Origin of the sequence: Neobacillus drentensis (assembly GCF_036965245.1) — a bacterium.
GTDB classification, from domain to species: Bacteria; Bacillota; Bacilli; order Bacillales; family Cytobacillaceae; genus Neobacillus; species Neobacillus drentensis_G.
Window position 1 is genome coordinate 24108 of sequence record NZ_JBALPG010000015.1, and the last position, 53680, is coordinate 77787.

The following is a 53680-nucleotide window of genomic DNA, read 5'->3' on the forward strand; positions in this document are numbered from 1 at the left end:
CCAAAAAAGAGAGAATGCCAGAGAGATTAGTCCTTCATAAAGGTGAAGGTCAAAAATAGGTGGATTACTAGAGAGATTAGTTCATATGAAGGCCTATTAAAGACAGATTAGGAGATTTATCAGAGAGATTTTGTCTTCAAGAAGGCCTATTAAAGACAGATTAGGAGATTTATCAGAGAGATTTGTCTTCAAGAAGGCTTATTAAAGACAAATTTGGAGATTTATCAGAGAGATTTGTCTTCAAGAAGGTCTATTAAAGACAAATTCGATAGATTACTAATGAGATTTATCCTCAAAAAGGCATATAAAAGACAATTTCCCCATTAAGTGGTGAAAATTTTCTTTTATATGCGAAGGTAGAAAAATAAAACTACTTCTCACAAAGTAAAGCGGAGAGTGGTCTTTTTTAAGTAGTGTATTTCTTACTGGCTAACCCCGATTTTGATAAATGAATATTGAAACGTTTCATCACCGGATACCACGAGGAAGATTGGTGTTGCTTGCTCTAATTCATTGCTGCAGCACGAATGACATTATGGAAAATAACGGGTTTTCGTTTAATATTCATCGTTTCAATCCTCTTTCAGCTAGTTTTGTAGGAGGCTTTTTCAAAAAGGAATCGAACCGGAATTTACAGTAGGCCACTAGAAAAAACTCAGGCCAGGCAATGGCAACAACATATTGAAGAAGGGCACAAATACCGAGAAACACATATATTTCTGCCATCCCATAAGGCAAAATAGAACTGTTGCTTGAAATCGCTTTAAAGATAGAGCCCCCAAAAATAGTGGCCCCGATCACAAATGATAGGCTAACATGTCCTTTGGATGTTTGAAAATCGTAGAGTAATTTCTCGCCTTTTCGGAACGTCCCTTTTTGAACTCTTCTAACCCCTCTCCAGGTCGATAGGACTAAATAGACAAGACCGCCGCCTATGAGAATGAATCCTGTTGTCCACATATACCCTGGTGCTAGCCTGTCTTCACACATGAGAAAGTAAGCTTTATACATATCGAGAGAAAACTTTAATCCGAGGATTGCTAATAATACAGACTGTAATCTTTGAAACTTATACGCATATTTGGTAATTGAGAAAAAAATCGCTATCAAGAGCTGAGCTAATAATACATAGATATCAATCCTAATAAATTGAATCCATGCCTCACCAATAAACATCATGGAGCCGGCTCCGACTGCAACAACTAAGGTGCTGATCCCGCTAAAAATAAAGGTTGCCCAAAAGAATTTTGAGATACGGCTAGGGCTTAGGCGCCCGGATGCTACGAGATTAAGTTCATAGAAATCTGCTTCGTTACAGTTTTTTAACATATGATTCTCCTACCAGAAGATTTTTTTAAGTGAATTGGATATCTTACTTCCAATCGCTTTCGCTGTTTTAATCGGGTGATTGACAATCTCCTTTGCCCGGTCTGTGATGCCTTCAGCAGGCGGGCCGCCAAATTTAATGTTGATGAGGGCGCTGGCTCCAACACCGACTATTCCTCCTACGACTGTTCCGACAGGAGGAAGGAACAACGATCCTAAAGCAGCCCCTGTGGCGACTGCACCTTCTCCTAACCCAATGTCCACACCAAGATTGACGCCAAACTCTTTTAATTTCCCTGAGTTATAGCTCCACTCCCCTGTATGCTTATCGAGAAAATTATCCTCTACATTGCTCCAAATCGTAAAACCAGTACCAATGATACCCAAAGCTTTTCCGGTGTTGGTCAGACTTTGAGCATTTTTCCAGCCTTTAAAATCATCCCAAACCTTTACTTCATCAATAAAAGTATCCTTAACGGCTCTGCTCAATACTTTGATATCATCCTTACCAACGTTTTGAATAGCCTTATTCAAGTCATCAAACTAAGTATTTACAAACTTATTGCGATTGTTAAAGTATCGACCACGGACTTCGTCATAAATAGGAACACCTTCGTTTACTAATCTAGTTACGAACCGCCTGCTCCATTTACTCGTTCCGCCAAGATTCTCCTTTAATAAGCGATAAAACTTCGAAAAATCTTGGTGGCTGTTTACCTTTCCTCTTACAATTTTAATTAAGATTTTGCCGTCTTTACGAAGTAGTCTAAAGGAAAGGCCTTTACCTGGCGAAGAAAGGTTTTGGGATCAACCGCCATTGCTGCAGCACCCATCAAAGAATCCCGGGCAAGCTGACCCCAGTCAGTTGTACATATGATTTTATTCTCAGCTTCATCTTAATAATTTGCCGATCGTTTTAAAAAGCTTTCTAATTCGTGCATTTGTTTTGTTATTTTGCCGAGCGATGAGTGGGCAGCCTGGAGCCGACCGCTGATATTGTTCCGTACTAAGATGCGGCTGTCGATTTGATGGGTGGTGGATTGCAAGCTAGTTTTGGCTGTGGACAGTTTTTCAGAATTATGTCGGACAAGACCTCTGATCTGTTCAACGCTGTCAGTGTGTATCTTGATTTGGGACATGTTTTCACCTCCTGAGTCCACTGGTTCCTTATGGATTCGCTTTAGCTTTTGCTGTAGCCTCAGCTTTAGCTTTTGCCTCTGCTTCCGCTTTGGCCTTCGCTTCTGCTGCCTTTTTTTCTTCTATTTCTTTGTTGATCTCGGTTGCTGTCGTTTGAATGTCGTGTCTAATCGATTCTAGTTCACTTGCTATTCTAGACATCTCTGCTGCAAGTTGGTCGAAATGGTTGTTGATGTACGCCATTTCAGTGGCCTTCCAGCTTTGGCCAAGGCTACCTTTCACAACTGTTAAACTGTTTTTACTGTTTCTAATGTCTGAGGCAAGATCATTTATCCGTCTACCCTGCATGAGGGACCTGCTTAGAATAAATTCCATTATTTTCATTACCTTTTTCCATTGTATTATTTATTGATAGTTTTTTTGGAAAAATGCAAAAAATAAGCAGATTTTCCTATAAACAAAGGAAAAATGTCCTATATGATGTCAGGCACCCAGCTGTTTCTTTAATAGGGTAAAAAGAGAGAAAAAGGAATTTAATAAGGTCTATAGGTGCCCGTATCTAGATTTAATGAAGAAAATTAGGCAATAAAGTATGAATGTTATGCAAGCAGAACTCCATTCGCCAAATGATGAAGAAGACCCTTAGATTTATCATCCAAGGGTCTTCCTATTTCTAGTATAGGTTCTTTTTTGTATTACTTCCGGAATCGGTTTTCGCTGCTGGCTTAAAAAGAAAAAGACACCGAGGAGCACGAGCAGACCGCCGGCAATTTGCCAACTGACGAGATGCTCATGTAGTAAAAAATAGGCTAATATCGTCGATCCAACGGGTTCGCCTAAAATACTCATTGAGATCGTAGTTGCATTGACATAGTTTAATAGCCAGTTATTGATCACGTGGCTGACAGTCGGAACGGTGGCAAGTAAAAGGAAGATGCCCCATTCCTTGGCAGGATATCCGCCAAGTGCAACACCTGTTGATACGTTATAGATTGTCAGAACAATAGATGCGAAGAAAAAGACACAAAAGCTATAAAGCCAGTGTGATACTTTTTTCACGATGGTTTGACCGATTAATAAGTAGCCAACCACGGAGATGACGCTAAAAAACGAAAGAATATCGCCCATTATGGCATCCTGGCTTAAACCGAAATCTCCCCAGCCAATCATCATCGCCCCCACAATTGCAATTCCCATCGTCATCAATGCGGATACAGTCGTTCGTTCCTTAAAAAATAAAAAGCCGCCAATCAATGAGACAATCGGCTGCAAGGCAAGAATGATGGTTGAACTTGCAACCGTGGTTAACTTTAATGACCCGAACCAAAGGACAAAGTGTAACGCTAAAAAGAAGCCGGAAAAAAATAAAAAGAACCAATCTTTATTGATTATTTTTTTGAATTCATGACGATTTTTCCATACGATGGGTACCATTAAAATGCTCGCAAACCACATCCGATACATACTCAAAATGGAAGCAGGTGCATCTGACCATTTTACAAATATAGCAGAAAATGAAATGGCAATAATCGAAATGGTAAGCGGCAGTACGATGGATCTTGAACCTTCCTGTTTCATTTTTTCCCCCTATCATGATGCTTGGTAACAGGTCTTTAAAAAAATTAAGACTTTCGCCATCAAAGTTATATTGATTATCTATTTAGTATACTAGTATATTTTTAGTGTCTCAACAAGGGGCAGTCCCGTATCCAGCTTAAACTAAAAACGGGCTATGATTTGATTTCTACTTTGTATGTCTAAAATGTTCAAATATTGAAAAATAACAAGAATTTTTTTAATAAGGGGGAAATAAATATTCATATTAGTGGTGATGAGATTCATCGTTATAGGCGTATTAGATTGCTCGTATAGAGGAAATGGTTTTTGAAATGTCACTATTTTAACTAAACTTGGTAGTGGTGTATAATAGATGATAACAGGTGAGTGATTTTTCATAAGTATGTGTGAAAATTATTACAATTAAGGAGAAAAAATAATGTCTATATTAGTCACAGGCGGAGCCGGATATATCGGAAGTCATACATGTATTGAATTGTTAAATGCAGGCTATGAAATAATCGTTCTAGATAATTTTTCTAACAGTAAACCTGAATCACTTAAAAGGGTAAAAGAGATTACAGGAAAAGATTTTACGTTTTACGAGGTAGATTTACTCGACCGGAATGACCTTGAAAATGTATTTTCTGAAAATCAAATTGAGGCTGTGATTCATTTTGCCGGATTAAAAGCAGTGGGAGAATCGGTATCGATTCCACTTCGGTATTATCATAATAATATTACTGGCACGCTTATTCTTTGTGAAGTGATGAAAAAATACGGTGTAAAAAATCTTGTCTTTAGTTCATCTGCAACCGTGTACGGTATGCCTGAACGAGTGCCGATTTCAGAGGATTTCCCACTTAGTGCAACCAATCCGTATGGCCGGACGAAGCTGATGATAGAGGAAATTTTGCAGGATTTATATGTTGCAGATAATGGCTGGAGCATTGCCTTACTGCGCTATTTTAATCCAATCGGTGCTCATGAGAGCGGTCGGATTGGCGAGGATCCAAACGGAATTCCGAATAACTTAATGCCGTTTATTACGCAGGTTGCTGTGGGTAAATTGAAAGAATTACAAGTGTTTGGCAGTGATTATCCAACGGTTGATGGGTCAGGTGTAAGGGATTATATTCATGTTGTTGATCTCGCTCTAGGCCATTTAAAAGCACTTGAGAAAGTCATGTCCGCTAATGGTGTAGAGGACTATAATCTAGGAACAGGAACTGGTTATAGTGTATTAGAAATTGTCTCGGCTTTTGAAAAGGCATCAGGAGTGAAGATCCCTTATAAGATTGTCGATAGAAGACCAGGTGATGTGGCAGTCTGCTATGCGGATCCAGTAAAAGCGAAAGCGGAGCTTGGCTGGGCTGCTTCAAGGGGAATTGAAGATATGTGCAGGGATTCATGGAGATGGCAGAAAAACAATCCAAATGGCTATGGTGTTTGATTCTCACACAGCTAGTATACAGAAACAATAAGGATGGAAATGGGAACCTTGGCTACAGCCTTGGTTCTTTATTTATGTTAACAGAGTTTAGCAAAAAGCGATTATGCTAGGGTAGCAGGACAACCCTTGTTTAGTCACCTTTCGAAGTTCCTTTTAAAAAAAGGGGAGTTGTTTGAATTTTCGTGATATTATAGTATTATATTAACCTTTGTGAAAGGGGTTTACTATGAATATTTTGGTTGCAGGCGGAGCTGGGTTTGTTGGGAGTAACTTTATTCGATATATGCTGAATAAATATCCTCATTATCACATTGTAAACTATGATTTATTAACGTATGCAGGAAATCTAGAGAATTTAGAGGATATCCAGAATCGGAAAAATTACGCGTTCGTTAAAGGGAATATTACAAATCGTGAATTGGTACGTCATGTGGTACTGACGCATCATATTGATGTGATAGTGAATTTTGCTGCTGAATCTCATGTGGATCGGAGTATTTTGCATCCGGAGTTGTTTGTACAAACCAATGTTGTAGGGACGCAAACGTTATTAGATGTTGCGAAGGAATTTGGTATTAGTAAATTTATTCAGATCTCAACGGATGAAGTCTATGGTTCGCTGGGGGAGACAGGTTATTTTTCAGAGGAATCTCCTATTTCGCCGAATAGTCCTTATGCTTCTAGTAAAGCCGGGGCTGATTTGCTTGTCCTTGCCTATTTTAAAACTTATGGATTGCATGTCAATATTTCTAGATGCTCCAATAATTATGGACCGTACCAATATACGGAGAAGTTGATTCCATTGATGATCACGAATGCGTTGGAGGGTAATCGGCTGCCGATTTATGGGGATGGGGGGAATGTAAGAGACTGGCTGCATGTCCATGATCATTGCAAGGGTGTTGATCTTGTCATGCACTACGGCCGTGCCGGTGAAATTTATAATATTGGCGGCGATAATGAATGGACCAATAATGAAATCGTCCATCTGATTATCGAGAAGCTGGGTGTGTCTAAAAAGTTAATTGAATACGTCCCTGATCGCCTGGGGCACGATTACCGTTACGCCAGTGATCCAATCAAAATTATGACGGAATTGGGCTGGCAGCAGGAGTATTCATTTGAGACGGGAATAGCTGAAACAATTGAATGGTATCGGGAGAATGTGTTTTGGTGGAAAAGTGGTAAAAGGGTGAAGCTGTGATTTTTTGTGTGATTAAAATGAATGTGATAGAGGTCTAACCCCATGCCTGCTTGCAACCCAGGCATGGGGTTTTTACCCGAGCCAATCGCAATTTTTTGGATCGCTCAAATCGATATGCCGTGGTATCGTATCTTCACCAGCTTTTCCGTCGTGGGTAAGATAGTAGTGTCTGATTGGTTCTAGGTCATTGTCTAATTCATAGACGAGCGGCGTGCTGTTTGGGATATTTAGGCTTGCCACGGCATCATCGGGAATATGATCGAGATATTTCACGAGCGCTCGTAAGGTATTTCCATGTGCCGAGATGATAATTCGTTTATTTTGTTTTAGATTGGGAACAATCTGTTCGTTCCAATAAACTAATGCCCGTTTTTCGGTATCAAGAAGGCTTTCAGTTAAGGGAACATTTTCGGCCCCAATTCCGGCATATTTAGGGTCGGCTTGATCGGCTAGATGATTCTTTGCGGAAATAACCGGTGGTTTGACGCTGGCTGACCGCCTCCATTCATTGACCTGTTCTTCTCCGAATTTGACCATTACCTCATCCTTGTTCATCCCTTGTAAACCGCCATAATGTCTTTCATTCAATCTCCACGATTTCGAGATAGGAATCCACACTAAATCCATTTCATGCAGAAGAATCCAGAGCGTTCGGATAGCGCGCTTTAGAACGGAGGTATGGGCTGTATCGAAGGTAAATCCATGCTTTTTTAAAATTACCCCAGCTTCACGCGCCCCGTTATAGCCCTCATCTGTAAGATCGATATCCACCCAGCCAGTAAATCGATTTTCTAGATTAAAAAGGCTTTGTCCATGCCGAATAAAAACGATTTTCTTCAATTTTTATCACCTAGTTTAGTTTTTTTCAGTATTTGCAGTGGCGGTTGGAAAAATTCTTTTACAAGTAACTTCTTTGCGATACTGCTTTTAATTAGCTAATTTTGTTTGTAATTCTTCTAAAGGAGAAGCGGTGATCTACATGTCTCGAAAAGGCGAAAGCGAGCTTTGATGGTAAATGAAGGCTGTGAAGGAATCAAAAAAAGTAAGTCATTAACATTAAGACGGCTTCACTGGAGGAATCAACTTGATTTCCTTATTAGCATATATGGCTTCAACTTCTGCTGATTGCAGCAATGCTTGAATCGCACTGGCAGGCAGCCGCATTGCCACGCCGTTAATAGCAGCAGTATAGGAGTGGGTTATCGAATATGGAATATGCTCCCTATCTAAATATTTTTTCACATCGGCTTGAAACCGTTGGTGGCTTTCTTTTACTTCCTGCTCGGCTTGTTCCAAAGTAAGGGGCACACCCTTCATTTTTGCCAGCTCAACAGCTGCCCTTGCCGGTTTTGTTTTAAAATGAATGATAATGGTAATCTCTTTGTTACTATTCAAATCAATTTCCGGATCAATGTGAACATTAGTGGTCATTGCCTCTTCTCCCTTATTTAGTTCTTCTTTTTCCTGGGTGGCTTGTATAATAATAACCCCTGCGCCAGCAATTACTGCCAGAAGGCAGCCGACTAGTAAAAGCTTCCCTTGTTTAAGCATGCCACACCACCATCCTTAAATTTGGATATTCTCTCTTAATATTATTTCTTTTATGCAAAGTTAAAACCCTTTGATTGGTGGAAAAAATTGTCCCATTCTATCCGAAAAACAACCCAGATGAGTGTCCTTCACCTGGGTTGTTTTTTCAGCGTGCTTTAACTTTTTCAGACTGGCTGTCGGCATAAACTCCCTTCTTTTCAATAAAACGCTGGATTCGTTTTAACGCTTCTTGCAGCTGCTCCATAGATGTGGCGTAGGAGCAGCGGATATAGCCTTCGCCACTTTCACCAAAAACATGGCCGGGAACGACGGCTACTTTTTCCTCCATCAACAGCTCCTCGGCAAATTGTTCGGAGCTTAGGCCGGTAGAACGGATTGATGGAAAGACGTAAAAGGCGCCTCCGGGAGTGTGACATACTAGACCCATTTGATTTAGAGTTTGTACCATATAGTTCCTCCTGCGGCGATAGCTGTTTCGCATCGATTCTACTTCGGGATAGGTATTACGCAGTGCCTCGACGGCACCGCGCTGAAGCATATTCGGTGCACACATCGTCGTGTATTGGTGGATTTTTAGCATGACCTGGAAAAATTCCTTCGGTGCTGCCAGGAAGCCCAATCTCCAGCCTGTCATTGCAAAGCCTTTGGAAAAACCGTTAATTAAAATAGTCCGCTCATACATACCTTCAATCGCGGCAACACTACAAAAGTCTTCGTCATAAGATAGTTCCGCATAAATTTCATCGGATACAACGAGCAAGTCGTACTTTTGGATGATCTCGGCAATTTCAGTCAGTTCATCCTTTGTTAACATACTACCGGTCGGATTGTTTGGGGAACACAACAAAATGGCTTTTGTTTTTTCGGTAATCGCAGCCTCTATTTGTTCAGCTGTTACCTTAAAGCCATTTGCAGGTGATGTGGAAACGGCAACTGGTTTCCCCCCGGCAATCGCTACCAATGGAGCATATGAGACGAAGGCAGGTTCGACAATCAGAACCTCATCGCCTTGATTCAAAATAGCGCGAAAGGCAAGGTCAATTGCCTGGCTTGCTCCGATTGTCACAATAATTTGATTATTTGGGTCGTAATGAACTCCAAATCTTGTTGCTAAGTAGGTAGTGATTTCTTCCCTTAATTCGAGCAGTCCGGCGTTGGCTGTGTAGGAAGTAAAGCCTTGCTCCATCGATAAAATGGTCGCTTCGCGAATGCTCCAGGGTGTCACGAAGTCCGGTTCACCGACGCCTAACGAAATCACGTCCTCCATGCTAGCGGCTAAATCGAAAAATTTTCTGATCCCAGAGGGCTGAAGCTCCTTGGCTGTTTGTGAAAGATAGTGCTCATAGTCATGTTTCATGGTGAAACCACCATCCTCCAGTCTTTATCATCATTCCCACTGTTAAAACTTACGCCATCATGTTTGTATTTTTTTAGCATGAAATGGGTAGTGGTGGAAACGACGTTTTCAATGGTTGATAGTTTTTCTGAGACAAAGGCCGCGATTTGATTCATTGTTTTTCCTTCTACAGTGATCGACAAATCGTAAGCACCCGACATGAGATATAAGGATGACACTTCAGGAAAACGAGAGATTCTCTCGGCAACTTCATCGAAACCAACGCCACGCTTGGGGGTAACCTTCACATCAATCATGGCGATGACGCCTTCCTGCCCCTCGACTTTGCTCCAATCAATTAAAGTAGGGTAACTCATAATTATTTTCTCGTACTCTAATTTTTCAATCGTATTCCTGACCGTTTCTTCGCTGCACATGGCCATTAATGCGATCGACTCTACTGATAGTTTGTGATTCTCTTCAATGATTTTTAAAATTTCTATTTCCTCACTGCTAAGCTGCATCTAGGCGGCCTCCTTAACTTTCCTGTCAAGCAAAATTGTATCTGCGCCTCCTGAACTTCCCTAAGGGGTTGGCCCGTCAGCGAGTTTTCTTTATTGATGATTTTAATCCTATTTGAGGTATCTGTCACGCAATCAAGAGAAATTTTTGAATTCTTTTAAACATCGAGAATGGAATACACTAAATATATTTTTTGCAAATATTTATTAGTAAAGTTGGTTAAAAAAGCCCCGAATGAAAACTGTTAAGGTGCGACAGTGCCCGTCGAGGCCAAAAGATGTCTCGTTCGGTCACTGTCAAGAGACCAGAGTGCCCGTCGAGAATAAAAAAAGCCCCAAACGGGAACTGTGGGTGTTTCATTGTCCCCGTCCTTAGGCAAGTAATCAGAAAAGGAGTACTAACTAGCGGCAATAATCGTTACTTAATCCCGCTTACGCTTTTCTTACGGCTTCCATTAATAGATCCACAATATGAACAGCGCGCATTTTGGTGGATAAGCCCTCGCGCTCAATGCCAAGTTGCATTTGTAAGAGGCAGCCAGGATTGGCTGTCACAATGGTGGTTGCACATGTTGCTTTTGCCTGATTCATTTTATAGTCGAGCATCACCATCGACATCTCGGACTCGACAATATTATAGATTCCGGCAGAACCGCAGCAGCGATCCGCTTCTTTCATTTCTTTGTATTCAGCCCCTTGGATTGCTTGAAGCAAAACCCTTGGCGCTGAAGCTGTTTTCATGACATTTCTTAGGTGGCAGGAATCCTGATAGGTAATGATCTGTGCTGGAAGCTCTAATTCTACCTTTTTATGAAAACCAACCGCCGCTAATACTTCGGAAATATCCTTTATTTTTTCTTTGAAAGCTTTTGCCCTGTCCCGCCAATCAGGGTCATCCTTCAATAAATGATCATAATCAATGAGAAACGCACCGCAGCCGCCGGCATTCGTAATGATATAATCCACGTCTAAATCTTCAAAGGCCATAATATTTCGTTTGGCAAGATCCTTAGCGGTTTGTTTTTCACCGCTGTGACCATGCAAGGCACCACAGCAGTTTTGATTCTTAGGGATCACGATCTCACAGCCGGCTAACTGAAGCAGCTTCATCGTTGAGTCGTTTGTTTTCATGAACATCGTATCCATTAAACAGCCGCTGAAAAAAGCAACCCTGTGAACCTTTTCGGCAATTGCCGGCAGATATTCGGGCCGATTTTTCATCTCTTTCATCGTTGGCACATTAGGTAATACTTTTTCCATTGTGGCTAAGCTTTCAGGCAAAAGGCCTAAAAAGCCGATTTTTCGGGCAATCGTTTGGATTCCGGAACGCTGATAGAAGCCAAGCATGCCGACCGTCCATCGCATGCGCTCAGGGTGCGGGAATAACCCTTGAAAAACCGTCTTTCTGACGGCTCGTACCGGCAAAGAATGCTTCTTATTTTGATTAATAATATCCCTTGCGTCTTCTAATAAATGCCCATAATTGACACCTGAGGGACAAACGGGTTCACAGGCCCGGCACCCTAGGCAAAGTTCAAGTGAACGCTCGAAATCCTCATCCGGTTCAATCACCCCGTCTACAACCGCTTTCATTAAGGCGATTCTTCCCCGAGGTGAATGCGATTCTTTATAACCTGATTCAATATAGGTTGGACAGGTTGGCAGACAAAAGCCGCAGCGCATACAGTTTAGCAATTCATCCTCGTTCATTCGTGCTTTAAATTGTTCTTGAATCTTTTCTTGTTCTTGAACCGTCGTCATCTTGTGATCACCACACGTTTCTTGCTGTCTTTGGCAAAAACCTTCCCTGGATTCATTATGTTATTAGGATCAAACGCCAGCTTGATCGCTTTCATCGCGGCGATTCCTTCCGCCTTCAGCTTCCATTCGAGATATGGAGCCTTCATGGCTCCGACCCCGTGTTCTCCGGTAATAGTTCCCCCTAGTTCAATTGCCTTTTCAAAAATTTCGGCAAATGCGTTTTCAACGCGTTCCATTTCTTCATGGTTTCTTGCATCGGTCGCACACGTTGGGTGGAGATTCCCATCACCTGCATGGCCAAAGGTACAAATCGTCAGCTGATATTTTTCGCTAATGTCATTAATGGCCTTCACCATATTGGCAATTTCCGACCTTGGAACCGTTGCATCCTCGAGAATGGTAGTCGGCTTCAGGCGGGCAATGGCGGAAAGTGCCGCGCGTCGTGCGGTTCTTAGGGCATCGGCTTCCTCTTCAGTAGCGGCCGTCTGAATTGAAACGGCATTCTCCTGCTTACACACTTCTGCGATTTTTTTCATATCCCGGTCGACAACTTCAAGAGGGCCGTCCTGCTCAATTAAGAGCACAGCTTGCACATTGGTAGGCAGGCCGATTTGGGCAAAGTCTTCGACCACCTTTAATGTTGGCTGATCAAGGAACTCAAGTGTGGTCGGAATGATCTTATTGGCAATAATCTTTGAAACGGATTTGGCGGCAGCATTAAGATCTTGATAAAGAGCAAGCATGGTCTTCCGTGTTTCCGGCATCGGAATGAGTTTTAATGTTGCTTCCGTAATGACACCAAGCGTTCCTTCTGAGCCGACAAAAAGCCGGGTTAAGTCATAACCTGCGACATCCTTTGCCAGCTTGCCGCCTGTTCGGATGATATCGCCATTCGGCAATACCGCCTCTAAACCAATGACATAATCTCTCGTTACACCGTATTTGAGGCCGCGTAAGCCGCCGGAGTTCTCATTGATGTTGCCGCCAATGGTCGAGATTTTCATTGAACTTGGGTCAGGTGGGTAAAATAGACCTTTTTCTTCAACGGCATGAATCATATCAAGTGTGACGACACCAGGCTGTACGGTAATTGTTAGGTTTTCTTCGTCAATTTCCGTGATGTTGTTCATATGTTTAAAAAGAAGAACAACCCCGCCCTCGGTAGGACATGTTCCAGCGCATAGGTTGGTACCCGAGCCGCGCGGTACAATCGGAACTTTATATTTATTACAAATCTTCAGGATTTCCGAAACTTCTGCTGTATTGCGCGGGCTGACTACGGCATCCGGCATAGACTGGAAGTTTGGTGTTGCATCATATGAGTAGACTAAACGTTCTGTTTTGGAATCAGCGAAATTTTCCTTGGTTACAATAGATATCAGTTTTTCTTTTACTTCATTCGAAAGCATGTGGTTTCCCCCATTCCTACCCGTGTAATTTACTTACGGATTATTCCTGCTCTATGAAAACGAATCACTTTGAAATTTTATTTTAATAAATATATAATAATTATAAAATATTAATTCAAAAGGAGCAATACTATTGAAATATTCACTATTAGCCACTGATTTGGATGGTACATTATTAAACGATCAAAAAGAGATTGACGTTGAAACGATCGAAGCCATTCAGGAGTACCGCAGACGAGGAGGGAAGGTAGTGATTTGCAGCGGACGTTCACCGCTTTCAACAAAATGGATTGCCAATACCATCGGCCTAAAGGGAGAGCCGATCATTGCCTACAATGGTGCGATCATGCTCGATGAGAACGGAGAGGTGAAAGAGCAAGCTGTATTTCAGCACGAATCACTTTTATATTTCTGGGAATTATGTGAGGCGGAAGGCGTTTATGCCCATTTTTATGAAGGAGATACGCTGCTGGTTCCGACGGTAAATAAATGGAATGAGAACTGGATTGAGAATAATATTCCTAGCCTTGAAAAAACAGGCGGCAGGCTTAAAGACTGTGAAAGTTTTCGAAAAAACTGCAAGGTTAAGGTCATAGATCATTTTTATCAATATATGAAAGAAAATCAGCCTAAAATTACTAAAATAGCGGTATTTGATGACGGGGATCGGCTTGCTGATTTTTCAAAGGTAATTGTTGAACAGGTCGAGGATATGGAAATTAGCAGCAGCTTCAATTTTCTTAATTTAGAGATTGCCCCAAGCGGTATCACAAAGGCAGCTGCCCTATTAAAGCTAACGGAACAGCATGGTATCTCGCCCGCACAAACGGCTGCCATCGGCGATAATTATAATGACTTGCTAATGCTCTCCGTTGCCGGACTAGGGATTGCCATGGGGAATGCACCGGAAAAGGTAAAACTAGTGGCAGATCAGGTGACGGGAAATAATAATGAAGCAGGCGTTGCAAAGGCCATCCGCCGTTATTTGTTAGATTAGTGCCTCTCGCTTATATCAATTGAGTAAAATAATTTATTGAAATACCATTTCATTTTTTCGAAAAAAATATTGAATTATTATTTCAATAGACATATAATAAAAATACAGTAACCGCTTACAACGCAGTAAAGATCAACAGGAGGTCAGTGATACGATGGAAGAAAAACTCGAATTATTAACGACAGAATCGAGAAACGAACATTCTATGCAGATAGATACAGCAAACCCAATGGATATATTACGCATTATGAATGAGCAGGATCAATTAGTGGCATTAGCGGTAAAGGAAGTTTTACCTGATGTCGAGGCAGCAGTTCAATTTGTATTTGAATCCTTTCAAAACGGTGGGCGCTTGATCTATTTAGGTGCAGGCACAAGCGGCCGATTAGGGGTGCTTGATGCAGTTGAATGTCCGCCGACATTCAGCACTGAACCTGAAATGGTCCAAGGAATTATTGCAGGAGGGGAAAGAGCTATCTTAAAAGCAGTGGAAGGAGCGGAGGACGATCCGGAGCTTGGTGTCAGCGACTTGAAAGCATTGGGGCTGACGAAAAATGATACCGTTATTGGCATTGCTGCAAGCGGCCGGACACCATATGTGATTGGAGCTCTTCGATATGCACGAAGCATTGGTGCGAAAACAGTTGCCCTTTCCTGCAATAAAAATGCGGCGATTAGTCAGGAAGCCGATCAAAGAATCGAGGTAATTGTCGGTCCAGAGGTTCTTACGGGGTCAACTCGGTTGAAATCAGGAACTGCGCATAAAATGATTTTGAATATGATTTCCACCTCTTCGATGATTCTGTTAGGGAAAGCCTATGAAAATTTGATGGTTGATGTTCATGTGAGCAATCAGAAATTGAAGGAACGGGCAATTGGCATCATTCGCAAAATTACCGGGGTTTCTTATGAGGTGGCGTTGGAGACATTAGAGCATGCAGATTTACAAGTGAAAACAGCCATTGTCATGATTAAGACGAATACAACGAAACAGGAAGCAGAACAATTATTAGTAAATGCAAATGGTTATGTAAAAAGAGCGATTCAAATAGTTAAAAAATGAAGTAGATGAAAAGGTGGTTTTAGGTGTGGCAGCAGGTGGTTTAAAAATGATTCAGAATATGCTTGAACAGCTTCCGGCTTCTGAACGAAAAATTGCAGAATTTATTCTTGAAAATCCTCATAGTATTTTAAACAATACTGTCAATGACATCGGAATTCAAGCGAATACAAGTGGGGCAGCCGTTATTCGGCTCTGTAAGTCCTTAGGCTTAAACGGGTTTCAAGATTTAAAAGTAAGAATTGCTGGGGATTTAGTGAAGCCTGTTGAACAAGGGTACCGCGACATTGAACCAGGTGAATCCTTTTTCTCCATCGTTCAGAAGACAACGAGTAATAGTATCCAAAGCATCCGTGATTCGGAAGAGATCATCAATTATGATGAATTGGAACACGCTGTTCAAACCTTGTTGCCTGCTCAAAATGTTCATTTTTTTGGAATTGGCGCTTCTAATATTATCGCGAAGGATGCACAGCAAAAATTCCTTCGGATTCATAAAAATGCAACCGCTTTTACAGATACACACCTTGTCGCTACCTTGATTGCTAATGCTAATAAGGATGATGTAGTGTTCGGAATCTCTCACTCTGGGGAAACAGCAGAGGTTAGTAAAGTTATGTCTCTAGCGAAAGAGCACGGCGTGAAAACGATTAGTTTAACAAAATACGGACAATCATCCGTCTCATCGCTCGCTGATATTAAACTGTTTACCTCGTATTCCGGGGAGGCACCGTTTCGAAGTGCAGCAACTTCATCACGCCTGGCGCAGCTTTATATAATTGATATTTTGTTTTTGTCGATGGCAACCGTTCAGTATAAGAAAACGATTAACTCGATTGATCAAACAAGGGAAGCCATTCGGTTTATCAAAGAGGGGAAATAATCATTACAGGGGGTGATGCGGACACCATTCCGTTTCTTATTTTTTCAAAAAAAATTAACAACAGAGAGAAGGGGAAATAACATGGCTGGAGAGAATAAAATATTAGCTGAAAAGATTCTTGAACAATTAGGCGGGCCCGCAAATGTTGGCAATTACACACATTGTATGACAAGACTTCGTGTAACACCAAACGATGAGTCGAAAGTCAATAAGGTCGCTATTAAGAAAATTGACGGGGTACTTGGGGTTGTTGAAGAAGAGACACTACAAATTATTTTGGGACCTGGAAAAGTAAATAGAGTGACAGAAGAGTTTGGTAAATTAATAGATGCTGCGGGCGGGATTAACTTAAAAGAAAAGGCTGCAACTAAAAAGGCTGAAATTAACAAAAAAAATGCCACTCCATTTAAGCTGTTTTTACGAAAAATCTCTAGTATTTTTATCCCATTAATTCCAGCACTTGTGGCATCAGGATTGATTACTGGGGTAACAAAGGCAATTATCCAGGCAGGATGGCTGGCAGGGGATTCGCAACTTGCTACGATTCTATCCGTCATCGGCAGTGGACTATTTGGTTACCTTGGGATTTTAGTTGGTATTAATGCAGCGAAAGAATTTGGCGGGTCACCAGCACTTGGAGCACTTGCTGGCATTTTAATTATTAACCCTGCTGTTGCGGGAATCAAATTGTTCGGGGCGGAATTGCTACCTGGACGTGGGGGCTTAATTGGCGTTCTTTTTGCGGCCATCTTTATTGCCTTTGTTGAAAAACGAGTTCGTCGTTATGTGCCACAATCTCTTGATCTATTTATAACGCCAACGGTTGCTTTATTGCTTACTGGTATTGTTACTTATCTTGTATTTATGCCGCTTGGTGGTTTTGTTTCAGATATTATCACAAAAGGACTAACATCTTTACTTGATGTTGGTGGTGTAGTCGCAGGATTCGTCCTTGGGGCAACCTTCCTGCCGCTCGTTGTTACGGGTTTACACCAAGGTTTAACACCGATCCATCTTGAGTTAATTAATACAATAGGAGATGACCCGCTTCTGCCAATCTTAGCAATGGGTGGGGCAGGCCAGGTTGGAGCTGCGTTTGCAATTTATTTTAAAACAAAGAAAACTCGCTTAAAAAGAGCGATTGGCGGGGGACTACCTGCGGGAATTCTTGGAATTGGTGAACCGCTTATTTTCGGTGTTACGCTGCCATTAGGAAGACCATTCTTAACTGCCTGTTTAGGGGCTGGTGTCGGCGGAGCGTTCCAGGCTGTCTTTCATATAGCCACCATCGCCGTTGGGGTGTCTGGCTTACCGCTTGCCTTCCTTGTGGTACCAGGTCAAGTCCTTCTTTATTTAGCAGGGGTATTAATTTCGTACGCAGCTGGTTTTGCCTTTACCTATTTATTCGGTTTTAAAGATGAGATGGCCGGTGAGTTTGATTGATCGGTATTTCCTTCTATTTAAATGATCCGCTAGCAGAGACTCGGATTGCTCTAGCAGGGAAAATGGGTGTGAAGCGGGCGTTTACCTCGCTTCACATTCCTGAAGAGTCCGGGGATTTAGCCAGCCGCGCGAAAAAACTGCTGCAAACGGCAAAGGAAGTTGGAGTAGAGGTTTATGCGGATGTATCGGCACGAACACCTGCACATCTGGGATTAGCTAACTTACAAGCATTAAAGTCATTAGGGGTAATCGGTTTGCGGTTGGATGACTTTTTTTCGAATGAAACGATTTTGAACTTGGCTAAGGATTTCAAGCTTGCACTGAATTCCAGCATTTTATTTGAGGATGATTTACGTGCCCTGTTTGAGGGAGGGTTAACAGCTAGCCAGCTGCTGGCCTGGCATAATTTCTATCCTCGGCGAGAAACCGGATTAGCTGAATCGTTTTTTCACTCACAAAATGAACTTTTTAAACGGTATGGGATTCCGGTTAGTGCTTATATTTCAGGAGACGGTGAGAAACGCGGTCCGCTGTTTGAAGGGCTGCCAACGCTGGAAAGCCATCGGATGATTGATCCATTTATGGCGGCGCTTGAATTGTTTCAGGCGGGTGTCGAGGATGTGTATATCGGCGATCCGGAAGTAAGTGTCGGCCTCTTAGAAAAACTAATTGAATTTGACCATCATCATCGGGTCTCGATTCGAATCGATGGGTTTCAAGAAGGAGAGTTCCATCTCCGTCCCGATTTTTCCCGTGACGTTCTCCGGTTAATGGATACGAGAAGTGCTGATGCAGTAGTTCCCGAGAAAACGGGACCGCGTCCAATGGGCACGATTACGAGGGATAATGACCGTTATGGACGGTACCGCGGGGAGATCCAGATTACGTTACAAGACCTACCTGCCGATGAGAGAGTCAATGTGGTTGGAAAAGTTGTGAAAGCCGATTTACCGCTTCTTCCCTTGCTCCAACCAGGTCAAATAGTTAAATTACTAAGGGTCTAAAGCAAAACTGCCTTATCTAGTAGATGGGGCGGTTTTTTTGTTGTAGGAAGGGGGTCCAATCCTGTAGAACCAGGCTTCATGTGTTCTAGGTTATTTGAACTTGGTTCCAAGATAAGCTCTAACCAAGATACGGCGCCCAATTTTGACAATCTGTTGAGTTATTTGTTTACAAAGAAAAAGATCCATCTCTCTTATAAAGTGTACCCTTAGTAAAGGACATTTCACTTAAAAAGCGAGAGACGGATCTTTTTTTAATGCTGTAAAAATGCTAGTTGAATAAAGAATAATACCGCGAACAGATATAGGAGTGGGTGAACCTCACGCCATTTGCCTTTGGTGATTTTTAAAAGCGGGAAGCTGATAAATCCGAGTGCGATTCCGGTTGAAATACTCGAGGTAAGCGGCATACTTAGTACGGTTAAGAATGCAGGAAAGGCTTCATCGAGCTCGTTCCAATGGATTTTGGCGATACTACCCATCATCAGGCTGCCGACAATGATCAAGGCAGGTGCTGTAATCGCGGCAATTCCGGAAACAGCGCTAACGAGCGGTCCGAAGAAAGCTGATACGATAAACAAAGCGGCAACGGTTAAGGAGGTTAAACCAGTCCGGCCGCCGGCAGCGACACCTGAAGTCGATTCAATAAAGGCCGTTGTCGGGCTTGTCCCAAACATGGCGCCGACCGCTGTTGCAAGAGAATCAGAGAGTAATGCCTTGCGGGCACGGGGCAATTTGTCTCCTTTCATTAATCCTGCCTGGTTTGCGACCCCAATCATGGTACCGGTCGTGTCAAAAATGGTTACTAGAATAAAGGAAAACACAACGGCATAAAGACCGTGCTGAACCACGTCAGTCAGTGCTGTAATTGGGTTCGCAACAATCAGCCCTTCAGGAAGAGAAGGAAGCGACATAATCCCTTTGTCAAAAGTCAACTGGCCGGTAAAATAAGCGATTATCCCTGTAACGATCATTCCGAAAAATAATGCACCGTTGACCCTAAGTACCATTAAAATCAGTGTGACAGCAAGCCCGACAATCGCTAAAATCGCTGATGGGGAATGAAGGTCACCCAAACCGACTAGATTGGTCGGATGTGCAGTGATAATTTTTGTTTGACGCAGTCCGATAAAGGCGATAAATAATCCGATTCCCGCGGTAATTCCGTGCTTAAGGTTTTCTGGGATGGCTTCAATTAATTTTTCCCTAAAAGGGGTTAAAGATAAGATGACAAAAATAATACCTGCGATGAAGACGGCGGCAAAGGCGGTTTGGTAGCTAATACCTTGGTGGCCGCCAACGACAGAATAGGCAAAGTAGGCGTTCAGTCCCATACCCGGTGCGATGGCAATCGGGTAATTTGCGCAAAGCGCCATCCAAAGTGTACCGACCAAAGCGGCGATGATGGTTGCTGAAAAGACTTGTTCGAATGGAACACCGGCATCTGCGAGAATGACTGGGTTTACCACGACGATATAAACCATGGTAAAAAAGGTCGTTATTCCTGCCAATAGTTCCGTTTTTGTATTCGTTTGATTCTCTTTCAGTTTAAACATGGTGATTCCTCCGTAAATACGAACATTTTCTTATGACTTAATTATATTATTCGTTTTTAGCTGAATTATCAATAGTAATTTTTATTTTGTCCAATCTTTTGAATGTCTACCCATAGTGCTCTAGACTTGTGATTTCTTTTTTTTGGAACTTGTATTTCTATTTGGACATGGAGTGACATATTTTTTGATAAAAAGGGCAAATGAAACCAAAGGAGATACATCATGGTTAATAGAGGGGATGAAGGACAAATTTAACAGGTGGCAGCAAGTTTGTCCTTCAAAAGGGGAGATAAATGGGGCGAATTCACTACAGAATTGCTGGCAGGGCATCAATGTTCGGCAACAAGGAAAGGATCTGCAATGCCAGCCTTTTTTACTTCTTCTAAACGTTTTTCGGCATTATCTCGGTTTGAATATGCTCCAGCTTGTACTCGGTACCAGGTTTTACCTGAAATTGTTGTAGGACTTACAAATGCATCGATTCTTTTTGATTTCAAATAAGCAACACGCTCATCAGCATTTTCTCTTGATTGGAATGATCCTGCAATTACTTTGTAAAGTGTTCCTGTACCTGGATCCGTTGGTACCGGCGGTTTGCTTTTTAGATTAAAGGCAATGGCAATCCCGTTTGCATGACCTTGGGCCACGTTTTGACGCCAAGATGCTTGTTTTATTAAGGCGGCATCGTGGGTGTTGTCGATAAAGCCATTTTCTGATAGAAATGCTGACATGGTTGATTCGCGTAAAACGTGAAAATTTGCCTTTTTCCGGCCGCGGTCTTTCAACTGATTCATCTTTATTACCTCTCCATGGATAATCCCCTGGTATTTTGCTGTCGTGGATGAGTCCGAAAGTTTACTATATATATAGTCTTCATATCCTTGGGCAGAACCGTCAGCGGCATTGATGTGAATAGCCAAATAATAATCAGCACCCCAGTTATTTGCTTCGTTTGTTCGCTGGCTTAGGCTTTTACTGACATCAGTGGTACGGCTCATCATAACTTCAATATTTTCATAACCATTGGTTAAGATGGAGCATATTTTAAGCGCAATATCTAACGTAATATCCTTTTCGTTTAATCCATTGCCTTGGGCACCGGGGTCTGAACCGCCGTGTCCGGGGTCTAAATAAAGCTTCATTAAAACTCCTCCTTTTCAATAGAATGCTTGTACATTTATATGATATGGGAAAACTAGTATTCTGTTAGGGTGTCTGTCTTGACTTGTCCATTCCTATGAAAAGAAGACTGATTTTTTTGAGAAATTCGACCTTTAGTAGTTTGTACTGATAAAATTCTTGGAGGGGAATTGGACTTTTAAGATTACCTTTTTGTAGATAATAGTGATCGGAAATAATTAGTAAATAGCAAAAACAAGCGGCTATTAGTCCAAAATGCTATAATAGAAAAAGTGAGTAAAATTCTAGCTAAGGGGAAATGAATATGATTCTCGTCGTTGGCGGAGCTGGTTACATTGGTAGCCATCTTGTAAAGGAATTAGTTGTAAAAGAAGATGTCGTAGTACTCGATAACTTGTCGACGGGACACCGCTCGGCCGTTGATAGCCGAGCCATATTTGTAAAAGGGGACCTCGGCAATGAAGAAGATCTTCAAATGGTTTTTAGAAGTTATCCAATTAAAGCCGTTATGCACTTTGCTGCCTGTAGTTTAGTAGGGGAGTCTGTTATTGATCCTTTGAAATATTATCAAAACAATGTAGCTTCAACTCTAACACTATTAAAAGTGATGTTGAAATTTAAGGTAAAAAACTTTATTTTCTCTTCTACTGCAGCTACATATGGAATTCCTGATGTTGCGCTGATTGATGAATCAAGTGCCACTACCCCGATTAATCCTTATGGTCAATCAAAACTCATGGTTGAGCAAATTCTCTCTGACCTTTCAACATCTGATGGGCTGAAATATGTGATATTGCGTTATTTTAATGCAGCAGGCGCCCATGAATCCGCTGAAATTGGTGAAAGCCATGACCCGGAAACTCATTTAATCCCAATAGTCCTTCAGCAATTACTAGGCCAGCGGGAAAAAGTCTCTGTTTTTGGATCTGATTATGATACTCCGGACGGTACTTGTATCCGTGATTATATTCATGTGACGGACTTAGCGAGCGCCCATATCCTTGCACTTAAGGCCCTGTTAACAGGGAAGAAGTCGGCTGAGATTTATAATCTCGGTAACGGACTTGGCTATTCTGTTAAGGAAGTTATTGAAACATGTGAAAGAGTCACAGGTGTGAAGGCGAACGTAGAAATGGCCGACCGCCGCGCAGGGGATCCGGCAAGACTTGTAGCATCCTCTAATAAGATTTTCTCCGAGTTAGGCTGGAAAGCTGAGCGGAATTTAGAGAAAATTATTGCCGATGCCTGGAAGTGGCACCAGAATCAACAATATTAATTAAAAAAGCAATGCGCCTTCAGCTGGGGCATTGCTTTTATTATAAGATAAGTAGATATAGAATTTTCGAGTTTGAGAACATCAAGCTCTAGCTCCAGCGCCTTGGTGAGTCAGGGGCATAAGCCCCTTGGCAAGGCACTTCCGCTTTTCTGCTTTCTATTATCTCAGTCGAAGGGCTCCAGTCCATACACCACGCAATGGAAGTTTCCGCTTATATATGTTTAAACGGCTTCCTCGTCCAATAAACCCACTAATTCTAATCCTCTTAAAATCCCGTCCTCATCAACATGTTTCGTTACGTATTTGGCAACGTCCTTCACTTGATCGACGGCGTTACCCATGGCAATGCTATTATTGACAAACGATAGCATTTCGATATCGTTCAGTCCGTCACCAAAGGCGTAGACCTGATCCATTGGTATGTTTAAATAGTTGATTAAAGCTTCTATTCCTTTTGCTTTTGAACCGCCAGCAGGCAATACATCTACTGCATGTTCATGCCATCTGACAAATTCAAATTTATTAAATTTCTCCTGATACGCAGGTTGCTCCACAGCATTACAAAAAAGCAATGATTGATAGATTTCCTTGCCTTGATAATAGTGTGGATCAAAAATCGGCTTATCTTTTATTTTTAAGGAACCAATCCCTTCCTCAATGTGTGGATGGGACTCCATATTCGCAAACATCTTTTCATGGTTTTCATAAATGATAGGTTTTTTTATGCTGTTGGCAAATTGTGTTAGGAGGTGGAGTTCCTCTTGATCAAGCGGATTTTGATAAATCGTTTTTCCTTTGTAGACTACATATGAGCCATTAAAACTAACAAAAGAATGAATGCCAAGCTCATCTAGCAGCTCTTTAAACATAAATGGTGCGCGGCCGGTCGCAATGGCCACCTCATGGCCTAGCTCTTTTAATCTATTTATCGCCTTTTTGGTAGACTTAGGCAATTTTTTCTCCTCATTCAAAAGGGTTCCGTCTATATCGAAAAAAATCATCTGTTTTTTCTTCATTGCTGTTCATTCCTTTCAAAGCGGATGGTGCATAAATTATTATCCTTACTTAGTTAGATAATCTATCCTATTATACATGAAATACTTCTTTCTAACAGAAGGGAAATTTCTAAAGTGCTTCAAAAGGCAAAGGATGAAGGGACTGGTAATATTTATATATAAGATGAAAGTGTTCGGACAGTTGAATTAGAGCAGCAGCTCAAAAAGTTTTTCGTTCTTAAAGATGCCATCGTCGTGCCTGATAACGATCTGTCAAGTGAACTGGCCAAACGGGCAAAACAAAAAGTTGCAATGAACCCTAGTAGGGATATCAAGTGTTCGTATATGGTTCTAATATTTTATCATTTTCGGCTGGAATAGCTCTCTGACACTGTTAGGGGCTATTTTTCTAAAAAGGGGAGGGTAGTTATTAGAATTATCTATTAAAAATAAAGCCATTTACCTAGGGAGAGAATTTGGGTATGATTTTCATGTGTAAATTGTTGTCGAAAGGCTGTGGATTTTGTTGAAATCATTTTTTAAAAATTATCGATTTACCTTGATTCTACTGGCTGCCATCGTTATCGGCGGGGCAGCTGGATTGGTTTTTGGGACAAAGACAGCGGTCGTAAAGCCGTTAGGGGATCTTTTTCTCAACTTAATGTTCATGATTATCGTGCCATTAGTATTTTTCAGCATTGCTTCGGCGATTGCGAACATGAATGGCATGAAACGGCTTGGTAAAATTATGGGCAGTATCTTAGTCGTATTTTTTGTGACCGCTTCTGTTGCAGCCATTCTCGGCTTAATGGGTACGTCCATCATTCATCCGATTGAAAATGCCGATATTGCTGCAATTAAAGAGGCCATGAGTCATTCTTCGGTGGAAACGGACACAGAGAAATTAACGTTTCTTGATCATTTGGTTGCCACTTTCACTGTTTCAGATTTTAATTTATTGCTATCGCGCAGTAATATGCTCCAGCTAATTGTCTTTTCACTTCTTTTTGGCATTTCAACTGCGATGATTGGCGAAAAAGCAAAACCGGTTGCTGACTTTTTATCTGCCGCTACAGGGGTCATGATGAAGATGGTCAGCATCGTGATGTATTATGCTCCAATCGGACTTGGCTGCTATTTTGCCGCTGTCATCGGCGAGCTCGGTCCGCAAATTTTAGAAGGGTATGCCCGTTCGTTTTTCCTGTATTTGATTTTGACAGTCATTTATTACTTTGTGTTCTTCACTCTCTATGCCTTCATCGCTGGGGGTAAGGAGGGGGTCAAGGTGTTTTGGAAAAATGCTATCACACCATCGGTTACGGCGCTTGCGACTTGTTCGAGTGCAGCGTGTATTCCCGTGAACCTGGCCGCTGTTCGAAAAATGGGGGTGCCTAAGGATATTGCGGAAACGATTGTCCCGCTTGGTGCGAACACCCATAAAGATGGTTCCGTCTTTGGCGGCGTACTGAAAATCGTCTTTCTATTTGCTTTATTTGGTAAGGATTTAACAAGTATCTCCAATATTTTAAGTATTCTTGCGGTTGCCTTTTTAGTTGGTGCGGTGATGGGTGCGATCCCAGGCGGAGGGATGATTGGGGAAATGCTGATCATCAGTGTTTATGGCTTCCCGCCAGAAACCTTGCCTATTATCGCCGTGATCAGTACCATCATTGATGCACCGGCTACACTCCTTAACTCAACCGGAAACACCGTCTGTGCCATGCTCGTCACACGACTCGTCGAAGGAAAAAACTGGCTCCGTCAAGCGTTCAAAAGCGGAGAAGAAGTCGCATAGATCCATCGGTGCAATTCAATGGTGCCTGACACCAATAATCATATAAAGTGCGTTGAAAGCTTGTAAAGGGTGTCAGGCACCATTTTCCAATTACTTGAAAATAAGGTTCAATACCATAAAATGCTGTGGGAATTTGTGTATTCTCGCAGCATTTTTTTATATTTAGAGACAAAGTGTTGTTTAAATAGTTATTATGATTGAAGAATTTAAAGACCACACTCACCAATAGAGGTTATAGGCTACCGAAAAGGTAAAAAACAAGGAAGACCGGTCGCTAATAAAAGTTATTGACCCCAAAAAACAGAGGCTAGCTAGTCAATATTTTTTCCACACTTACCCGTCCTGAAAAAAAGGTGGCCCCGCCTCCCATATCAGCAATACGATCGGGAGTTAGAGAGTTTATTAGAAAACTATTGGAACTTAAACCTTCGTGAGACCCGGCTGCTTCGTCCGCCCAGATCCCTTGTGTCACAACAACCCCCGGAAGGACATTATCTCCAACCGCAACTTTTATCTCACATTCCCCGTGACTGTTCCACACCCGTACCATATCTCCATCTTCAATTCCAGCCGCTAGGGCATCCAGCCGATTCATATGCAATCGCAGTTCTTTTTCCAACTCAACATGCTTCTCATTATTGGAAAAAGTAGAGTTTAAAAAGTTGTGATTTGGACCTGGGACAAATTGAAAGTAGTGGTCTCCGTGGTTCACAAGCGGAATATAGGTTGGCAGCGGCGGGTACCCATCCTGTTTCATTTTCTCAGAATATAACTCTATTTTTCCACTCGGAGTCGGAAGTGTCCCGGGAAACAATGGTTTTACCTTGGCTTTTACGTATCGCCGCTCGACTACATAGGAGTAATTGATGTCTTCTAAATAAGGATTTCGCGGGTTATTCAGCGCGCCGGTAATCATTTCTGCTTCCGTTTCTGCGAAGGTTGCTTCATCACCAAATCCCATTTCTTTTGCAAGCAAACGGAAGACGTCAACATTCGATTTAGCCCCCCCGTATGGTACGATAACCGGCTGCTGAATTTGTATGTAATGATGCCAGTACGAAGTGTATAAATCCGTGTTTTCAAAGGATGATGTTGCTGGTAGAACAATATCTGCGTACTTAGCCGTTTCTGTTAAAAATAAATCATGGACCACTACGAATAAATCTTCACGCTCCAAGCCTTTTCTGACTTTATTGCTAGAGGGTGTTACTAAGGCAGGATTCGATCCATACACATACAACGATTTTACAGGCGGGTCTAACGTTAATAAAGCGTCTCCCAGCAAGTTCATATTAATAACACGCGTATGTTTATTTTTCAAAAGACTAGACCTTTGCAAACTCTCAGTATTTGGTGCAAGATAGGCAGAATTTCCTTTGATGGCACCGCCGCCTTTTACAAGCCATTGTCCGGTTAGGGCAGGCAGGCATGCGACCGTGCGGACGAACATACCGCCATTGTCGTGATGTTGCGGTCCGTTGCCGATACGAATAAAGGAAGGTGATGTTTCGCCATACATTCGCGCCAGCTTGTAAATGTCACTGACTGGGACTCCGGTGATTTCGGAAACTTTGGCAGGTGTGTATTGAATGACATGCTTGCGCAGTTCTTCGTAGCCAACAGTATATTTTTGCAAAAATTCTTGATCAACCATATTTTCGGCGAACAATATGTGCATCAGTCCTAGAACGAGGGCACTGTCCGTCCCTGGTAAAATCGGAATAAACCAATCTGCCATTCTGCCAGTTTGATTTTTATGAACATCGATAACGATCCATTTGGCTCCGTTCTGCTTACGGGCCTTTTGCGCCAGGGCTATCTGGTGCATATTGGTGCTGGCAGCATTAATGCCCCAGAAGATGAACAGTTTAGAATGAATTGTATCCTCAGGGTCAATCCCGAGGCTGCCGCCCATCGTATATTGATAGCCAACCGATCCAGCCGATGAACAAATCGTCCGATCCAGCCGTGAAGCGCCCAAGCGATTCCAAAAACGGCGGTCCATTCCCTCGGCACTGAGCCTCCCCATGTTGCCATAAAAGCTGTAGGGTAAAATGCTTTCCGGCCCATCTATTTCTATAAGCTCCTTCCAGCGAGAAGTAATTGTGCTGAGGGCCTCTTCCCAACTGATACGAATGAACTTTCCATCACCCTTGGAACCAGTCCGTTTAAGCGGATATTTCAAACGCTTCACATCATAAATGCGCTCAGACATATTACGAACCTTGTTGCAAATATGTCCTTTGGTTACCGGATGCTGTGGATCACCCTCAACTTTTACAATTTTTCCGTCTTCTTTATGCAGAAGCAAACCACATTGATCCGGGCAATCAAGCGAGCAAACAGCATGAAAAACACCATTCCGCTCATGAATGAAAGATGTCATAGTAAATCTCCTTTCAAGCCAAAGATATCAGATTAGTGTCATGTTGACTGTCCATCACTTGTGGAAAGTATCCTTTTATGGTGTCAGGCACTAATTGTGAAAGACTGGTATTTTTAAATATAGCCATTATCATAACATTAAAATGGGTGTCAGGCACCACGAAAAGTATGCCGAGTCACATTTTTTAAAAGTTCTTATGGTATAATTATTTAGGTAAATATGTTATTGATTTGGGTTAAACTTAATTTTTTGTCATAATATACATATAATGAATAATTAAAGGAGAGTCATACTGTGAAAAAGGTTCGAAAAGCAATTATCCCTGCTGCTGGGCTTGGGACACGATTTTTACCAGCAACTAAAGCAATGCCCAAAGAGATGCTTCCCATTGTAGATAAGCCAACGATTCAATATATTGTTGAGGAAGCGATTGCATCTGGAATAGAGGATATTATTATTGTAACAGGTAAAGGAAAACGGGCGATTGAGGATCATTTTGATTTTGCCCCTGAGCTTGAGAAAAATTTACTTGAAAAAGAGAAATGGGATCTATTAAATAAGGTGAACTATACATCCAACCTTGCTGACATTCATTATATTCGTCAGAAAGAACCAAAAGGATTAGGGCATGCCGTTTGGTGTGCGCGGAATTTTATTGGCGATGAACCATTTGCCGTACTTTTGGGCGATGATATCGTTCAAAGCGATACTCCTTGCTTACGGCAGCTGATTGACCAATATGAAGCGACATTCTCGTCGATTATTGGGGTCCAGCATGTTCCGGAGAATGAAACACATCGATACGGAATTGTCGATCCGCTCGAACAGGAAGGCAGACGTTATCAAGTGAAGCATTTTGTTGAAAAGCCAAAGCCAGGAAAAGCCCCATCTAATCTAGCGATTATGGGAAGATATATTTTAACCCCTGAGATCTTTATGTTCTTAGACCAGCAGGAGGCAGGGGCTGGCGGTGAAATCCAGTTAACAGATGCCATTCAAAAACTCAATGAAATTCAACGTGTCTTCGCTTACAATTTCGAGGGGAAACGTTTTGATGTTGGTGAAAAAATCGGCTTTGTCAAAACGACAATCGAGTTTGCCTTACAACAGGAAGGCATCCGTGACGAACTTCTACAATTCTTAAAAGAGCTTATCGCCGGAAACGACAAGGATAACAACACTCTTTAAGTGTAAATGGTGACAGGCACCGTACGTGGACGTGATTCCGTGTGGGTGGACAGTGTGGATCTATTGTTTCATGCTAGTAGTGGCATTCTTTCATAAGATTTGAATCCGTAAAATAAGGAAAAGCCGGATTTTACTAGGCATAGACCTGGTAAAATTCGGCTTTTGTTTATGCATATGGATTTTTGGCATTCAAAGTCCCTTGATAGAACTTTGAATAAGGTAAGGGAGGATTATTTATTGGAAAATTTCAGTACCCCGTTTAGGAGTCCGTTACAGAGCTTTTTTTGATAGCTGCTGCTGACAAGGTTTGCCCGTTCTTTATCATTCGAGATGAACTCGATTTCCACCAAAACTGGAGGTACTTGATTTCCTCTGATGACTCTGAAACTCTCATCCTTAATGCCTCTTAAAACTGCATATGTGAATTTGATAATTTCATCCTGAATGGAGGAGGCGAGCTGTGTGCTTGCTGCTGGCATGGCCCAGTCTACGGAATTATAATATGTTCAATTCTCTTTACGTTGGTGCTCATAGATGAGTTCACGTGAATACTAATAAACGCTTTCGCTATCCTTTTCAATGTATTTTAGCTTTCTCTCTAAGTCTCGTAACTCAAAAGAGTAGGTACAACCTCAAAAATGAACTTTGTCATTCTCCCTCTACTTGTTCCTCATGCCTCTTAATTTGCATTTTTAAAGTGCTGCAATAATTTACGGTTACACCCTAAATGTATAATATTTCTATATTAAGCTCTATTTGTAAAAAGAAATAAAATTTCCTGCGTTAAAAAACATAATATAATAGAAAAGTTGACGTTAAATTTAGCAGGCTGTTTAAGGGAAATGTCGAAAATGATAAGTTTCCCGGGGAATAAGGCTATTCTTGTAGGAAGCATTATAAATTGATGAAAAAATTCCTGTGGGAGGCTGATTTCATTCACACAAACGTAATGTACCGCCCACAATTTTTTATGGCAGGGTTAGGTATTTGAAAAATATGTCCACCACACACCCAATTCTTCGATTTGCCATAGGATATACCAAGAAAATAAGTGGGGAGGTACGCCTCTATGTATCCTTTTACAAATTTCTATGATGCCTTAAACAGGCAGTCGAATACTTTAGTCAATGATGTTGAAAAAGCAATAAATGGGGAATATAGTGCCATCGATTGTTATGCCAGGTTGGCTAATATGGCTCCACATAAGAAGGAACGGGAACAAATCCTTGAGATTCGCCAGGATGAAATAAAACATTATCAACAGTTTGTCCAGATTTATCGAGGTTTAACAGGTATGCATCCACAGCCAAAAATAACCGAGGAATGTCCGGGAGTTTATTTAAGGGGATTGGAGTTTGCTCTAGAGGATGAGCAAAAAACAGTGGATTTTTACATGGAAATAGCTGATGCTGTGACAGACCCGTTCATTAAAGAGGTATTCAGAAGGGCAGCGGCAGATGAGCAAAATCATGCTGTGTGGTTTCTGTATTATTTTTCAAAAACGAAGTGATACTATCAGGGATACAAAAAATGCACCCGGAATGACCTGTCACCGGGGGCATTTCTGTTTGAAAGGTGGTGTTAAGGGGAGATTGGTTTTGGAGAATTAGTCCCCGCCGCCTCCATCTGAATCACCACCACCTGTGGAACTGTCGTGCCCATAGGCAGAATCACTGTAACGCTCATTAGAACTATAATCATCGCTGTAGGATCCCTTTTTTTCTTTGGTTAAGCTTGGAAAAATTAAGAAGGCTACAATGATTAATAAGGTACCAAAGAACTCCTGTGTGACGAAGATGAGATAAATCCCATACATAAGAAGGAGGACACCAAGCAATCTTTGAATCATTCTTATACTTTTCAGAGACATTCCCCCTCGCATATTAAGTTTAGGCTCCTTTTTAAGAGCCTATAATTTCCTAAATAGAAAGTAAGAAATGATGTGACTTTATCCCGCATAAACGGGCAGTAAGGCCCTAACCTCAAGAAGTTTGATGGAACAAAAAAGGATAAGTGGGGGATTAACCGCCTCGTAAAAGCCCGATTGAGCAACTAACAATCAGTGGGAGGTGGAAAAAACCACTGATTAACGTTTCACCTTATTAATAAATATTAGGATCCAAGACTTTTTATACGTTCATGAGAAATTTCGAGCTTGGTTGTTTTTCTGGACAAAAAGGTTTCTACCCAAAGGGATGGGCGAATCGTAAAGCAACCCATACCAAGCCTTTGAACATTTTGTTACATATATGAATATCGCTAACCCTCGTGAAAATTACTAGTATAATGGAAAAGAAGGAAATGGTGCCTGACACCATTAATACCATTTCCCTCATAATTATATTAAATAGGAGTGATCGATTTGGCTCGCAGGGCTCGTTTATGGTTTGAAGGTGCGAAGTATCATGTGACCAGCAGAGGAATAAGAAGGAGTTCGCTGTTTTTTGAGGATGAAGATTATAAGAAGTATCTGGATTATATAGAAGAAACAAGGGAGCGTTACCCCTTTAATCTCCACGCTTACTGCTTAATGACCAATCATACCCATCTCCAGTTCGAAACATTAGAAACCCCGCTCAGCATCATCATGAAAAATCTCAATACAAAATATGCAAAATATATTAACCAAAAGTACGATTTTTCGGGCCATGTGTTTGATAAGCGCTATGGTGCCGAGCTCCTCAACTCTCGTGAATATGAGATTGATGTCAGCAAATATATTCATTTAAACCCGGTGGAAGCTGGGATGGTGACAACTCCTGAGAAGTATACTTGGAGCAGCTATCGTGCTTATCTCTACGGTGAAGCAAACCCTCATATTGACCCCAAAGCAATCCTCTCGTATTTTCCTGACCCACAACCTCACTTTTATCAGCAATATCTGAATGCCTTAGTAAAGGACAAGTTTTTTTGGGAAGGTGGAAAAATCATCAAACTTGAAGGGGAGTGGTTTCCATGTGGGCTCGAGTAACGAGTATTGGCTTAAAGGGGATGGAAGGCTATCGGGTGAATGTGGAGGTAGGGACATATGTAGGAAATGACTCGTTTAAAATTGTCGGTCTGCCGGATGCTGCTGTGAAAGAGTCGAAGGAGAGGATTATAGCAGCGCTTAGTTCATTAGGTTATGTCCTATCAGGTAACAAAATTATCATTAATCTTTCGCCGGCGGACCAAAAGAAAATTGGGCCGATGTTTGATTTTCCAATGGCAATTGGTTTGCTGCTTAGCTTGCATGAGTTGGAGGCAGTTATTCCAGAAGATACGGGTTTTTTAGGAGCGCTTTCCTTAGACGGATCAGTGCATCCTGTTGAAGGGCTGCTTCCTGCGGTGCTTGCAGCGAAAAGGCAGGGGATTAGAAAACTTTATATCCCCTTTGATGATCATCTTCCGGTTCTTGATTTTGAAGGGTTAGAAATCATCTATATTTCTTCATTAAAAGATGTCATCGGGCACCTTGCAGGTCAATGGGTTCCTTCTGTTTTTAAAAAGATTGAAGAAGAGAGCTGCTATGGAGATAATCGTTATTTAGATTTTCAGCAAATTATCGGTCATGCTAGAGCTAAATGTGCTTTAGAGGTAGCGGCAGCCGGTGAACATCATGTTCTGATGACTGGGCCTCCAGGTTGTGGAAAAAGCTTGTTGGCAGAGAGCTTTCCGTCCATTTTACCGCCATTGACAAAAGAAGCACAACTCGAGGTGCTTAGCTTATATCAATTAAGCAGGAACGTTTACCCACAGTGTCATCTGCCTCCCTATCGGAATCCTCACCATTCCGCCTCAGGAGTCGCTATTATTGGCGGGGGTCAATTTCCAAAGCCAGGTGAAATCTCTTTGGCCCACCGGGGTGTTTTATTTCTTGATGAAATCGGGGAGTTTTCGAAAAAAACATTAGATATGCTGCGGCAGCCTTTAGAAAATGGTTTAATCACGATTAGCCGCACCCACGCCTCGATTACCTATCCTGCTTCCTTTGTATTGATTGCTGCGATGAATCCATGCCCTTGCGGTTATGCAGGCTCGAATACTCATTATTGTACGTGCTCACCTAAGCAAATTCGCTCTTATCAAAATAGACTCTCAGGTCCGCTGAGAGATCGGTTTGATATTAATCTTTCATTACGATGCATCGATATCAATGACACTACGATGGCACGTGCAGGAGAGCCATCAAAAATTGTGCAGGAAAGAGTGAAGCAGGCGAGGGAAAGGCAATATGACCGCTATGGTAAAGAAGTTTGTAATAGTAGAATCTCTTATGACGTACTTTTGAGAGCGAGCCCTTTGTCAGGAACACAACAATCAGCCATACAGCAGCAAGCAATAAAGAAAAATTGGAGCAACCGTACCCAAATCAAAATCCTTCGCCTTGCCCGCACCATCTCAGACCTCCAAGCAAGCCCCTACATCACCGATCAAAGCATTTACGAGGCAATCAAGCTGAATAAAGTGTAATTGGTGTCAGGCACCATTCGTGGACAGTGTCCGTAGGGGGTGGACATTGCCCGCATTAGCCTTTTATGTAAACAAAAAAGAAGACTTGACTTGGCTGTGTTAATCCGTTAGATAAGACTTCTTTCAGTTCATTTTCTCATTTGTTTCATGCTGAGGAATTCCACAGAAAAAATTTGATAATTTTATTGAAGAGTTTGTTCAAATTTATGATCATTGAAGGGTATTTTAAAAAATTCTCATAATGATTGCCTGTGGTTCTTAAGCCTTTCTTTAATATTTTCAGAATGTGCTAGAAAAATGCCTCCGATTACAGCCAATTCAATGACACAGGTTAACCAATGATAATGCTTGAAAAATAAAAAAAAAGGAATAAAGAGGAATGCCCCTAACCCAGAGAACGTAAAGCTTTTGGTAAAAGGGTAGAGACCGAAAAAAGCCAATAGAATCACGGGTATAAGCAGCGGCTCAAAGCAAATCATCCCGCCAATAAAGGTTGAGATCCCTTTCCCGCCCTTGAACTTTAATGTGACCGGCTTTATATGACCAAGAATCGCTATCCCCAAGCCAATCAATTGTACATACTCAGGAAAATGAAGATAGCGACCGATAAGAATGACGCTAACACCTTTTAAAGCATCACCGAAAAAGATAGCGATGAACGCAATTTTCCCATAAAGACGACCGGCATTCCTGGCTCCGACATTGCCGCTTCCATGAAGGCGAATGTCCTTATGAAATAGGGCTTTTGTAACCAGATATCCAAACATGATATTGCCAAACAAATATGAAAAAACAACATACAACCAAATCACGCGAATCACAACCTATAATAAAATGGGCGAACCTGCTATAAAAAGTTTTAATTGGTTTCTCTCAAATTTCAGATAGAATTTTGCCAAGATAGTCATATCTTTTTATATATGTAAGATACTATCCATTTTATCACCAGCAGTAAGTCAATCCCATAATTCTATTGATAATAATTTATAAATTTTGAAGTGAACACAGAAAATAAACATAAATTTAATACCTTATAAAATCAAAAAAATTGGTTTAATATTCTAATTAAATGAGATGAAGACAAAAATAAAAGGGATACAGTGTTAAAACTGCATCCCAGTTGTCAATAGTGGAAAGGGTGTCAGGCACCATTTCCACTATCGCCAGATTGAAATTTCGTTATTCTTCGTCTTTTTTCTGTTTTTTCTGGTGTTCTTGGAGGGCAAGCAGGACGTCTTGGACATCAATTTTGCCATCATTGTTTAGGTCAGTCAGGGTATTTTTAGTATCTGCCAGCGGAGGCTGCGGTTCCGGTACGGGGTTAGCAGATCCAGCGGATGGGACTGCTGCTGCAACTGCCGTTTTTTTAGGCCTAAAAGCAAAGGTGAAAACGAGCAGCACAAGGATTAGTAATCCAGAAACACCGTCGACAATATAGAAGATGGTCGTATAATCAGACCATAGTGTTTTACTGCTGCTCATCTTTTTCTCGGAATTGGCAATATATTGTTTGATTTCAGAGTGATTTGGATAGATGCGCTGAACTGCTTCAAATTTTTCTAAGGCATGTTTATAGTAGCCGCCCCAATACAATTCCAGGCCTTCTTTGTAAATTTTATCCGTCTCGCTTTTCGTATTTCTGACACCGGCTTGGTTGACAAATTCTTGTACCGTATTTACTGGCACGGCAAAATTAAAGCCCTGAACCTCTTGCCCATTCACCGTATCACCTCTAAAGGTGAGCAATCCGATAATCTGGCCTGTTTCATTAATGACAGGGCCGCCGCTGTTACCGTGAGTAGCAGCTGCGTTAATTTGAATGACCGGACTTCCCTGTTCCGTCTTTTTCGAGGTAGCCGAAATTTGACCGGCATTAATCGAGGAAACTAAGGATGAATCCGGTGACAAGAGATCAGAATCAGCTGCAGCCGGGTATCCGCTTACCCAAATATTATCCTGGTTCTGGATATCATCCGAATTTCCAAGCGGTAAGGTAGGCAGGTTTTTCCCTTCAATTTTTAGCACAGAGACATCTTTACCTTCATTGACTGGGGCACCATAGCTTTTAACCTCGCCATCAAGGATATCCCCACTTGGTAAAATAACCTTCAATACCTTCTTAATTTCAGTATATTTTGTATAAGTGAGCATGTATTGGTACGCTGTTTCATAGTCTACTTTAAAATAATCTGCCACAATGCTAACAAGTTGTTCAAATGCCGCATTGGCAATGTCTTCGTCTTTCATTTGCGTGGCTTCAACGACATGGGCATTTGTAACGATATAGCCATCAGGGCTAATAATCGCACCAGACCCAGAGCCGCCGACAACCGATTGGAAGTTTAGCTGGTCTAATATGGCTATAACTTCAGTATCGTCAGGATTGTCAAACTGCCATCCGACAACAGCATAATCAACGATTCTAACAACTGCCGGCTTCGTATATTCGGCTAGTTTCTGTGCTTGAGCTATTTTCCCTTCTGCCGGTTTAATATTAATGAGGAAGAAGGAGGTAACGATTACTGCAATCAGCAGCAAACTGATAGGGATGGTAATAAAAGCCCTTTTCTTCAAAATCAAATTCACCTCTTGGATTAGATATTTACAATTCACTTTGCAATATATTCCGAGGTAGGTGAAAGGCAATTTGTCCATATTGAAATTTTAGATAAAAACAGGGTGATATAGAGAATTGCGAACTTTTTGTAACCGGCAAGGAAGGCCCTTGTTTTTGTTTGTTAAGTTGTAGGAAGGTTGTTAAAAATCAGGTTCGGAAGAGGAGGTATTTGATGAGAAAAAATTATTTACCGAAAAAATATTTTGAAGGGTTTTTAAAGAATCACTGAAAAAATACAACATGACTAAAAATTATCTATATGTTTTATCGTAAGTTTGGTAAAAACATTAGTAGCCTTTCTCAGAGGGGGCTGGCTCGTTCTCAGTTGAGTTACTTATCCATCTAAATTTCACGATTACGGTTATTACTTTTCCCTTCATCTAAAATTTGTTATCATGTTAGTGGGTTTAAATTGCCAGTTGCCTGACAAATAATTTGTTCTTTAAAGGTAATAATTTTTCAAGTATCAATAGAATTGGATTAGAATATAGATGTAGAATTTGGAAGTTTCTATGATAAATAATTGAAGGTTATGAAAGTGTTCGGGACTGGATCAAAAGCGATGAAAATGGCTCTACTTGTCAAAGTATTAGAAAAATATCCTGATCAAATCAATCGTCACGGTCACTTCACAGCATCGTGAAATGCTCGGTCAGGCCATGAACATTCTAGATATTACGTGGCGCCTGTTTCACATGCTAATATTGCCCCCTTGTTTATTTACTAGACAAGGGGGCTTTGGTTTGTTAAATCATTTTAAAGGGGGATAAGGTGACATGAGGTTAAAGAAAATTCATCATATTGCTGTTATTTGTTCGGATTATCAAAAATCAAAGGATTTCTATGTTCGGATTCTTGGACTGACGCCGGCGTGTGAAGTTTACCGGGAGGATAGGGATTCCTATAAGCTTGATTTGGAGGTTGGAGGGCACTATCAAATTGAGTTGTTTTCGTTCCCGAATCCGCCAGCACGGCTAAGCTATCCGGAAGCAGCTGGATTAAGACATATTGCCTTTGAGGTGGATGATATTGAGGAAGCAGTGAAGGAGTTAGAGAATCACCACATAACGGTTGAAGCCATCCGTGTTGATCCGATAACAAGCAAGAAATTCACATTCTTAACTGATCCAGATGGACTGCCAATTGAGCTGTACGAGAGATAGGTAAATAAAATCAAAATGCGGGTTATCCACCATAGGATAGCCTGCTTTTTTTAGAGACAAGAACTTAGAACTAATCACAAATTTCTATTATAATACAATAGCATTGCTCCTTCCTATCGTAATAAATTTCGTACTGAAATATAGCATCTGAATCTTAACAATACGCGCACTGTCCACCCGAGGTGTACAAAATGGCAAAATGTCCACGAAGGGTGCCTGACACCAATAACACTACAAACAACACCGAAACATTAAAAATACAAAAATACGTCTTAAGTCTTAGATTTCTTTCCGTTTATGGTCTATGGCAGGAAGGAGTTTTTTCGTGTATTGTGGAAGTAGTAAATGGAAATAACTTTCTGATGATGAGGATTTTTTTAAGGAAGTGAAACATTCATTTACTTTCATTCGTATGAATATAAAGGATTATTAAGTCAGGAGTCGATTTATTATGAACCCGATTTTGTCATTTCTGATTCGCTCATTTGTAGCAATTCCTATATCGTTGATTACATGGCTATTATGCTATTTTCCTTTCGGTCAAACATTCTGGTCTTCAATTGCAATAGCGATTTTTGGAGGGGTCCTTACCCATCTGATCCTCTCTTTTATCATGAATACAAGCTATTTAAAAAAGCACCAGTTGTCACGGAAAGAATACCGCTACATTAAGAAAAATTTAGCGGAGGCAAAGCAGAAAATCAGGCGCTTGAATAAAAGTATTTTCAAGATCCGTGATATTTCTTCTGTCAAATATAGAATTGACATACACAGGATTACAAAGAAAATATATAAGATGACAATGAAAGAACCGAAGCGTTTTTACAAGGCTGAGGAATTTTATTTTTCCCATTTAGATTCAGTTGTCGAGCTCACAGAGAAATATAATTTCCTCTCTGCTCAGCCAAAACAAAACATCGAAATGGGTCAATCCCTGATTGAAACGCGGAGGACGTTAAACGAGCTAACAAAGGTATTGGAAGAGGATCTATATCATGTTATTTCCAATGACATCGATACGTTAAATTTTGAAATAGATGTTGCAAAGCACTCCATCAAACAAAAAAAAGATTCCAAATTCCCAGAAGAAAATAGGTGGCTAAAATGAGTGAAAACAACCCAATCCAGAAATCTGGAGATTTATTAGATGATATCCTTGCCAATCCGTTTGGCGATCAGGTTGAACTTGCCAAAAATCCGGCTCCACAAACAAATGAAGCGAAGCCGGTCAAGTTAATTGATGTCATCCCGGAAGAAAATCGGGCAAAGGCGTACCAGCTTGCAGAACAAATTGATCCGACCAACCATCAAGCAATGATTTTATATGGTACCCAAGCCCAAGGAAAGCTGTTATCCTTCTCGTCTGCGATGCTCGAGCATGTACAGAAAAAGGACGTTGGCGAAATAGGGGAAATCATCAGCGATTTAATGAAAAGGCTTGATGAGGTAAATCCGGATGAACTAAAGGATGGGAAGCCATCCTTGTTTGCACGTATGTTTGGAAAAATTTCAGGCTCGCTCCAAGAGGTGCTTTCCAAGTACCAAAAAACAGGGGCGCAAATTGACCGAATCAGTGTGAAACTTGATCGCAGTAAAAATGTCCTTTTGTCCGATATAAAATTGCTCGAACAGCTTTATGAAACGAATAAAGAATATTTCCATGCACTTAATATTTATATTGCTGCGGGTGAAATTAAGCTGGATGAAATGCAGACAAAGACCATCCCGCAGTTGAAAAAAGCAGCTGAAGCAGCAAATGACCAAATGAAGGTTCAAGAGGTCAACGATATGATTCAGTTTGCTGACCGTTTAGACAAGCGTCTGCATGATTTGAAATTAAGCCGTGAAATCACAATTCAAAGTGCGCCGCAAATTCGGTTGATTCAAAACACGAACCAGGCGCTTGTGGAAAAAATCCAATCGTCGATTATGACGGCAATTCCATTATGGAAAAATCAAGTGGCGATTGCGTTGACACTCATTCGCCAGCGTCATGCTGTTGAAGCACAGAAGCAGGTTTCAAAAACAACCAATGAGCTGTTATTGAAAAATGCAGAAATGCTGAAAACAAATACGATTGAAACGGCAAAAGAAAACGAGCGCGGTCTAGTTGATATTGAAACATTAAAGAAAACCCAGGAAAGCTTAATCACCACACTCGAAGAAACGATGCGGATCCAAGAGGAGGGCCGCCACAAGCGTCGCCTGGCCGAACAAGAACTCGCTAACATGGAAAATGACCTACGATTAAAACTTTTGGAAATAAAAGGGAAGTAACAAAAATAAGGGTCCAGGTTGCTGCACATAAGCAGCAACCTGGGCCCTTTTTCGTTATTAAGCTCTTACGTTTTAGAAAACGGAGGACGTTTGTCCACGAATGGTGTCTTGCACCATTATAGAAGGTGCCTTTCAAGGCGCTATTATTTATTGACTGGTGTTGCATTGTAGTATTCTTCGAGGGTGATGCCTCGGCTCATGATATCTTTGGCAATAGTTTTTCCGACGTAGCGAAGATGCCAGGGTTCATATTGGTAGCCAGTGATGTCTTCTTTTCCCTTTGGATAGCGGATGATAAAGCCGTATTCAGCTGCATGATTCTGGAGCCACTCCGCCTCAGGCGTTCCTTTGAAGCAGTCCTCTGCTGCGCATTTTCCGTCTCCACCGGTCACATCAATGGCAAGACCTGTCTCATGTTCACTCGTGCCAGGAACAGCACTATAAGTTATTGCTGCTTCATATCCATCTTTTTTTACATAGTTATTAAACAAAGAAGTTTGGACTGCATGAGATCTGTAGGCTGAAACACCTAGTAAATTCACACCATCTTGTTTGGCGCCAGCAAATAAATCTTCGATTGCGGCTGCTGCTATTTCTCGCAACTCCCGTTTTTCAATTTTCTTTTTAAATGTAAAAGGTATGTTTGGATAAATCAGATCACCTGGCGTGTAATCATCAGGCAGTTTATTATACTTGTTTACAAGAACTGGAATTTCCTCGGGATTAGAAACGACCTGAATGCTTGTACTATTTTGTTGGTGTTTGGCGCTTTTCGTGTCAGTTGATGACTTGTTAGCAGGGACTTGCGACTGAATGCCCTTTTTTTCATTGGTTTGTTCAAAATGCTTTTTTCCCGAGAAGCCTGCTAAAGCAACCGTAAGAACGATAAGACTTAGAATAATGTATCGATATTTTGACATGTTAAACTTCCTTTTCTACGGAAACAGTGTGGAGCTGCGCTAACTTTTTAAGAGTTCTAGTGTCGTAAGCTTCTGTTCATGCTTGCACCTGTATCGACGCATTGATACTTCTAACTCGACAAATTCAGCTTTTCAAGCAGGAATATAAAAAACTAAGTTAGCCCAAGAAATATATTTGGCAAGGCTCTGCTCACACCGCCCTTATTATGTTGGTCTGGTGATCATATTTAACTTCTTTTCATATGATAGGTTCCAATCAAGCCGAAGATCAACCCTCACATGAAAGCCTATAGCGAGATATCACGCGGCAAGTTTTCTTTATTAGTGTATCACATACCTATAGTAATAAAATTTCGCTTCAATAAAAAGCATGGACACTTAAAAAATTTTTAAACCTCTTGATAAAAATAATCCCACATTTACAAAACATTGTTAACTGCAAAATGTTACATAATTTTTACTTTTACAGACACCAATTTTTTACACTTGTTAGGCCTATAGACTCTTTAAAATTATTATAATATTGCATATATTTTTAATAAACACATAAATCGTACGAAACGGCAAAACCATTGAAAGATGGCGACGCAAAACTAGAGGGGCTAAGGTTTAAGGACGATGCTAGCCAGTTACCGAACACGACTACTCCTGCGGTTTATGTAACTCAACTATTGAGGGGGGTTTTCATGTGTTGAAAATGCTTATTAGGGGTAAATACTATTATCATGTATTCCAGCACCGTCACCATGAACTTTTGCAGAAAGATTGTCTTGATGAAGGGCTAAGGATGAAGCTAAAGGTTAAAGCCTCGTATCATAATAGTAAAGCGGTTGAAATGGGTATGAGGATGTAAACCATTCTTGTTATACAAAAAGAAGAAGCCTGGATCCATTTGATCTAGGCTTTTTATGAGCCGATAAAAAAGTGCAGGTCACTCTGAAGTGAATGTTTTGTGAAAAAGTGATCAAGTGGATATTAACACTTTATTAAAGTTAAATAATGGCTGTAATAATGGTTATTCTATAAAGAAAAGGAGGCTATTCTTATGAATGATAAAAGGGATGAAACAAGTGAAGGCCTGAATCAAATTTTTGAGATTATTAACGCAAAAGGGGATGTGGATGAACTTAAAGAGATTGTTGAAAAGCCAAGACTAAATTCCAATAATAAACAGGCTGACATTCCAGAATAGAAGAGTATAAATAGGGACTTAGGATACATTTCTAGGTCCTTATGTGTTGAGCACAGCAGTTATCCTCAAGGAAAGTAAGAAGTTGTGAGTAATTTCATGGGGATTGTGGACAATCTTTTGAAAAATGTGGATAAATACATACGGAATGTGGATATATGACATTAAAAGGTTTTAACGGGGATAAACAATAAAAATATGTTGATAAATTTGTGGATATCAAAAAAATACTGTTGATAACATCTAAGATTATGTGGATAAAGCCTATAAATCTGTGGATAAAGCTTATTAAACTATAAGAAAAGCAACCTTCTAATCTTCCGTGAAAAGATTCCTAGAAGCAACACAGGCTATTTGAACTGAATTTTAGGAAATATTTAAAAAATGAGTCAAATGACGTACATCGTAATACCTAATACAACAAGCCGATTAGGCTTGTTTAGGACATAGGTGGTATAGACGACTATACATTCATCCATATATGATTAAATTGAGTTGTAAACGCTGCCATTCTTTGATACATAACCGGCCGCCTACAATGAATCTATCATAATTAAAGGGGGACTTATGAAGGGAAAAACTTTGCTCATTTCTTCTTTTTGCACCGTTTTTTTGGGTACTACCACTGTTTTTGCAAACAGTAACAACACCATTGTTCCAACGATTGAAAAACAGGAAAAAGACAGTTCTATCGCATCAGAGAAACCCCACCCAGTTTTCACCTGGAATTCAACAGTGATCCCAGTATCTAGTGTTCTTCACCCTAGCTCGGCAAAAGGGGCTGGCATGGCAGCGGGGCCGCTTCAACAAATCGATCAGATAATTAACCAAGCCATATCGCAAAAAGTCATGCCAGGTGCTGTTGCCTTTGTGGCAAGGGGCGGAAAAATTGTTAAACACAGTGCTTACGGGAATTCTGCCCAATACACTGACGGCAAGTTTACCGAAATGGAAAACCCGATTCCGATGCAAGAGGACACAATTTTTGACCTGGCATCTATTAGTAAAATTTTTACCAGCACTGCCGTTATGGTTCTTTTTGAAAAAGGATTATTTGAACTGGATGATCCGGTTGCCAAGTATATTCCGGAATTTGCCGTAAATGGCAAACAGAACGTCACCATTCGTCAGTTATTAACACACACATCCGGATTCGTTTCCTGGATTCCACTTTATACGAAAGGAAATTCACGCGACGAGAGATTGCAGTTAGTTTTTCAACAGCCATTAAAAAATTCTCCTGGTACCACTTATGAATACAGCGATTTAAACATGATTACATTAGGTGTATTAGTGGAGAGGTTATCCGGCCAGCGTCAGGATGAATTTGTGAAAGAGTATATCACGGGGCCTTTAGGGATGAAGGACACGATGTATAATCCACCGGCCTCATTGAAAAACCGCATTGCCGCGACTGAATATCAATCCACACCTAACCGCGGCCTTGTTTGGGGCGAAGTTCACGATGAGAATGCCTGGTCGCTTGATGGTGTGGCTGGCCATGCCGGTGTATTTTCAACAGCTGAAGATATTGCTAAGCTTGCGCACATTTTCATTAATGATGGCAAGTATGCTGGAAAAAGGATCCTGAAGCCAGAAACGATCAAACTATTACTTGAAAATCAAAATGAAGCGTACCCAGGTAATGACCATGGGCTTGGCTGGGAGCTCGGTCAAGGCTGGTATATGGATGCACTGTCGGAAGGAACCTATTCCTTTGGACATACTGGTTATACGGGAACATCGATTGTCGTTAGTCCGAACAATAAAACCGTTGCGATTCTGCTAACCAACCGTGTACACCCGAGTAGAAGTACCGTGTCTACGAATCAAACTAGAAGATTGTTTGCAAGGCAGGTAGCTGATGCGATTCCAGTTTCGATTCCTGGAAAGGAACATGCTTGGTTTGCGGGATATGGTGATAAGCTGAACCGTGTTATGGAGGCAGATCTTCAATTAATTCAAGATGCCAAGTTGACATTTAGTACCTGGCATATGACCGAGTACCGTAGGGACTTTGGTACCGTTGAAATTTTACAAGATGGTTCGTGGAAAAATCTAACAGAATTCACAGGCACAAGCAATGGTTGGGAGCAAAAAGAAATAACGATTCCGAAAGAGGCAGAAAAACTGCGGTTTGTTTATAAAACAGATACGGCAACAAATGGCCGCGGCTGGTATATCTTGAATCCGAAACTTGATTCAGCGCCACTGTCCATTACCCACACCGATTGGCAGTTTAGAGATTATTAACATAGAGGAGGAGAAACCATGCAAAAATTTTTCAAGACATTTATCACCTCATTTTTGGCATTTGCTCTATTGTTAACAGGGATTCCACTCGCAGGGGCTACTGCGGCATCAGGGATTAAGGATCTAGTGATTGACCTTAACGTCCCTCAGGTGACGAGAGAAGTGAAAGACAACAAAATCCAGTTAAATGCACTGCATGTGTACGATGATGGCCACTTTATGCTGGCATTGGAGAATCTAACCTGGAAATCTTCTAATAAAAATGTTGCTGTTGTCAAGGATGGCACAGTAACACTTTCAGGACACAATGGCAAAACGTTTATTTCTGTCAGCGATGGCAGTTTCACTGATCGAATCGCAATTCAATTCAAAGGAAATCAAGGGGAAGTCCTCGTTGAAAAAGAAACGGGATCACGCTATGACCTTATCGGCGATACTATCAAGCAGATGACGGTAGAAGAAAAGGTCGGGCAAATGCTGATGCCGGACTTCCGAACTTGGAAGGGCAAAAATGTCACGGAAATGAACGATGAGATTGCCGCGCTTGTCAAACAATATCATCTTGGCGGTGTCATTCTTTTCCGTGAAAACACAGTAACAGCTGCACAAACAACGAAGCTCGTGTCCGCATATCAAGATGCTGCAGAAAAGTATGGATTGATGGTGTCTGTTGACCAAGAAGGCGGAATTGTTTCACGTCTTCAGTTCGGAACCGATTTTCCTGGGAACATGGCGCTTGGAGCCTCAAGGTCTGAAGAGCTCGCTGAAAAAGTTGGAAAGGCGATTGGAGAAGAGCTTAACGCTGTTGGCATTAATATGAACTTTGGACCTGTTCTTGATGTCAATAATAATCCTGATAATCCGGTCATTGGAGTTCGTTCATTTGGTGAAAATCCAGAGCTTGTTGCAAAAATGGGCAACGCTTATATTAAAGGACTTCATGAAACTGGAACGGCAGCAACGGCAAAGCATTTTCCAGGGCATGGTGACACTGCAACTGATTCGCATTTAGGACTGCCTGAGGTGCCACATGATATCGACCGTCTGAAAAAGGTGGAATTGTATCCTTTCCAGCAGGCGATGGATAACGGTATTGATGCGGTTATGTCGGCTCACGTGACCTTCCCGAAAATCGACAGCACAAAGGCCATTTCGAAAAAGGATGGCACGGAAATTGCCATTCCAGGCACGCTATCTCATAAGGTGCTAACAGGTCTTATGCGTGAAGAGATGGGCTTTAAGGGTGTTATTGTGACGGATGCCATGAACATGCAGGCGATCGCAGACCATTTTGGTCCAGTAGATGCAGCTATTCGTGCCGTAAAAGCTGGAACAGATATTGTCTTAATGCCTGTTGGACTTGAATCAGTAGCAAATGGTCTTTACGCTGCAATCAAATCCGGTGATATTTCAGAGGAAAGAATTGACCAGTCTGTTGAGCGGATCTTAACGTTGAAATTAAATAGGGGTATCGTCAAAGCTGAAGTAGAAAAGAGCATTGATGAAAAGATTGCCAATGCAGAGAAAGTTGCAAGATCAGCTGAACATTTGCAGATAGAAAAAGAAGCTGCGTCTAAGTCGATTACACTTGTAAAAAATAGTGGGGTTCTCCCATTAAAGGCCGGAGTGGACGAAAAAATCGTTGTCGTGGGTTCGAGTGCTCCTGTAATCGCTGCTGAAGTTCAGAAGCATCATGCAAATGTAACAGTCATTAATACCACATCTCCACTTTCAGCTGCCGATCTGGCTATCGCAAAAACAGCAAAATATATCATTGTTGGAACGAATACTTCTACAGTGAGCGGAAGATTGCCTTCTGCTAATTTAATGAAGTTAGCCAATCAAATGATTAACGAAACGGATGCATCGGTTATTGGTGTAGGGATTAGAAATCCGTATGATATTATGGCTTACCCTAATGTAGATGCCTATCTGACACAGTATGGAACGAAGAATGTAAGCTTTGAGGCCGTAGTTAACACAATTTTTGGTGTAAATAAGGCAACGGCCAAGCTCCCGGTTACGATTTACAACCAGGATGGCAGCGTTTTATATGGATTTGACCATGGTTTAGGGTATTAATTTTTCAAAAATAAGGAGGGGTACGGTACGATGAATAAGAAATGGCTTACGGGTATTCTGGCGCTGCTGCTAGTCCTTTCCACAGTATCGGCGGCACTTGCCAAGAACGATAAAGAGAAAGAAAAGAACAATGGGAAATTCCGTTTAGGTGTTGAAGTGTTACTAAAGGATCGACTTGATTTAATTAAAGGGAAGCGTGTTGGCTTAATTACCAATCCTACAGGGGTCGATCAAGAGCTTAATAGTATCGTAGATTTACTGTACAATAATTCCAATGCGGAACTTACTGCGTTATATGGACCGGAGCATGGTGTCCGCGGCAGTGCTCCAGCCGGTTCATATGTTGAGTCCTATATCGATGAAAAAACCGGAATTCCGGTGTACAGTCTTTATGGAAAAACCAAAAAGCCGACACCTGAAATGTTAAGTAATGTCGATGTATTATTATTTGATATTCAGGACGTAGGGGCACGTTTTTACACGTATATTTACACGATGGCGTTAGCGATGGAAGCGGCAAAAGAAAATAATATTCCATTTATCGTTCTTGATCGCCCGAACCCAATCAGTGGTACAAAAGTAGAGGGACCGATCCTCGAAGATAAGTATTCATCCTTTGTAGGTGAATTTCCGATCCCTGTTCGTCACGGAATGACGGTTGGAGAATTGGCGCAGCTATTTAACAAGGAGTTTAACATCGGCGCCGATTTAACGGTTGTGAAAATGGAAGGCTGGAAGCGCAGTATGTATTACGATGATACTGATCTACAATTCGTCATGCCGTCACCGAATATGCCAACTTTGGATACGGCATTAGTTTATCCAGGTGCCTGTTTAATTGAAGGAACCAATGTTTCTGAAGGGCGTGGTACAACAAGACCATTTGAATTGATTGGAGCACCATTTATTAACAGTGATGATCTTGCGGCAAAACTGAATTCTTATCATTTACCTGGTGTGAAATTCAGAGCTGCATCGTTTATCCCTTCTACATCGAAATTTGTGAACAAGTTAAGCCATGGTGTGCAAATCCATGTAACAAACCGGAATGCCTACAAACCATTTGAAACTGGACTTTACATTGTCAAAACCATCCATGACATGTATCCGAATGATTTCCAATTCCGGGCACCGGGCAGCAACGGAATCTCCTTCTTCGATAACCTAGTCGGCAACGGTTCCATCCGAGCAGGAATTGAAGCAGGCAAAACAATCGAAGAAATGAAAGCAGAATGGCAGCCAGATCTAGACAAATTCATGGAGGTCCGGGAACAATACCTACTTTACTAGATGTGCCCGTCACCATTAGCAATACCCATACAGGATAAATGGTGCCTGACACCATAAACAATAGCTGGACAGTAGAAATGGTGCCTTACACCATAAACATTCGTTTGAGGTGGACAGTGGCTGAAGTTTTTGAGACCTTCATTGAATTGGAGGTCTCTTTATTTATGGGAAAATGACATTTGTCACCTTTTTATGTGACATTGCTTACTAAAATTTACCTCCCCCTACACTGTACAATGAAATCAAGTAATCAGGAGGTGTTCGAAAAATGAACGAAATTTTAACCTTAAGGAACGTGACAAAGTCATTTCAACATAAAACAGCAGTCAATGATGTATCTTTCACCATTGGAAAAGGTGAGGTGGTGGCGATTCTTGGACCGAATGGCGCCGGAAAAACAACTACGATCTCGATGATCTTAGGACTGCTTAAACCAACCGCAGGCGAGGTCAAATTATTTAACCACCAGCCGCAAGAAAAGCAGGTTCGCGAAAAAATCGGCACCATGCTCCAGGAAGTCAGTGTGATGCCAGGCATAAAGGTACGGGAAATCCTCGAATTAATCAGGAGCTATTATCTACAGCCTCTCGCGATGCCTGAACTCATCAACTTAACAGGCCTAACCGAACAGGATCTGAAAACTCGGGCGGAAAAATTATCAGGCGGACAAAAGCGCCGATTAAGTTTTGCTCTTGCTCTAGCGGGAAATCCGGAGCTCATCATATTTGATGAACCGACCGTGGGTATGGATATTACCTCAAGAAATCGTTTTTGGCAAACCATTCACCATCTGGCTGACCAAGGCAAAACGATTATTTTTTCAACGCATTATCTGCAGGAAGCGGATGATGCCGCGGACAGGATCTTACTGTTTAAAGACGGTACCGTTGTTGCTGACGGAAAGCCGGCGCAAATCAAAGCAAGAATTTCGAAGCAATCCGTTTCTTTTATCGTCGACCCAGAAATATCACTAGAAAACCTATACCTTCACAGTGAAATTGATGATATTTATAGAAAAAATAATCGTGTCTACGTCCAGTCGAATAATACCGACCGTGTATTAGAGCTTATTTTTCAAGAAAAAATAGGTGCCCATGATATCCAAATTGAACGCGGAAAACTTGAGGAAGCGTTTGAACAACTGACAAGCGGCACGAAGGAGGCCATATAAATGAAAACATTTCAAATGCAATGTAAATTCGAGATTATCAGGGTGTTAAGGAATCGCTATTTTGTGTTTTGGTCGCTTGTGATGCCGATTCTCTTCTATTATATTTTTACAAATGTGGTGAATACGAATGCGCCGGATAAGGCGGAGTGGCAGGCGCATTACCTCATGTCAATGACAGTGTTCAGCGTGATGGGCTCGTCAATGATGACACTCGGAATCAGGATGGTACAGGAGCGTTCGCAAGGCTGGTCGACATTTATTCGTATCACCCCGCTCTCAGACACCGTCTATTTTGCGGCGCAAATGATAGGACAAAGTGTGATACATCTTCTCTCGATTACGATTATTTTTATCGCAGGGGCGATCATCAATGGCGTTTCGCTTACCGCGTTTGAATGGATCGCGAGCGGTTTATGGATTTTGCTCGGATCGCTGCCATTCCTCGCAATTGGTACTTTAATCGGGATGATAAAAAAGGTTGAAACGGCCGCAGGTATCAGCAATGTGATTTATATGGTGCTTGCGGTTGCAGGCGGGCTGTGGATGCCGCTAGAGATTATGCCAAAAATGATGCAAACCATTGGAAAATGGCTGCCGTCATATAATTTTGGCAATGGTGCCTGGGAGATTGTCCGCGGCAATATGCCTGATTGGAAAAATATTTTGATTTTAATCGCCTATTTAGCCTTGTTCATGCTACTATCGAAGTATATTAGACGAAAGCAGGAAGCGGCGTGATGTAGTATGAAATGGTCAGTTTTTCCAAGGAAATTTGGTTTCTTTCCCTATATTTTTCTCGTTTATATCGGATTTCCTGCCCTTTATCTTACGAGGGAAGAAGGAGTGAAGCAGCTCATCGGCTATGGGATGGTGCTGCTTTTCTTAGTGACCTATCGCCAGCTTTATTTTTCAATGGGAAAAAGAAAGTTCACCTGCTGGCTGTGGGTGCAGCTGGCGATTGTGTTTATTTTAAGTGTGTTTTATAACTTAAATAACATATTATTAGGGTTTTTTCCGGCAAATTTTATCGGCTGGTACCAAGATAAAACAGGATTTAAGCGTGGATTGATCAGTTTAATAATAGTTGAAATTCTTCCGTTCATTATCCATGTAATCCGAACGAAGACCTTTTTAACCACGTCAGAGCTTTTTTACTTCGTTCCATTTCTTATCATCATGCTGATTTCACCGTTTGGAATCCGTTCGATGAATCGCCGCATGGAGCTGGAAAAGGAGCTTGACCAAGCAAATCAGACAATTGAAGAATTAGTGAAGCGTGAGGAGCGGGTCCGGATTGCCCGTGACCTCCATGATACGCTCGGTCATACACTGTCTCTTTTGACGTTAAAAAGCCAGCTTGTACAGCGGTTGACTGCCGTTGACCCAGAACGAGCACGAATCGAGGCTAAAGAAATGGAGGTCACTTCAAGGGCAGCGCTAAAGCAAGTACGTGAGCTGGTTACAGATATGCGGGCAGCTACAATTGCAGAAGAGCTCCTGCAAGTACAGCAAATATTAAACACAGCTGGGATCACCTATCAGTACGATGGTGCTGCTGATTTTTCCAGGATTTCTCCGTTTACGCAGAATATTGTTGGCATGTGTGTGCGTGAGGCAGCGACCAATGTCGTGAAACATAGCCGCGCCACCCTTTGTTCCATTTCAATCAAGCTTTTTTCTGAAAAAATGAACATAGTGATCCGGGATGACGGGATGGGCGTAAGGAATAATCATGCTTTTGGGAACGGTTTGCGGGGGATGGAAGAGAGGCTGGCCCTCGTTGACGGTTTACTCGCGCTTTCAAACCATAACGGAGCGGTTTTGGAAATCAACGTGCCGATTATTATAAAAGCGGAAGCGCCCGCTTAGCGACCTGGGCTGGCACGCTTCGACAGATATAAAGGAAAGTAGAAAAGCGAAAGTGCTAGGCACTGGAGCTAGCCAGTTATCAAAGTTTAAGCAATCATAATTTATATAATATAGGGGGGCTTCTGTATGATTCGTTTGTTTATTGCCGAAGATCAACGAATGTTATTGGGGGCGCTCGGTTCCCTGCTTGATTTGGAGGCGGACATGAAGGTAATTGGCCAGGCGCTGAACGGTGAAGAGGCACTTTCGGCAATCTTAGAACTCGAGCCGGATGTCTGCTTGATGGATATTGAAATGCCTGTTTTAAATGGACTCGAGGTGGCAGACGAACTCACAAGACGCTTGTCACCCAGTAAGGTCATTATCTTAACCACCTTTGCCCGCCCTGGATATTTTGAACGAGCGGTAAAAATCGGCGTTCACGGGTACTTGTTGAAGGATGGGGAGATTGAGGAGCTTGCCGATGCCATCCGCAAGGTGATGGCGGGAAAACGAGTGTTCAGTCCGGATCTAACCTTCCACGTGATTCGTGAAGAAAATCCGTTGACTCCTAAAGAGCAAGAGATTTTAAGATTAGCAGCCTTAGGAAAAACAACAAAAGAAATTACATCCGAGCTCTATCTTTCATCCGGCACCGTCCGCAACTACATCTCCGAAATCATCCACAAGCTCGATGCCAAAAACCGAACCGAAGCCGCCAGCATCGCCGAGAAAAAAGGCTGGATCTAACGTGGAGAGGTACCTTTAATAGGTGCCTTTTTTTATTGTGCCTGATGCGCTCATATTTCTTCTATTTTGGTCACAAAAAATTGTAATTGTGCCCGACATGCCTATTTTTCTCCTATTTTGGTCGCAAAAAATTTTTATTGTTCCCGACGCGCCCATATTTCTCTTATTTGGGTCGCAAATCATTTTTTTTGGTAAGAATTCGCTTCATTCCGTTCCCAGCACTTTGGATTACTCCCCACTAAGAGCCCTTTTATGTTGGACAACATTCCACCGAATACGTTTAGGAATAAATTAAAACAAGCCATGACGTTGAGATAAAGGTAATAAGCCAAAACATCAGCTTTATCATGATGATACTTCTCTATAGGTAATAAAGGGGGAAAAACAACGTGAAAATATTAATCGTCGGAACAGGTTACGTCGGGACGACGACAGGCCTTATATTTTGTGAAATGGGGCATCAGGTTACGGGGTTAGATCTTGATGATCGTAAAATCAAAGCTTTACAAGCAGGTAAACTTCATTTCTATGAGCCTGGACTAGAGGATTTGTTAAGTAAGCATTTTACAGCCCAAAATATAATATTTACAAAAAACGCCAAAAGCGCCATTGAAGAGAATGATCTTATTTTCATTTGTGTCGGTACACCACAGGGGGAAGATGGAAGTGCTGACCTTACCTATGTTAAAAGTGTAGCTGAGTCAATCAGCATATATATGAACCGATATAAAGTAATTGTCACAAAAAGTACGGTACCGGTGGGGACAGCTAATTTAGTAACAAAATGGATCAAGGAAAGTCAAGATGAACAGATCCCCTTTGATGTCGTCTCCAATCCTGAGTTCCTAAGGGAAGGGTCCGCACTTTATGATGCTCTTAATCCCGATCGAATTGTCATCGGTACAACGAGCGAAACAGCAAGTAAATTAATGCGGGAATTGTATCAGAATTTTCCATGCCCTATCATTGAAACCAACCCGAAAGCCTCCGAAATGATCAAGTATGCCGCTAATTCCTTTCTCGCGATGAAAATTTCCTACATTAACGAATTAGCACGGGTTTGTGATGACCTTAAGATTAATGTGAAGGATGTTTCCAAAGGAGTTGGGCTCGACCACCGGATTGGACCGCATTTTTTAAAAGCTGGAATGGGCTATGGCGGTTCCTGTTTTCCAAAGGATGTGAACGCGCTAATCCAAATAGCAAAGGAAAATGGCAAACCCCTTTCCATTTTAGAGAGTGTCGTTCAGGTGAATGAAGGACAACCGCGTTATTTTATTGATAAAATGAAGCGGGCACTTGGTGGTGATTTAAAAAATAAAATAATAGCTGTACTCGGATTAGCGTTTAAAGCGAATACGGATGATACAAGGGAATCGCCGAGCCTCAATTTGATTGATAGATTAAAAGTGGAACAAGCGAAGGTTAAGGTACACGATCCGATCGTAAAAATGACCGGGCGCTCTGACCAATTTCCTGTGATTGAAGAAACGGTTGTCGATGCAGATGCTCTCGTTATTTGCACAGACTGGGATGAGTATAAAAATCTTGATTGGGAAAGTCTGAAACTACTGATGAAACAACCCTATATTTTTGATGGAAGAAATATGCTTGATAAGGGGATATTGGAGAGTTTAGGATTTCATTATGTAGGGGTCGCTAATCATTAGGGATTGAAAAAAAGAGCATGCTGCATGCTCTTTTATTACTTTTGATTTTGAAGCACCAGTTGCAGCCCTAAGCCAATATAGATCGAGCCGACTACCTTGCTTTGCCAACGTGCAAACCTATTATTCTTTTTAGAAAATAATTTTTCACCTATTGAACTAGTCAAAAATGCAATAAGGGTCGTGTACAAAATACTCATCAATACAAACGTGAGTCCAAGAATTAATAACTGGTAAACCGCAGGGGTTCCGTTAGTGCGGACAAATTGCGGAAGGAAGGCTAAGAAAAAAAGTGCTGTTTTAGGGTTCAGTAATTCGATTAATAATGCCTGGCGAAACGACACGGCCGCAGTGTTCTTTTTTGCGACTGGCTTTTTATTTTCTTTCGACTTTTCCAAAAGTGATTTAATCCCTAGAAAAATTAGATATGCGGCGCCTAAATATTTTACCATCTCAAAAGCGAGAGCCGAAGTCATTAAAATTGCAGAGAGTCCGAGAACGGCTGCAACCGTATGGATTAAATCACCAACCGCAATCCCGACACCAGTGATGACGCCAGCTTTTCTTCCTCCTTTTGCCGTTTGCGAGATGGTTAACAGTACGGCTGGACCTGGGATCAGAAATAATACCAAGACAACTAATATAAATGATACCAATATATTCTTCCCTCCATTTATTTGAATTTTTCAAATAGTCTTCCTTAGATTATACTGCTTTAAAGTATTTAAACAAACCGGTACATTGTTTAAGAATGAAATATTCATTCAAAATTCAGCCCGATTTTTTCTAAATTTAGAGTAGACTTTTCAACATTTCGGTGATAAGATATAAAAGTTGTCATCGAAACTATAAATCTTTTTGTGAAAAAGTAATTTTTTGTTGACAATACGAAAACATGTTGGTAAACTATAAAAGTTGTCGTTGAAAAACAGCTATTAATCTTAAAAAACATTAAAAAGTTGTTGACAGCGAAAACGAAAAATGATAAGATGTAAAAGTTGTATCATTAATTGTTCTTTGAAAACT

Annotated in this window: 47 protein-coding genes and 1 riboswitch; of the genes, 26 read left to right on the top strand and 21 right to left on the bottom strand. The window is 41.4% G+C overall.

Features of this window, described 5'->3' with window-relative positions; translation table 11 throughout:
* Positions 1 to 564 precede the first annotated feature (564 nt).
* The 5 genes from V7150_RS03650 to V7150_RS03670 all read right to left on the bottom strand — a co-directional run bounded on the left by V7150_RS03650 (position 565) and on the right by V7150_RS03670 (position 4041).
* Positions 565 to 1329, bottom strand: coding sequence for a hypothetical protein (locus V7150_RS03650; protein ID WP_335513692.1), 765 nt, complete (start codon positions 1327 to 1329; stop codon positions 565 to 567).
* A gap of 9 nt (positions 1330 to 1338) precedes the next feature.
* Positions 1339 to 1860: a hypothetical protein gene (locus V7150_RS03655; protein WP_335513694.1), complete on the bottom strand. Its 522-nt coding sequence runs from the start codon at positions 1858 to 1860 to the stop codon at positions 1339 to 1341.
* A gap of 362 nt (positions 1861 to 2222) precedes the next feature.
* A complete protein-coding gene (locus V7150_RS03660) occupies positions 2223 to 2465 on the bottom strand; it encodes a hypothetical protein (protein ID WP_335513696.1) in 243 nt (80 codons plus the stop codon).
* A 28-nt stretch (positions 2466 to 2493) separates the two neighbouring features.
* Positions 2494 to 2811: a hypothetical protein gene (locus V7150_RS03665; protein ID WP_335513698.1), complete on the bottom strand. Its 318-nt coding sequence runs from the start codon at positions 2809 to 2811 to the stop codon at positions 2494 to 2496.
* Positions 2812 to 3114: 303 nt separating this feature from the next.
* Entirely contained in the window at positions 3115 to 4041 is a 927-nt protein-coding gene (locus tag V7150_RS03670) for a DMT family transporter (RefSeq protein WP_335513700.1), read from the bottom strand.
* Positions 4042 to 4459: 418 nt separating this feature from the next.
* On the opposite strand from V7150_RS03670, the gene galE (V7150_RS03675) reads away from it, so the two are divergent.
* Both galE (V7150_RS03675) and rfbB read left to right on the top strand, forming a co-directional pair.
* Complete coding sequence (gene galE / locus V7150_RS03675; RefSeq protein WP_335513702.1) at positions 4460 to 5473, top strand: UDP-glucose 4-epimerase GalE; 1014 nt, start codon at positions 4460 to 4462, stop codon at positions 5471 to 5473.
* 226 nt (positions 5474 to 5699) lie between these two features.
* A complete protein-coding gene (rfbB, locus tag V7150_RS03680) occupies positions 5700 to 6677 on the top strand; it encodes a dTDP-glucose 4,6-dehydratase (RefSeq protein ID WP_335513704.1) in 978 nt (325 codons plus the stop codon).
* 72 nt (positions 6678 to 6749) lie between these two features.
* Here the strand turns inward: rfbB and gpmA are convergent, their stop codons facing one another.
* The 6 genes from gpmA to glcD all read right to left on the bottom strand — a co-directional run bounded on the left by gpmA (position 6750) and on the right by glcD (position 13255).
* The gene (gpmA, locus tag V7150_RS03685; RefSeq protein WP_335513706.1) at positions 6750 to 7517 is read right to left on the bottom strand and encodes a 2,3-diphosphoglycerate-dependent phosphoglycerate mutase; all 768 of its coding nucleotides are present in this window, start codon (positions 7515 to 7517) and stop codon (positions 6750 to 6752) included.
* Between the two features lie 216 nt (positions 7518 to 7733).
* Positions 7734 to 8228: a protease inhibitor I9 family protein gene (locus V7150_RS03690; RefSeq protein ID WP_335513708.1), complete on the bottom strand. Its 495-nt coding sequence runs from the start codon at positions 8226 to 8228 to the stop codon at positions 7734 to 7736.
* A 145-nt stretch (positions 8229 to 8373) separates the two neighbouring features.
* The gene (locus tag V7150_RS03695; protein ID WP_335513710.1) at positions 8374 to 9585 is read right to left on the bottom strand and encodes an aminotransferase; all 1212 of its coding nucleotides are present in this window, start codon (positions 9583 to 9585) and stop codon (positions 8374 to 8376) included.
* Positions 9582 to 10088, bottom strand: coding sequence for an Lrp/AsnC family transcriptional regulator (locus tag V7150_RS03700; RefSeq protein WP_335513712.1), 507 nt, complete (start codon positions 10086 to 10088; stop codon positions 9582 to 9584). The genes V7150_RS03695 and V7150_RS03700 overlap by 4 nt, the downstream gene beginning before the upstream one ends.
* Positions 10089 to 10517: 429 nt before the next feature.
* Positions 10518 to 11846 carry a (Fe-S)-binding protein gene (locus V7150_RS03705; RefSeq protein WP_335513715.1) on the bottom strand — a complete coding sequence of 443 codons (1329 nt, stop codon included), beginning with the start codon at positions 11844 to 11846 and terminating at the stop codon, positions 10518 to 10520.
* Positions 11843 to 13255 (bottom strand): glycolate oxidase subunit GlcD, encoded by a 1413-nt coding sequence (gene glcD, locus V7150_RS03710; protein WP_335513717.1) that lies wholly within the window; start codon positions 13253 to 13255, stop codon positions 11843 to 11845. The genes V7150_RS03705 and glcD overlap by 4 nt, the downstream gene beginning before the upstream one ends.
* A gap of 133 nt (positions 13256 to 13388) precedes the next feature.
* Here glcD and V7150_RS03715 point away from each other — a divergent pair, with 133 nt between their 5' ends.
* The 5 genes from V7150_RS03715 to V7150_RS03735 all read left to right on the top strand — a co-directional run bounded on the left by V7150_RS03715 (position 13389) and on the right by V7150_RS03735 (position 18642).
* The gene (locus tag V7150_RS03715) at positions 13389 to 14252 is read left to right on the top strand and encodes a Cof-type HAD-IIB family hydrolase (RefSeq protein ID WP_335513718.1); all 864 of its coding nucleotides are present in this window, start codon (positions 13389 to 13391) and stop codon (positions 14250 to 14252) included.
* A gap of 154 nt (positions 14253 to 14406) precedes the next feature.
* On the top strand, positions 14407 to 15315 hold the full coding sequence (murQ, locus tag V7150_RS03720) for an N-acetylmuramic acid 6-phosphate etherase (protein WP_335513720.1): 909 nt from the start codon (positions 14407 to 14409) through the stop codon (positions 15313 to 15315).
* Positions 15316 to 15340: 25 nt separating this feature from the next.
* Positions 15341 to 16195: a MurR/RpiR family transcriptional regulator gene (locus tag V7150_RS03725; protein ID WP_335513722.1), complete on the top strand. Its 855-nt coding sequence runs from the start codon at positions 15341 to 15343 to the stop codon at positions 16193 to 16195.
* A gap of 81 nt (positions 16196 to 16276) precedes the next feature.
* Positions 16277 to 17638, top strand: a complete 1362-nt coding sequence (locus V7150_RS03730; protein ID WP_335513724.1) for a PTS transporter subunit EIIC — start codon at positions 16277 to 16279, stop codon at positions 17636 to 17638.
* A complete protein-coding gene (locus V7150_RS03735) occupies positions 17635 to 18642 on the top strand; it encodes a MupG family TIM beta-alpha barrel fold protein (protein WP_335513726.1) in 1008 nt (335 codons plus the stop codon). The genes V7150_RS03730 and V7150_RS03735 overlap by 4 nt, the downstream gene beginning before the upstream one ends.
* Positions 18643 to 18893: 251 nt before the next feature.
* On the opposite strand, the gene V7150_RS03740 is transcribed toward V7150_RS03735, so the two are convergent.
* Complete coding sequence (locus V7150_RS03740; RefSeq protein ID WP_335513727.1) at positions 18894 to 20195, bottom strand: NCS2 family permease; 1302 nt, start codon at positions 20193 to 20195, stop codon at positions 18894 to 18896.
* A gap of 329 nt (positions 20196 to 20524) precedes the next feature.
* Entirely contained in the window at positions 20525 to 21337 is an 813-nt protein-coding gene (locus V7150_RS03745; RefSeq protein WP_335513729.1) for an N-acetylmuramoyl-L-alanine amidase, read from the bottom strand.
* 302 nt (positions 21338 to 21639) lie between these two features.
* Between V7150_RS03745 and galE (V7150_RS03750) the strand changes: the two genes are divergently transcribed.
* Positions 21640 to 22611, top strand: a complete 972-nt coding sequence (gene galE / locus V7150_RS03750; protein WP_335513784.1) for a UDP-glucose 4-epimerase GalE — start codon at positions 21640 to 21642, stop codon at positions 22609 to 22611.
* A 221-nt stretch (positions 22612 to 22832) separates the two neighbouring features.
* Here the strand turns inward: galE (V7150_RS03750) and V7150_RS03755 are convergent, their stop codons facing one another.
* A complete protein-coding gene (locus V7150_RS03755; RefSeq protein ID WP_335513732.1) occupies positions 22833 to 23627 on the bottom strand; it encodes a Cof-type HAD-IIB family hydrolase in 795 nt (264 codons plus the stop codon).
* 502 nt (positions 23628 to 24129) lie between these two features.
* On the opposite strand from V7150_RS03755, the gene V7150_RS03760 reads away from it, so the two are divergent.
* On the top strand, positions 24130 to 25401 hold the full coding sequence (locus V7150_RS03760) for a dicarboxylate/amino acid:cation symporter (RefSeq protein WP_420490248.1): 1272 nt from the start codon (positions 24130 to 24132) through the stop codon (positions 25399 to 25401).
* Between the two features lie 307 nt (positions 25402 to 25708).
* Here the strand turns inward: V7150_RS03760 and V7150_RS03765 are convergent, their stop codons facing one another.
* Positions 25709 to 27787, bottom strand: coding sequence for a molybdopterin-containing oxidoreductase family protein (locus V7150_RS03765; RefSeq protein ID WP_335513736.1), 2079 nt, complete (start codon positions 27785 to 27787; stop codon positions 25709 to 25711).
* 294 nt (positions 27788 to 28081) lie between these two features.
* On the opposite strand from V7150_RS03765, the gene galU reads away from it, so the two are divergent.
* Complete coding sequence (galU, locus tag V7150_RS03770) at positions 28082 to 28975, top strand: UTP--glucose-1-phosphate uridylyltransferase GalU (RefSeq protein WP_335513738.1); 894 nt, start codon at positions 28082 to 28084, stop codon at positions 28973 to 28975.
* A gap of 230 nt (positions 28976 to 29205) precedes the next feature.
* Here the strand turns inward: galU and V7150_RS03775 are convergent, their stop codons facing one another.
* Positions 29206 to 29454, bottom strand: coding sequence for an N-acetylmuramoyl-L-alanine amidase family protein (locus V7150_RS03775; RefSeq protein WP_335513740.1), 249 nt, complete (start codon positions 29452 to 29454; stop codon positions 29206 to 29208).
* A 590-nt stretch (positions 29455 to 30044) separates the two neighbouring features.
* Here V7150_RS03775 and V7150_RS03780 point away from each other — a divergent pair.
* Positions 30045 to 30485, top strand: a complete 441-nt coding sequence (locus tag V7150_RS03780) for a ferritin-like domain-containing protein (RefSeq protein WP_335513742.1) — start codon at positions 30045 to 30047, stop codon at positions 30483 to 30485.
* A 96-nt stretch (positions 30486 to 30581) separates the two neighbouring features.
* Here V7150_RS03780 and V7150_RS03785 read toward each other — a convergent pair whose 3' ends face one another.
* Positions 30582 to 30845, bottom strand: coding sequence for a hypothetical protein (locus tag V7150_RS03785; RefSeq protein ID WP_335513744.1), 264 nt, complete (start codon positions 30843 to 30845; stop codon positions 30582 to 30584).
* Positions 30846 to 31328: 483 nt separating this feature from the next.
* Here V7150_RS03785 and V7150_RS03790 point away from each other — a divergent pair, with 483 nt between their 5' ends.
* Both V7150_RS03790 and V7150_RS03795 read left to right on the top strand, forming a co-directional pair.
* Positions 31329 to 31946 carry a transposase gene (locus V7150_RS03790; protein WP_335513746.1) on the top strand — a complete coding sequence of 206 codons (618 nt, stop codon included), beginning with the start codon at positions 31329 to 31331 and terminating at the stop codon, positions 31944 to 31946.
* Positions 31931 to 33427 carry a YifB family Mg chelatase-like AAA ATPase gene (locus tag V7150_RS03795; RefSeq protein WP_335513748.1) on the top strand — a complete coding sequence of 499 codons (1497 nt, stop codon included), beginning with the start codon at positions 31931 to 31933 and terminating at the stop codon, positions 33425 to 33427. Before V7150_RS03790 ends, V7150_RS03795 begins: the two co-directional genes overlap by 16 nt.
* Before the next feature lie 236 nt (positions 33428 to 33663).
* Here V7150_RS03795 and V7150_RS03800 read toward each other — a convergent pair whose 3' ends face one another.
* Both V7150_RS03800 and V7150_RS03805 read right to left on the bottom strand, forming a co-directional pair.
* Complete coding sequence (locus tag V7150_RS03800; protein WP_335513750.1) at positions 33664 to 34239, bottom strand: glycerol-3-phosphate acyltransferase; 576 nt, start codon at positions 34237 to 34239, stop codon at positions 33664 to 33666.
* 367 nt (positions 34240 to 34606) lie between these two features.
* A complete protein-coding gene (locus V7150_RS03805) occupies positions 34607 to 36001 on the bottom strand; it encodes a S1C family serine protease (protein ID WP_335513753.1) in 1395 nt (464 codons plus the stop codon).
* Between the two features lie 819 nt (positions 36002 to 36820).
* Here V7150_RS03805 and gloA2 point away from each other — a divergent pair.
* The 3 genes from gloA2 (at position 36821) to V7150_RS03825 (ending at position 39484) form a co-directional block, all read left to right on the top strand.
* A complete protein-coding gene (gene gloA2 / locus V7150_RS03815; RefSeq protein WP_335513755.1) occupies positions 36821 to 37207 on the top strand; it encodes an SMU1112c/YaeR family gloxylase I-like metalloprotein in 387 nt (128 codons plus the stop codon).
* A 451-nt stretch (positions 37208 to 37658) separates the two neighbouring features.
* Entirely contained in the window at positions 37659 to 38315 is a 657-nt protein-coding gene (locus V7150_RS03820) for a 5-bromo-4-chloroindolyl phosphate hydrolysis family protein (protein WP_335513757.1), read from the top strand.
* Positions 38312 to 39484 (top strand): toxic anion resistance protein, encoded by a 1173-nt coding sequence (locus V7150_RS03825; RefSeq protein WP_335513758.1) that lies wholly within the window; start codon positions 38312 to 38314, stop codon positions 39482 to 39484. Before V7150_RS03820 ends, V7150_RS03825 begins: the two co-directional genes overlap by 4 nt.
* 143 nt (positions 39485 to 39627) lie before the next feature.
* Here the strand turns inward: V7150_RS03825 and V7150_RS03830 are convergent, their stop codons facing one another.
* Entirely contained in the window at positions 39628 to 40404 is a 777-nt protein-coding gene (locus tag V7150_RS03830; protein ID WP_335513761.1) for a M15 family metallopeptidase, read from the bottom strand.
* 552 nt (positions 40405 to 40956) lie between these two features.
* Positions 40957 to 41041: riboswitch (cyclic di-GMP riboswitch) on the top strand.
* A 51-nt stretch (positions 41042 to 41092) separates the two neighbouring features.
* Between V7150_RS03830 and V7150_RS03835 the strand changes: the two genes are divergently transcribed.
* The 10 genes from V7150_RS03835 to V7150_RS03880 all read left to right on the top strand — a co-directional run bounded on the left by V7150_RS03835 (position 41093) and on the right by V7150_RS03880 (position 52657).
* The gene (locus V7150_RS03835) at positions 41093 to 41257 is read left to right on the top strand and encodes a hypothetical protein (protein WP_335513762.1); all 165 of its coding nucleotides are present in this window, start codon (positions 41093 to 41095) and stop codon (positions 41255 to 41257) included.
* A gap of 192 nt (positions 41258 to 41449) precedes the next feature.
* Complete coding sequence (locus V7150_RS03840; RefSeq protein ID WP_335513764.1) at positions 41450 to 41596, top strand: hypothetical protein; 147 nt, start codon at positions 41450 to 41452, stop codon at positions 41594 to 41596.
* 564 nt (positions 41597 to 42160) lie between these two features.
* Positions 42161 to 43846 carry a serine hydrolase gene (locus V7150_RS03845; protein ID WP_335513766.1) on the top strand — a complete coding sequence of 562 codons (1686 nt, stop codon included), beginning with the start codon at positions 42161 to 42163 and terminating at the stop codon, positions 43844 to 43846.
* Positions 43847 to 43864: 18 nt separating this feature from the next.
* Positions 43865 to 45928, top strand: coding sequence for a glycoside hydrolase family 3 protein (locus V7150_RS03850; protein ID WP_335513767.1), 2064 nt, complete (start codon positions 43865 to 43867; stop codon positions 45926 to 45928).
* Positions 45929 to 45958: 30 nt separating this feature from the next.
* A complete protein-coding gene (locus V7150_RS03855; protein WP_335513769.1) occupies positions 45959 to 47218 on the top strand; it encodes an exo-beta-N-acetylmuramidase NamZ family protein in 1260 nt (419 codons plus the stop codon).
* 268 nt (positions 47219 to 47486) lie between these two features.
* The gene (locus tag V7150_RS03860) at positions 47487 to 48389 is read left to right on the top strand and encodes an ABC transporter ATP-binding protein (protein WP_335513771.1); all 903 of its coding nucleotides are present in this window, start codon (positions 47487 to 47489) and stop codon (positions 48387 to 48389) included.
* A complete protein-coding gene (locus tag V7150_RS03865) occupies positions 48390 to 49127 on the top strand; it encodes an ABC transporter permease (RefSeq protein ID WP_335513773.1) in 738 nt (245 codons plus the stop codon).
* 6 nt (positions 49128 to 49133) lie between these two features.
* Positions 49134 to 50258, top strand: coding sequence for a sensor histidine kinase (locus V7150_RS03870; protein ID WP_335513775.1), 1125 nt, complete (start codon positions 49134 to 49136; stop codon positions 50256 to 50258).
* 126 nt (positions 50259 to 50384) lie between these two features.
* Complete coding sequence (locus V7150_RS03875; protein WP_335513777.1) at positions 50385 to 50987, top strand: response regulator transcription factor; 603 nt, start codon at positions 50385 to 50387, stop codon at positions 50985 to 50987.
* A gap of 389 nt (positions 50988 to 51376) precedes the next feature.
* Positions 51377 to 52657 carry a UDP-glucose dehydrogenase family protein gene (locus V7150_RS03880; RefSeq protein ID WP_335513779.1) on the top strand — a complete coding sequence of 427 codons (1281 nt, stop codon included), beginning with the start codon at positions 51377 to 51379 and terminating at the stop codon, positions 52655 to 52657.
* Between the two features lie 35 nt (positions 52658 to 52692).
* Here V7150_RS03880 and V7150_RS03885 read toward each other — a convergent pair whose 3' ends face one another.
* Positions 52693 to 53310: a LysE family translocator gene (locus V7150_RS03885; protein WP_335513781.1), complete on the bottom strand. Its 618-nt coding sequence runs from the start codon at positions 53308 to 53310 to the stop codon at positions 52693 to 52695.
* Positions 53311 to 53680 lie beyond the last annotated feature (370 nt).

What these genes read in the sequence shown, in the direction of transcription:
- V7150_RS03650 (WP_335513692.1), bottom strand. Translation starts at nt 1,329, where the DNA reads ATGTTAAAAAACTGTAACGAAGCAGATTTCTATGAACTTAATCTCGTA.
- V7150_RS03660 (WP_335513696.1), bottom strand. Translation starts at nt 2,465, where the DNA reads ATGTCCCAAATCAAGATACACACTGACAGCGTTGAACAGATCAGAGGT.
- V7150_RS03665 (WP_335513698.1), bottom strand. Translation starts at nt 2,811, where the DNA reads ATGCAGGGTAGACGGATAAATGATCTTGCCTCAGACATTAGAAACAGT.
- V7150_RS03670 (WP_335513700.1), bottom strand. Translation starts at nt 4,041, where the DNA reads ATGAAACAGGAAGGTTCAAGATCCATCGTACTGCCGCTTACCATTTCG.
- galE (WP_335513702.1), top strand. Translation starts at nt 4,460, where the DNA reads ATGTCTATATTAGTCACAGGCGGAGCCGGATATATCGGAAGTCATACA.
- rfbB (WP_335513704.1), top strand. Translation starts at nt 5,700, where the DNA reads ATGAATATTTTGGTTGCAGGCGGAGCTGGGTTTGTTGGGAGTAACTTT.
- V7150_RS03690 (WP_335513708.1), bottom strand. Translation starts at nt 8,228, where the DNA reads ATGCTTAAACAAGGGAAGCTTTTACTAGTCGGCTGCCTTCTGGCAGTA.
- V7150_RS03695 (WP_335513710.1), bottom strand. Translation starts at nt 9,585, where the DNA reads ATGAAACATGACTATGAGCACTATCTTTCACAAACAGCCAAGGAGCTT.
- V7150_RS03700 (WP_335513712.1), bottom strand. Translation starts at nt 10,088, where the DNA reads ATGCAGCTTAGCAGTGAGGAAATAGAAATTTTAAAAATCATTGAAGAG.
- V7150_RS03705 (WP_335513715.1), bottom strand. Translation starts at nt 11,846, where the DNA reads ATGACGACGGTTCAAGAACAAGAAAAGATTCAAGAACAATTTAAAGCA.
- glcD (WP_335513717.1), bottom strand. Translation starts at nt 13,255, where the DNA reads ATGCTTTCGAATGAAGTAAAAGAAAAACTGATATCTATTGTAACCAAG.
- murQ (WP_335513720.1), top strand. Translation starts at nt 14,407, where the DNA reads ATGGAAGAAAAACTCGAATTATTAACGACAGAATCGAGAAACGAACAT.
- V7150_RS03730 (WP_335513724.1), top strand. Translation starts at nt 16,277, where the DNA reads ATGGCTGGAGAGAATAAAATATTAGCTGAAAAGATTCTTGAACAATTA.
- V7150_RS03740 (WP_335513727.1), bottom strand. Translation starts at nt 20,195, where the DNA reads ATGTTTAAACTGAAAGAGAATCAAACGAATACAAAAACGGAACTATTG.
- V7150_RS03745 (WP_335513729.1), bottom strand. Translation starts at nt 21,337, where the DNA reads ATGAAGCTTTATTTAGACCCCGGACACGGCGGTTCAGACCCCGGTGCC.
- galE (WP_335513784.1), top strand. Translation starts at nt 21,640, where the DNA reads ATGATTCTCGTCGTTGGCGGAGCTGGTTACATTGGTAGCCATCTTGTA.
- V7150_RS03755 (WP_335513732.1), bottom strand. Translation starts at nt 23,627, where the DNA reads ATGAAGAAAAAACAGATGATTTTTTTCGATATAGACGGAACCCTTTTG.
- V7150_RS03765 (WP_335513736.1), bottom strand. Translation starts at nt 27,787, where the DNA reads ATGACATCTTTCATTCATGAGCGGAATGGTGTTTTTCATGCTGTTTGC.
- V7150_RS03775 (WP_335513740.1), bottom strand. Translation starts at nt 29,454, where the DNA reads ATGCCAGCAGCAAGCACACAGCTCGCCTCCTCCATTCAGGATGAAATT.
- V7150_RS03780 (WP_335513742.1), top strand. Translation starts at nt 30,045, where the DNA reads ATGTATCCTTTTACAAATTTCTATGATGCCTTAAACAGGCAGTCGAAT.
- V7150_RS03785 (WP_335513744.1), bottom strand. Translation starts at nt 30,845, where the DNA reads ATGTCTCTGAAAAGTATAAGAATGATTCAAAGATTGCTTGGTGTCCTC.
- V7150_RS03795 (WP_335513748.1), top strand. Translation starts at nt 31,931, where the DNA reads ATGTGGGCTCGAGTAACGAGTATTGGCTTAAAGGGGATGGAAGGCTAT.
- gloA2 (WP_335513755.1), top strand. Translation starts at nt 36,821, where the DNA reads ATGAGGTTAAAGAAAATTCATCATATTGCTGTTATTTGTTCGGATTAT.
- V7150_RS03820 (WP_335513757.1), top strand. Translation starts at nt 37,659, where the DNA reads ATGAACCCGATTTTGTCATTTCTGATTCGCTCATTTGTAGCAATTCCT.
- V7150_RS03825 (WP_335513758.1), top strand. Translation starts at nt 38,312, where the DNA reads ATGAGTGAAAACAACCCAATCCAGAAATCTGGAGATTTATTAGATGAT.
- V7150_RS03830 (WP_335513761.1), bottom strand. Translation starts at nt 40,404, where the DNA reads ATGTCAAAATATCGATACATTATTCTAAGTCTTATCGTTCTTACGGTT.
- V7150_RS03840 (WP_335513764.1), top strand. Translation starts at nt 41,450, where the DNA reads ATGAATGATAAAAGGGATGAAACAAGTGAAGGCCTGAATCAAATTTTT.
- V7150_RS03845 (WP_335513766.1), top strand. Translation starts at nt 42,161, where the DNA reads ATGAAGGGAAAAACTTTGCTCATTTCTTCTTTTTGCACCGTTTTTTTG.
- V7150_RS03850 (WP_335513767.1), top strand. Translation starts at nt 43,865, where the DNA reads ATGCAAAAATTTTTCAAGACATTTATCACCTCATTTTTGGCATTTGCT.
- V7150_RS03855 (WP_335513769.1), top strand. Translation starts at nt 45,959, where the DNA reads ATGAATAAGAAATGGCTTACGGGTATTCTGGCGCTGCTGCTAGTCCTT.
- V7150_RS03860 (WP_335513771.1), top strand. Translation starts at nt 47,487, where the DNA reads ATGAACGAAATTTTAACCTTAAGGAACGTGACAAAGTCATTTCAACAT.
- V7150_RS03865 (WP_335513773.1), top strand. Translation starts at nt 48,390, where the DNA reads ATGAAAACATTTCAAATGCAATGTAAATTCGAGATTATCAGGGTGTTA.
- V7150_RS03870 (WP_335513775.1), top strand. Translation starts at nt 49,134, where the DNA reads ATGAAATGGTCAGTTTTTCCAAGGAAATTTGGTTTCTTTCCCTATATT.
- V7150_RS03875 (WP_335513777.1), top strand. Translation starts at nt 50,385, where the DNA reads ATGATTCGTTTGTTTATTGCCGAAGATCAACGAATGTTATTGGGGGCG.